General features: G+C 68.1%; 56 protein-coding genes and 2 pseudogenes (2 of these 58 only partly in view). 35 read left to right on the forward strand and 23 right to left on the reverse strand.

Features of this window, described 5'->3' with window-relative positions:
- Both IPG50_37875 and IPG50_37880 read left to right on the forward strand, forming a co-directional pair.
- On the forward strand, positions 1-823 hold the 3' portion of the coding sequence (locus IPG50_37875; protein ID MBK6697918.1) for a hypothetical protein. Its footprint begins 14 nt before the window's first position; 823 of the gene's 837 nt are visible here — the last part of the coding sequence; its start codon lies beyond the left edge, outside the window; it ends in the stop codon at positions 821-823.
- Between the two features lie 82 nt (positions 824-905).
- Positions 906-1,583, forward strand: a complete 678-nt coding sequence (locus IPG50_37880; protein MBK6697919.1) for a hypothetical protein — start codon at positions 906-908, stop codon at positions 1,581-1,583.
- Here IPG50_37880 and ada read toward each other — a convergent pair.
- Positions 1,546-2,718 carry a bifunctional DNA-binding transcriptional regulator/O6-methylguanine-DNA methyltransferase Ada gene (ada, locus tag IPG50_37885; protein ID MBK6697920.1) on the reverse strand — a complete coding sequence of 391 codons (1,173 nt, stop codon included), beginning with the start codon at positions 2,716-2,718 and terminating at the stop codon, positions 1,546-1,548. The two genes, IPG50_37880 and ada, sit on opposite strands and share 38 nt — an antisense overlap.
- A gap of 117 nt (positions 2,719-2,835) precedes the next feature.
- Between ada and IPG50_37890 the strand changes: the two genes are divergently transcribed.
- A complete protein-coding gene (locus IPG50_37890) occupies positions 2,836-4,380 on the forward strand; it encodes a ferritin-like domain-containing protein (GenBank protein ID MBK6697921.1) in 1,545 nt (514 codons plus the stop codon).
- On the opposite strand, the gene IPG50_37895 is transcribed toward IPG50_37890, so the two are convergent.
- Both IPG50_37895 and IPG50_37900 read right to left on the reverse strand, forming a co-directional pair.
- Complete coding sequence (locus tag IPG50_37895) at positions 4,377-5,471, reverse strand: M23 family metallopeptidase (GenBank protein ID MBK6697922.1); 1,095 nt, start codon at positions 5,469-5,471, stop codon at positions 4,377-4,379. The two genes, IPG50_37890 and IPG50_37895, sit on opposite strands and share 4 nt — an antisense overlap.
- A gap of 189 nt (positions 5,472-5,660) precedes the next feature.
- On the reverse strand, positions 5,661-7,001 hold the full coding sequence (locus IPG50_37900) for an alkaline phosphatase family protein (GenBank protein ID MBK6697923.1): 1,341 nt from the start codon (positions 6,999-7,001) through the stop codon (positions 5,661-5,663).
- A 73-nt stretch (positions 7,002-7,074) separates the two neighbouring features.
- On the opposite strand from IPG50_37900, the gene IPG50_37905 reads away from it, so the two are divergent.
- The 6 genes from IPG50_37905 (at position 7,075) to IPG50_37930 (ending at position 11,405) form a co-directional block, all read left to right on the forward strand.
- Positions 7,075-7,713: a hypothetical protein gene (locus tag IPG50_37905; protein MBK6697924.1), complete on the forward strand. Its 639-nt coding sequence runs from the start codon at positions 7,075-7,077 to the stop codon at positions 7,711-7,713.
- A gap of 30 nt (positions 7,714-7,743) precedes the next feature.
- On the forward strand, positions 7,744-8,463 hold the full coding sequence (locus IPG50_37910) for a hypothetical protein (GenBank protein MBK6697925.1): 720 nt from the start codon (positions 7,744-7,746) through the stop codon (positions 8,461-8,463).
- An 82-nt stretch (positions 8,464-8,545) separates the two neighbouring features.
- Positions 8,546-9,394, forward strand: coding sequence for a helix-turn-helix domain-containing protein (locus tag IPG50_37915; GenBank protein MBK6697926.1), 849 nt, complete (start codon positions 8,546-8,548; stop codon positions 9,392-9,394).
- A gap of 16 nt (positions 9,395-9,410) precedes the next feature.
- Positions 9,411-9,887: an SRPBCC domain-containing protein gene (locus IPG50_37920; protein ID MBK6697927.1), complete on the forward strand. Its 477-nt coding sequence runs from the start codon at positions 9,411-9,413 to the stop codon at positions 9,885-9,887.
- 178 nt (positions 9,888-10,065) lie between these two features.
- On the forward strand, positions 10,066-10,602 hold the full coding sequence (locus tag IPG50_37925; protein ID MBK6697928.1) for a hypothetical protein: 537 nt from the start codon (positions 10,066-10,068) through the stop codon (positions 10,600-10,602).
- Positions 10,599-11,405, forward strand: a complete 807-nt coding sequence (locus IPG50_37930) for a hypothetical protein (protein MBK6697929.1) — start codon at positions 10,599-10,601, stop codon at positions 11,403-11,405. Before IPG50_37925 ends, IPG50_37930 begins: the two co-directional genes overlap by 4 nt.
- Before the next feature lie 85 nt (positions 11,406-11,490).
- On the opposite strand, the gene IPG50_37935 is transcribed toward IPG50_37930, so the two are convergent.
- A complete protein-coding gene (locus tag IPG50_37935; protein ID MBK6697930.1) occupies positions 11,491-11,763 on the reverse strand; it encodes a hypothetical protein in 273 nt (90 codons plus the stop codon).
- A 277-nt stretch (positions 11,764-12,040) separates the two neighbouring features.
- Between IPG50_37935 and IPG50_37940 the strand changes: the two genes are divergently transcribed.
- Both IPG50_37940 and IPG50_37945 read left to right on the forward strand, forming a co-directional pair.
- On the forward strand, positions 12,041-13,294 hold the full coding sequence (locus IPG50_37940) for a hypothetical protein (protein MBK6697931.1): 1,254 nt from the start codon (positions 12,041-12,043) through the stop codon (positions 13,292-13,294).
- Entirely contained in the window at positions 13,291-14,820 is a 1,530-nt protein-coding gene (locus tag IPG50_37945; protein MBK6697932.1) for a hypothetical protein, read from the forward strand. The genes IPG50_37940 and IPG50_37945 overlap by 4 nt, the downstream gene beginning before the upstream one ends.
- Before the next feature lie 20 nt (positions 14,821-14,840).
- On the opposite strand, the gene IPG50_37950 is transcribed toward IPG50_37945, so the two are convergent.
- On the reverse strand, positions 14,841-16,433 hold the full coding sequence (locus IPG50_37950) for a hypothetical protein (GenBank protein MBK6697933.1): 1,593 nt from the start codon (positions 16,431-16,433) through the stop codon (positions 14,841-14,843).
- A 276-nt stretch (positions 16,434-16,709) separates the two neighbouring features.
- On the opposite strand from IPG50_37950, the gene IPG50_37955 reads away from it, so the two are divergent.
- On the forward strand, positions 16,710-18,254 hold the full coding sequence (locus IPG50_37955) for a hypothetical protein (protein ID MBK6697934.1): 1,545 nt from the start codon (positions 16,710-16,712) through the stop codon (positions 18,252-18,254).
- Positions 18,255-18,371: 117 nt separating this feature from the next.
- Positions 18,372-19,289 (forward strand): DUF808 domain-containing protein, encoded by a 918-nt coding sequence (locus tag IPG50_37960; protein ID MBK6697935.1) that lies wholly within the window; start codon positions 18,372-18,374, stop codon positions 19,287-19,289.
- A 19-nt stretch (positions 19,290-19,308) separates the two neighbouring features.
- Here IPG50_37960 and IPG50_37965 read toward each other — a convergent pair whose 3' ends face one another.
- Positions 19,309-19,746 (reverse strand): hypothetical protein, encoded by a 438-nt coding sequence (locus IPG50_37965; GenBank protein MBK6697936.1) that lies wholly within the window; start codon positions 19,744-19,746, stop codon positions 19,309-19,311.
- 242 nt (positions 19,747-19,988) lie between these two features.
- On the opposite strand from IPG50_37965, the gene IPG50_37970 reads away from it, so the two are divergent.
- The 3 genes from IPG50_37970 to IPG50_37980 are packed head-to-tail and all read left to right on the forward strand — an operon-like array spanning position 19,989 to position 22,122.
- The gene (locus IPG50_37970) at positions 19,989-20,336 is read left to right on the forward strand and encodes a winged helix-turn-helix transcriptional regulator (protein ID MBK6697937.1); all 348 of its coding nucleotides are present in this window, start codon (positions 19,989-19,991) and stop codon (positions 20,334-20,336) included.
- Between the two features lie 10 nt (positions 20,337-20,346).
- Positions 20,347-20,805, forward strand: a complete 459-nt coding sequence (locus IPG50_37975) for an SRPBCC domain-containing protein (protein ID MBK6697938.1) — start codon at positions 20,347-20,349, stop codon at positions 20,803-20,805.
- Positions 20,806-20,862: 57 nt separating this feature from the next.
- On the forward strand, positions 20,863-22,122 hold the full coding sequence (locus IPG50_37980; protein MBK6697939.1) for an RNA polymerase sigma factor: 1,260 nt from the start codon (positions 20,863-20,865) through the stop codon (positions 22,120-22,122).
- A gap of 62 nt (positions 22,123-22,184) precedes the next feature.
- Here IPG50_37980 and IPG50_37985 read toward each other — a convergent pair whose 3' ends face one another.
- Positions 22,185-22,928: a hypothetical protein gene (locus IPG50_37985; GenBank protein ID MBK6697940.1), complete on the reverse strand. Its 744-nt coding sequence runs from the start codon at positions 22,926-22,928 to the stop codon at positions 22,185-22,187.
- Positions 22,929-23,297: 369 nt separating this feature from the next.
- On the opposite strand from IPG50_37985, the gene IPG50_37990 reads away from it, so the two are divergent.
- Genes IPG50_37990 through IPG50_38000 form a run of 3 tightly spaced genes read left to right on the forward strand, consistent with a single transcriptional unit; the run spans position 23,298 to position 26,189 of the window.
- Positions 23,298-24,254, forward strand: a complete 957-nt coding sequence (locus tag IPG50_37990) for a hypothetical protein (GenBank protein ID MBK6697941.1) — start codon at positions 23,298-23,300, stop codon at positions 24,252-24,254.
- 55 nt (positions 24,255-24,309) lie between these two features.
- Positions 24,310-24,579, forward strand: coding sequence for a hypothetical protein (locus IPG50_37995; protein ID MBK6697942.1), 270 nt, complete (start codon positions 24,310-24,312; stop codon positions 24,577-24,579).
- Positions 24,576-26,189 carry a hypothetical protein gene (locus IPG50_38000; GenBank protein ID MBK6697943.1) on the forward strand — a complete coding sequence of 538 codons (1,614 nt, stop codon included), beginning with the start codon at positions 24,576-24,578 and terminating at the stop codon, positions 26,187-26,189. The genes IPG50_37995 and IPG50_38000 overlap by 4 nt, the downstream gene beginning before the upstream one ends.
- 161 nt (positions 26,190-26,350) lie before the next feature.
- Here IPG50_38000 and IPG50_38005 read toward each other — a convergent pair whose 3' ends face one another.
- The 5 genes and pseudogenes from IPG50_38005 to sugE all read right to left on the reverse strand — a co-directional run bounded on the left by IPG50_38005 (position 26,351) and on the right by sugE (position 30,434).
- Positions 26,351-28,093, reverse strand: a complete 1,743-nt coding sequence (locus IPG50_38005) for a hypothetical protein (protein MBK6697944.1) — start codon at positions 28,091-28,093, stop codon at positions 26,351-26,353.
- A 100-nt stretch (positions 28,094-28,193) separates the two neighbouring features.
- Positions 28,194-29,006 (reverse strand): sigma-70 family RNA polymerase sigma factor, encoded by an 813-nt coding sequence (locus IPG50_38010; protein MBK6697945.1) that lies wholly within the window; start codon positions 29,004-29,006, stop codon positions 28,194-28,196.
- A 95-nt stretch (positions 29,007-29,101) separates the two neighbouring features.
- Positions 29,102-29,525 (reverse strand): annotated as a pseudogene (locus tag IPG50_38015) (hypothetical protein).
- 113 nt (positions 29,526-29,638) lie between these two features.
- The gene (locus IPG50_38020) at positions 29,639-29,941 is read right to left on the reverse strand and encodes a hypothetical protein (GenBank protein MBK6697946.1); all 303 of its coding nucleotides are present in this window, start codon (positions 29,939-29,941) and stop codon (positions 29,639-29,641) included.
- Between the two features lie 169 nt (positions 29,942-30,110).
- The gene (sugE, locus tag IPG50_38025; protein ID MBK6697947.1) at positions 30,111-30,434 is read right to left on the reverse strand and encodes a quaternary ammonium compound efflux SMR transporter SugE; all 324 of its coding nucleotides are present in this window, start codon (positions 30,432-30,434) and stop codon (positions 30,111-30,113) included.
- Between the two features lie 327 nt (positions 30,435-30,761).
- Here sugE and IPG50_38030 point away from each other — a divergent pair, with 327 nt between their 5' ends.
- A complete protein-coding gene (locus IPG50_38030) occupies positions 30,762-31,667 on the forward strand; it encodes a transposase (protein MBK6697948.1) in 906 nt (301 codons plus the stop codon).
- 434 nt (positions 31,668-32,101) lie between these two features.
- Here IPG50_38030 and IPG50_38035 read toward each other — a convergent pair whose 3' ends face one another.
- From IPG50_38035 to IPG50_38045, 3 genes are all read right to left on the reverse strand, one after another.
- The gene (locus IPG50_38035; GenBank protein MBK6697949.1) at positions 32,102-33,523 is read right to left on the reverse strand and encodes a hypothetical protein; all 1,422 of its coding nucleotides are present in this window, start codon (positions 33,521-33,523) and stop codon (positions 32,102-32,104) included.
- Positions 33,524-33,728: 205 nt separating this feature from the next.
- Complete coding sequence (gene sulP / locus IPG50_38040; protein ID MBK6697950.1) at positions 33,729-35,402, reverse strand: sulfate permease; 1,674 nt, start codon at positions 35,400-35,402, stop codon at positions 33,729-33,731.
- A 262-nt stretch (positions 35,403-35,664) separates the two neighbouring features.
- Positions 35,665-36,777: an Rrf2 family transcriptional regulator gene (locus IPG50_38045; protein ID MBK6697951.1), complete on the reverse strand. Its 1,113-nt coding sequence runs from the start codon at positions 36,775-36,777 to the stop codon at positions 35,665-35,667.
- A gap of 90 nt (positions 36,778-36,867) precedes the next feature.
- Between IPG50_38045 and IPG50_38050 the strand changes: the two genes are divergently transcribed.
- The 7 genes from IPG50_38050 (at position 36,868) to IPG50_38080 (ending at position 42,354) form a co-directional block, all read left to right on the forward strand.
- Positions 36,868-37,191: a hypothetical protein gene (locus tag IPG50_38050; GenBank protein MBK6697952.1), complete on the forward strand. Its 324-nt coding sequence runs from the start codon at positions 36,868-36,870 to the stop codon at positions 37,189-37,191.
- A 35-nt stretch (positions 37,192-37,226) separates the two neighbouring features.
- The gene (locus tag IPG50_38055) at positions 37,227-38,747 is read left to right on the forward strand and encodes a right-handed parallel beta-helix repeat-containing protein (GenBank protein ID MBK6697953.1); all 1,521 of its coding nucleotides are present in this window, start codon (positions 37,227-37,229) and stop codon (positions 38,745-38,747) included.
- 10 nt (positions 38,748-38,757) lie between these two features.
- Complete coding sequence (locus IPG50_38060; protein ID MBK6697954.1) at positions 38,758-39,231, forward strand: hypothetical protein; 474 nt, start codon at positions 38,758-38,760, stop codon at positions 39,229-39,231.
- 76 nt (positions 39,232-39,307) lie between these two features.
- Entirely contained in the window at positions 39,308-39,646 is a 339-nt protein-coding gene (locus tag IPG50_38065) for a winged helix-turn-helix transcriptional regulator (protein ID MBK6697955.1), read from the forward strand.
- A 52-nt stretch (positions 39,647-39,698) separates the two neighbouring features.
- Positions 39,699-40,088: an arsenite efflux transporter metallochaperone ArsD gene (gene arsD, locus IPG50_38070; protein ID MBK6697956.1), complete on the forward strand. Its 390-nt coding sequence runs from the start codon at positions 39,699-39,701 to the stop codon at positions 40,086-40,088.
- An 11-nt stretch (positions 40,089-40,099) separates the two neighbouring features.
- Complete coding sequence (arsA, locus tag IPG50_38075; GenBank protein ID MBK6697957.1) at positions 40,100-41,887, forward strand: arsenical pump-driving ATPase; 1,788 nt, start codon at positions 40,100-40,102, stop codon at positions 41,885-41,887.
- Positions 41,888-41,922: 35 nt separating this feature from the next.
- Complete coding sequence (locus IPG50_38080) at positions 41,923-42,354, forward strand: arsenate reductase ArsC (GenBank protein ID MBK6697958.1); 432 nt, start codon at positions 41,923-41,925, stop codon at positions 42,352-42,354.
- 185 nt (positions 42,355-42,539) lie between these two features.
- On the opposite strand, the pseudogene IPG50_38085 reads toward IPG50_38080, so the two are convergent.
- Positions 42,540-43,279: pseudogene (locus tag IPG50_38085) on the reverse strand (helix-turn-helix transcriptional regulator).
- A 153-nt stretch (positions 43,280-43,432) separates the two neighbouring features.
- On the opposite strand from IPG50_38085, the gene IPG50_38090 reads away from it, so the two are divergent.
- Entirely contained in the window at positions 43,433-43,786 is a 354-nt protein-coding gene (locus tag IPG50_38090; GenBank protein MBK6697959.1) for a winged helix-turn-helix transcriptional regulator, read from the forward strand.
- Positions 43,783-44,250: an SRPBCC domain-containing protein gene (locus tag IPG50_38095; GenBank protein ID MBK6697960.1), complete on the forward strand. Its 468-nt coding sequence runs from the start codon at positions 43,783-43,785 to the stop codon at positions 44,248-44,250. Before IPG50_38090 ends, IPG50_38095 begins: the two co-directional genes overlap by 4 nt.
- A 30-nt stretch (positions 44,251-44,280) precedes the next feature.
- Here IPG50_38095 and IPG50_38100 read toward each other — a convergent pair whose 3' ends face one another.
- The 6 genes from IPG50_38100 to IPG50_38125 form a co-directional block, all read right to left on the reverse strand.
- The gene (locus IPG50_38100) at positions 44,281-44,523 is read right to left on the reverse strand and encodes a hypothetical protein (protein MBK6697961.1); all 243 of its coding nucleotides are present in this window, start codon (positions 44,521-44,523) and stop codon (positions 44,281-44,283) included.
- Between the two features lie 38 nt (positions 44,524-44,561).
- Complete coding sequence (locus tag IPG50_38105) at positions 44,562-45,602, reverse strand: WD40 repeat domain-containing protein (protein MBK6697962.1); 1,041 nt, start codon at positions 45,600-45,602, stop codon at positions 44,562-44,564.
- The gene (locus IPG50_38110) at positions 45,590-46,930 is read right to left on the reverse strand and encodes a GTP-binding protein (GenBank protein ID MBK6697963.1); all 1,341 of its coding nucleotides are present in this window, start codon (positions 46,928-46,930) and stop codon (positions 45,590-45,592) included. Before IPG50_38110 ends, IPG50_38105 begins: the two co-directional genes overlap by 13 nt.
- Before the next feature lie 79 nt (positions 46,931-47,009).
- A complete protein-coding gene (locus tag IPG50_38115; protein MBK6697964.1) occupies positions 47,010-47,528 on the reverse strand; it encodes a hypothetical protein in 519 nt (172 codons plus the stop codon).
- Positions 47,529-47,712: 184 nt separating this feature from the next.
- Complete coding sequence (locus tag IPG50_38120; protein ID MBK6697965.1) at positions 47,713-48,273, reverse strand: DUF1826 domain-containing protein; 561 nt, start codon at positions 48,271-48,273, stop codon at positions 47,713-47,715.
- 323 nt (positions 48,274-48,596) lie between these two features.
- The gene (locus IPG50_38125) at positions 48,597-49,043 is read right to left on the reverse strand and encodes a MerC domain-containing protein (protein ID MBK6697966.1); all 447 of its coding nucleotides are present in this window, start codon (positions 49,041-49,043) and stop codon (positions 48,597-48,599) included.
- 126 nt (positions 49,044-49,169) lie between these two features.
- Between IPG50_38125 and IPG50_38130 the strand changes: the two genes are divergently transcribed.
- From IPG50_38130 to IPG50_38140, 3 genes are read left to right on the forward strand one after another with little or no spacing between them, the layout of a single operon-like run.
- Complete coding sequence (locus IPG50_38130; protein ID MBK6697967.1) at positions 49,170-50,393, forward strand: GTP-binding protein; 1,224 nt, start codon at positions 49,170-49,172, stop codon at positions 50,391-50,393.
- Between the two features lie 43 nt (positions 50,394-50,436).
- Entirely contained in the window at positions 50,437-51,615 is a 1,179-nt protein-coding gene (locus IPG50_38135) for a SidA/IucD/PvdA family monooxygenase (protein MBK6697968.1), read from the forward strand.
- Between the two features lie 24 nt (positions 51,616-51,639).
- Positions 51,640-52,074, forward strand: coding sequence for a transcriptional repressor (locus IPG50_38140; protein MBK6697969.1), 435 nt, complete (start codon positions 51,640-51,642; stop codon positions 52,072-52,074).
- Positions 52,075-52,172: 98 nt separating this feature from the next.
- On the opposite strand, the gene rpmG is transcribed toward IPG50_38140, so the two are convergent.
- A complete protein-coding gene (rpmG, locus tag IPG50_38145) occupies positions 52,173-52,340 on the reverse strand; it encodes a 50S ribosomal protein L33 (GenBank protein MBK6697970.1) in 168 nt (55 codons plus the stop codon).
- A 100-nt stretch (positions 52,341-52,440) separates the two neighbouring features.
- On the opposite strand from rpmG, the gene IPG50_38150 reads away from it, so the two are divergent.
- The 3 genes in view from IPG50_38150 to IPG50_38160 are tightly spaced (at most 24 nt apart) and all read left to right on the forward strand, a layout consistent with a single transcriptional unit that may run on beyond the window.
- Positions 52,441-53,664 (forward strand): GTP-binding protein, encoded by a 1,224-nt coding sequence (locus IPG50_38150; GenBank protein MBK6697971.1) that lies wholly within the window; start codon positions 52,441-52,443, stop codon positions 53,662-53,664.
- Entirely contained in the window at positions 53,661-54,350 is a 690-nt protein-coding gene (locus tag IPG50_38155) for a DUF1826 domain-containing protein (GenBank protein ID MBK6697972.1), read from the forward strand. The genes IPG50_38150 and IPG50_38155 overlap by 4 nt, the downstream gene beginning before the upstream one ends.
- Before the next feature lie 24 nt (positions 54,351-54,374).
- Positions 54,375-54,565 carry the 5' end (the start) of a methyltransferase domain-containing protein gene (locus tag IPG50_38160; GenBank protein ID MBK6697973.1) on the forward strand. The gene runs 682 nt beyond the window's last position, so the window shows 191 of its 873 coding nt (coding positions 1-191); its start codon is at positions 54,375-54,377; its stop codon lies off the right edge, out of view.

A 54,565-nucleotide genomic window follows, 5' to 3' on the forward strand; every position in this document is an offset into this window, starting at 1 on the left:
CCTCGTGACCACGCTCTTCGTGGTCGCCACGTCTGTTCCAAAGGCCTCGCCGGCGGGCGCGGTGCAGCGGGAGACGTGCATGGGGGCCGCCGAGTCGGCGCAGGAGCTAAGACGGCAGGGCAAGCTGCGCCTCGCGCGTGAGCAATTGGCCGTCTGCTCCCAGAAGGGATGCCCCTCGTTCGTCCGCCGCGATTGCTCGACGTGGCTCTCCGACCTGGAGCGCGCGATGCCGTCGGCCGAGCTCGTCGCACGCGACCCCGCCGGCCGGCCGCTTACCGACGTGCGCGTTCTTCTTGATGGGACGGTCGTGGCCACGAGCCTCGCGAAGCCGGAGGCGGCCTTCGTCGAGGTTGACCCGGGGCCGCATGCCTTCCGCTTTGAGCGACTCGACGGCACCTTCGCGGAGGTGAAGCAAACGTTTGGCGAAGGCGAGAGGACGCGCGTGGTGGCCACCTTGGTCCCCAAGAGTGCGCCCGCCACGCCGCCCGCGCCGGTTGTTCTCGAACGCCCCGTCCCCGCGGCCGCCTGGGTCTTTGGCGGGCTGTCGGCCCTTGCCGTCGGAAGCTTCGGTGTCTTCGCGGCGCTCGGCGCATCGGAGTACGGCGCGCTGGAGCGCACGTGCAAGCCCCGCTGCACGTCGGCCGAGCTCGACCCGGTGGAGTCGAAGTTTCTCATCGCCAACGTCTCGCTCGGCGTCGCGGCCGCGGCGCTTGGTGTCGCCGCGGTCTTCTATTTCTCCCGGCCGAGCGTCGCCGCAGCGGCACGGCTCGACGTGCGCCCGCTCCCCGGTGGCGGCGCGGCGACTTTCAGCGCGTCGTTCTGAGACGCGCGCGGCTGCGATTGCCGCGCGCCTCGAAAGTTCCGCCGCGGGCTCCGACGCCGGCCTTGCGCTACGCTACCGGAGCGTGCGCGCCGCGGTCCTCGTCCTCGCTTGCTCCGTCGGTGCCACCACCGCTTGCGGCATCGTGGCGTTCTCCACGGATTCCCTGACGGGCGGCGGCGAGCCCAGCAGCACCAACCCGGCCTCCAATCGCGACGCCGACATCACCTCCGACGCCAGCGTTGGCTCCGACTCGTCGGTCGGCGACGCCGCTGTGCCTCTCCCCGATTCCACGACGCCGCCGGCGAGCGACGGCGCCGTTCTGCCCGACGGCGCCTCTGCCGTGGGCTGCCCGGCCAATCCTTGCGGGCCGGGCAACGTCTGCTGCTACGTCAAGCAGAGCCCCACGTCCGGTGACTTTGTTTGCCAGCCGACATGCCCCACCGACCCTGTCGACTGCGCCGGGCCGCAGCAGTGCGGCACCGCCGCGCCGCTGTGTTGCGCGCGCGTGGGCTTCGGCCCTGGCTCACTGCCGAATTGCCCCATCGAAGCCGTCGTGACCAAGTGCGCCGCGAGCTGCACGACCAACTTCGCCCTAAGCTGCAACGTGAACAACACCATGCGCCTGTGCCACGAGAAGGCCGATTGTGCGTCGGATCCGCAGAACAAGAACTGCTGCACCTATATCGGGACGGGCGTCAGCTCGATCGTGTGCGTGAGCGACCTCATCCGCGACGTCGCGGGCTTGTTGTGCGTTCCTTAGCGGAGCGAATGGCGCGCGGTGCCGCCGCCGCCGCGCGTGGCGCCGGCGTCCGTTCTATGTCTGCCTCTCGTTGCTCGTGCTCGAGGAGCGCGCGCTTGCGTTCGAGACCCCATCGATAACCCGTCAGCGCGCCGCTCTTGCCGACGACGCGGTGGCACGGCACGACAACGGCGATGGCGTTCGCTGCGCACGCGGCGGCGACGGCCCGCGCGCTCTTGGGAGTGCCTAGCGACGCGGCGAGCTGCGAATAGGTCGTCGTCTGCCCCCTGGGAACGCGCGAGAGCGCCGCCCACACGCGACGCTGAAAGCTCGTCCCGCGAACGTCGAGCGTGAGGTGCGAGGCGAACTGCGGCTCTTCGATGCGCAGAACGGCGTCCGCGACCGTTCTCGCGAAGGGCGCGTCGCCGCGGCGCAGCGTGGCGCGCGGGAAGCGCTGCGCAAGGTCGAGCGCGAGCGCCTTCGGGGAGTCGCCCAGCAGAAGGGCGCAGACGCCACGTGTCGTCCTTGCCACGAGCACGTGCCCCAGCGAGCCGCGCGCCGTGGCAAACGTGATGACCTCACCGGCGCCGCCGGCGCGGTACCGGGACGGCGTCATCCCGAGGATCGCGTCGGCCTCTTCGTAGAAGCGGCCAGAGGAGTTGTAGCCGGCGTCGACCATCGCCGCCGTCACGCTCGTCGCCTCGCGGAGCCCCGCCCGTGCCCGCGCCGCGCGGCGCTCGGCTGCGTACTCGCGTGGCGTAAGGCCCGTCGTGGCCTTGAAGAGGCGCTGCGTATGAAACACGCTGAGCTTGGCGCGCTTGGCCAACGCGGCCAGGGAAGGGATCTCGTCGCTCTCGTCGATGCACCGGCAGAGGTCGCCCACGAGGGCCGCGCGACGCTCAGGGGCTGGCGCCTCGTCGGGGCGGCATCGCTTGCACGGACGAAAGCCGGCTTGCCGTGCCGCGAGCGCCGTCTCGTGGAACGCCACGTGTTCGGGCCGAGCGCGACGGGCGCCGCACGACGGGCGGCAATAGACGCCGGTCGTCCTCACCGAATAGAAGAACGTCGCGGACGGATCGCGCGACTCGAGCGCGCGCCAACGGTCGTCGGTGGCGCTAAAGGTCGAAGCTTTGGAGCGAGTTCGGTGGAGCGGCATCGAGTTCACGCGATCACGTTAGCCGGGGCGTCTTGCGCCGCACTCCGGTCCTTGCGCTTGAACCCGGAGGGCGCCATCGTTCCCCTCGCAAGGGCTACGAGGATACGTTGAGAAGCGATGAAGGTCCTCCGCTCCCGTTCGCTGCGCCACCGCATCCTCTTCGCGTTGGGGCTGCCCCTCGTGCCGGCGTGCCATGAGACCCCTCCGCCGGGGACGCCGCCCGGCCCTCCGTTTGGGGCGGCGGTCCCTACACCTCCGGCGACGGCGGCGATCCCTTCTGCATCCATCGCCCCGAGCGAGCCGGGTGCAGCGCCGGAGCCGCTGCGGTGCGGCACGGCTGAAGTGCGCGAGTCTCTCTGCGGACTTTTGCCTCCCGACTCACAGGGCGGCTCGGCGGGTCTTCCGGCCTGCGGCGCGACGGCCCAGGGGCTGATTTGGATTGGCGAGCGGCGCGCCATCAACGCGCGGGCCCTCGAGCCCGAGTCTCCCGACCTCGTGAACTTCTCCTTCGACGCCAAAGGCACGAGCGAATACGCCGCGGTGGCCAGCACGGATCAGGTCAACAGGCGCTGTTGCTACCATCGCTGTGCGCCGCTTAGGGTGGTCACGAACACCCGCGCGACGATCCCGCAGGGCCGCTCCACGAGGCTCCAGTGCATCCCGGCGCCGGCGAAGACGCAGCACCCATCGGCGGCGGCGCCGCAGTGCCCGGCGGGGGTGGAGCTTCCCATCAGTCACTACGGTGCGCGGCACGGCTTTGACAACGCACCCATCAAGCGTGCGACGGACACGGAGTGTTGCTACGAGGTCCTCGAACCGTGCACCGGGAGTCGCACCGAGCTGCCCGACGGGCAATGTGTGTATCCTACACGCGGGCGGCCCTTGCGGGAAGGCGGCGTCGCGGTAGTGGCCGAGACGACGGCGCGCCCCGGCTGGACCGAGGCCATCACCGTGGGCGATTGCGCGACGGGCGAGCGGCAGCGAGCCGCCGAGGCGTGGGCGAGGGAAGGGGCCCTGGAGCACGCGTCGGTCGCCTCCTTCGCCCGCTTTGCCCTCGAGCTGATGGCCCTGGCGGCGCCGGCGCAGCTCGTCGAGGCGGCCCTCGAGGCCGCCCGCGACGAGGTGCGCCACGCCGCTGCGTCCTTCGGCATCGCCTCGGCGTTTGCCGGCGAGCTGATCGGCCCAGGGCCGCTCGCTGTTTCGACGGGGCTCGTCGCGACCGACCTCGTGCAGTTGGCGGAGGCTTGCCTTCGTGACGGCTGCGTGGGGGAAACGGTCGCTGCGCTGGAGGCTGCCGAAGCGGGCCGTCAGACGAACCTCGCCGAGGTCTCGAGCGTTCTCGCGCGCATCGCCGACGACGAAGCGCGGCACGCCGAGCTCGCCTACCGCGTCGTGGCCTGGGCGCTCCGCGAGGGTCGCGCGCCGGTGCGTTCCATCATCGAGCGCACCCTCGCCGAGGTTCACGCCGAGCTCGCCGTCTCCACCCTCTCCCCCGCAAACGTGAACGTGCCCGTGCCCGTGGACGACGACCGTTTCGGCGTGCTCTCCCCCACCGCCGCTCTGGCCGTGCGTCGCCACGCCCTCTCGGAGGTCGTCGCCCCGTGCCTCACGAGCCTCCTCACGACCTCGTCTGATCCTGCATCGGCGCGCGCCCAGCCCTAAGGAGCGGCCTTCTTCGTCGCCGTCGGCGCCTCGCCGACGCGATCACCCTTGAGCCACGTGTATTCTGCCCGCTTTTCCGTCGCGCCGTCGCGCGTCACGGAGACGCCCTGGAAGACAGGCTCGATGCCGTAGCTCTTCTCGAAGAGCGGCCCATCTTGAAGCTGAAAATGCAGGTGCGCCTCGCTCGAGTTTCCCGAGTTGCCGCAAAGACCCAACACGGCGCCGCGCTTGACCTTGGCGCCCACTCTGACGCGCAGTTTGGCCGGCACAAGGTGCGCGTACACGGAGTAGAGCGCGTCGTCGTGGCGCACGATGATCACGTTCCCCGGCGCCATGTACGCGTTCATGGCGCCCGGCTCGTTGTCGGCGACGCCGTCCACGGCCGTGATGACCGTCCCATCGGCGACGGCGAGGACCTCTTGGCCGTACGCGTAGTAGTCCGCGTTCTTTTTGCCGTCGCCCCTGTGGGTCTTGCCGGCGTCATCGACGACCACGAGATCGGCGGCGCGCCGCTGGCTCTTGTGGGTCACGTGTTGGTTGACCTCGAGGGAGGCGCCGCCCCAAAAGACGAACCACTGGCCGCGAAAGGGCAGGCCCATGGAGAGCGCGCTCTTTTTGACCTCCGGGTCGGGAGGCGGCGGTGCCGTGAATTTGAGGCCGAGCACCCTGCCAGCGCCGTCGACGCTCAGCTCGACGCGCCAGGCTCCGCGCTCGGCTTCGAAGCGATAGACGCCGGAGCGCTCGCCGCCGCGTCCCGGCTCGCGCACGGCGTTCTTGAGGGGCCCCTTCGCCTCCAGGATGGAACGCATCCAAGGTCCGGCCTTCTCGAGCGGCAGCACTTCGCGCATCGGACCGCCCAAGAGCGCAACGACGCCGGGGGCGTCGCTCGCATTGACGAGCCGGAGGAGCTCGGCGGCGACCTCGTCGACGGTGCGCGACGCGGGCGCCGTCGGCGCCGCGACCTTCGGGCCGGCGTCGTGGCTCGCCGCCGTGGCCAACGTGGCAGGCGCCGGCGGCAAAGACGGCGAGGTCTCCGCTGCGCCGCAGGCGGCGACGGGGAACAGTGCGAAGAAGGGGAGGGCGCGGCGCATGCGCCGGTGATACCAGACGCCGCGGTAGTGTCCTGAGTCAGAAGTTCGCTCGCCGAATCTCGCGCCCCCTCGTCGAGCGAGGGGCGCGAATTCGTCGGCCAAAGTCACAGGTGTACTCGGTTCCTGTCCTTGTTCGACGTGTGGTGAACCTCTGATTCACCACACTAGCGCGCAGTCGCGGGCGACGCCCTACTTGCAGCCGCCCGTGCCCGCCGCCGGAGCGGCCGGCGGCGTGAGCATCGGAGCGCCCGAGAAGTCGAACATGTCGAGCAGAGCGTCGCTGTTCGCGTCACGCGCCGTCAGCGCCGGCAGGCCCCAGCGCGCCTCAATGAAGCGGAGGATCGACGTGTGCTCGTGCTGCTCGTGCGACACGAAGTGCTTCTTGGCCCACGGCGAGAGCACCAAGAGCGGCACGCGAATCCCCAACTGGTTGAACTCGGCCTGGTCGGGGCTCGGCGGGCAGGCCTTCGGCGGCGGCACGTGATCGAAGAGGCCGCCCGATTCGTCCCAGACAAGGAAGATGGCGGTCTTTGCCCAAAGGGGGCTCTTGGTGGCCGCCTCGTAGATGCTGCGGGTCCACGCCTCGCCCTTTTGCACGTCGGCCGGCGGGTGCTCGTCGTCGACGTTCTCCGTGGAGTCGACGAACGAGACGCTCGGCAGCGTGCCGTCGCCGAGGGCCTTGAGAAAGGCGTCGACGCTCGCCACGCCCTTGTGGTCTTTCTCCCAGCCGAGGGTGCCTTCGAGCGGCTCGGTGGGCGTGTAGACGCCCCACGTCACGCCCTTTTCGTCGAGCGCATCGAAGATCGTCCGCTTGCCCGTGGGATAGCCGTCCACGAGCGTGTTCTTGATGCCGTAGGAGCTGCCGAGGAGCAGGTAGTTGCGGTTTGCAAACGTCCCCGAGAGAACCGACGAAAACATGCGATCGGAGATCGCGTAGGTGTTCGCGAGGAAGTAGTAAAACGGCAGGTCCGTCTGATCGAAGTACGCGATGGCGTAGTGGCCATCGCCCGTCGTGGTCGCGCCGGCGTTCGTCAAGAAGCCGTCCATCTTCCCTTCGTTCCACTGCTTGTGCATGCCGTCCCACTGGTGCGGCGGATCGGCCTTGAAGCACGTGGTGTCGGCGTGGAACGGCGCCACATCGACGCCGGCCTTGTCCTTGTTGGTGAAGGTGGCCGGCCACGTCTCGATGTCCGGCTGGCCGGCCTTCGGGAGGGCGCCGAAGTAGTGGTCGAAGGAGCGGTTCTCACGCATGAGCACGATGACATGCTCGATGGGCATCTTCGCCGCCTGCGCCGCCGCCGCCGCGCCAAGGGTTGCCTCGACAGTTGCGCCGGCAGGCAGCTCGCACGCGGCCCGCGCGACCTTTAGCTGCTCAGGCGTGAGGGCCGCCGTTGCGTCGGCACCGCCGTCGCCGGATGCCGCTGGCGAGGGCGTGGATTCCGAAGAGCTGCAAGCGCCGAGCGCGCCCAGTCCTACGAGGAGAGCCAGGGGGAACGAGCGGACGAAGGGAAGGAGAGAGAGAGAGGGCATGGGCGGGGATTCTAGCGGAAGCGCGTCGGTGTGGGCGACCGCCGCGACACTCGCGCCGTGTATGCTCGCGCGCATGACGACAGCCGACACGACGGCCCGCCTCGAGCTCATGAGGCACTTCTCCGTGCCGATCTACTCGGCGCTGCTCGAGGGATTCACCGAGCGGCGAGAGGAGCTCCTGAGAGACCTTACGGCCATGTCCCGAACCGTGCCCTCGCACAACGTGACGAACCGCAATTCATGGCACTCGGCGCCGGATCTCCATCTCGGAGGCCCTCCCGCGAGCGTGCGTTGGGCGGTCGCGACCATCGAGCAGATCGCCGCCACGGCGCTCGCCGATCTCTACGACGGCTTTCGCACGCTGGAGCCGCGCGTGGTGGAGAGCTGGGCCGTGGTCGGCGGCACCGGAGCCTGGCATACGGCCCACAACCACTACCCGCGCGCATGGTCGGGCGTCTTGTACGTCAGCGCCGAGCAATGTGCGGCCGCCGATACGAACGATCGCTCCGGTAAGATCGAGTTTTTGAACCCGCTCTCCGTCGCGCCCGCCTTCTATTCGGCGGGCAGCGTCGCCTACGCTCCCAAAGACGGTCTCCTTTTGCTATTCCCTGGCGCGCTCCAACACATGGTGCACCCCAATGCGACGCCGAACGAACGCGTCGTCATCAGCTTCAACCTCGACATCGCGCGCCGCGCTCGCGTGGCCTCATAGCTCGTCCCCGCTTATCAGAAAAAGGAATCCATGAATCACTCTCGCAACGCTCGCCTTCTCTGTCTGGGTGCACTCTGCACGAGCGCCGGTGCCTACGTGGCGTGTGGCGACGACACGTCCAACAGCGGCGGGGCGCTCGACGGCGGCACGACGCTCGACGCGTCGGTCGAAGCCTCAACGACGACCGACAGCTCCGTGACGCTCGATGGATCGACGCCGCCACCCGACGCTGGAAAAGAGGCGGGGCCCTGGTGTGGCGCGCTCGATAGCGGGGCGCTGTGCCCCGTTGGTGAATGGAGCGCGTCGGGGGCCGACGGCGGCGCGGCGACCTGCAAGGCGTGCCCCACGGCGCCCATCGCCTGCGCGACGGACTTCGCGACCCTTCTCAGTGACGGCGGCGTGGCGCCGCGGCTCCCGGTCTACGACAAGGTGACGAAGCAGCTTCGCGTGACGATCCCCGCGGGCCGTCAACAGATCGTCGAGGTCTCCAATGCTGAGGTGGCCGTCAGCTCTTGTTTCGGCTCCGGCAGCGCTACGCCCCAGGCGGTACCCGTCACGTTGGCGGGCGATGTCATCACCTTCGATCTCACCGCCGCGGCGGCTGACGCCGGCTCCAACGTCGGCCCGTGTGGCGTCATCAAGGTCACCGTCAAGGATGCGTGCTGCACCACGAGCACCGTCACCGTGACGGCCTTCTGGGACGCGGAGATCAGTCAGATCACAAGCGGCGGCTGCGGCGACGCCGGCTGAACCCGGCGGGGCCAACTCGACGAGCGGCTTGAGCGAGCCCGAAGCGCCAGCTTGGGCGCGTCGCGCGCGGTAGATTGGGTCCGTGTATCGCCTTTCGCGGCCCGCCGGCGCCCTCGCGCCCCACATCGAACACTACTGGCACGTTCGTGCGCCAGCCGGTTCGGACTTCGACCTTACGGTCGACGTCTACGTCGATGCTCGCGCCGACCTGATCTTCAACTTTGGAGCGCCGTACACCCGAACGCTGGTCGGAGCCCGGGGGCGGCGCATCGGTCACTCAAACCTTGACGCGCAGCGGCTCAAGCCGATTCGCATAAGGCAACGAGGCGACGTCGAGGTGTGCGGTGTTCGCTTTCGTACCGCTGGGCTCATGCCATTCGTTTCGCACGACGTCGCCGCGTGGTGCGGGAAAGTGGTGCCGCTCGCGTCGGCCTTTGGTCCTGAAGCGCTGCTCCTTGAAAGAGCGCTTCGGGCCGCCGGTGCGAGTATCGACGAGCAGGCCAAACTCCTCGACACCTTCTTTCTCGCTCGCCTCGATCTGAGCGCCACCAAGCGCGCTGTTCACCGGGTGAAGTCCGAGATCGAGGCCCACGGCGGCGAACTCACGGTCGGCGCCTTGTGTGAGCTGGCCCAAACCTCCGCGCGAAATCTCGACCGACTCTTTCGGCGTCATATGGGCTTCGGCCCAAAGACGTTCTCGCGCGTGGTGCGCTTTCAGCGCGCGCTCAATCGCGTGAAGACCGATCTCTCAGGGACCCTCGCGGGCGTCGCCGCCGAGTGCGGCTATTACGACCAGTCGCATCTCGTGCGCGAGTTTAAGCTGTTCGCGGGGACGGCTCCCAAGCACAAGGCGGGGTACTTTCCCGCAGACGCGCCGGTGGACTTCAGCCCGAACCTTGTCCGGTTTGTACAAGACGCGCGGAGCAAATGAACCGAGCTTGCGGGCCATGAGCGCAAAGACGACGCGACGGTTCTTCTCTCGCGAAACAGAAGTTGAGGTCGATATCCACGCCGCGGCGGCCACCGTTTGGGCGCTGCTCACAGACGGGGCCGCGTATCCGCGATGGACCGCCACCGTGGTCTCGCTCGAAGGGAAGATCGCCGTCGGCGAGAGACTCAAGCTCCGTTCGAGCCTCGACCCGAAACGAACGTTCACGCTCAAGGTGCGGGTGTGCGAGGCGCAAGAGCGCCTCGTCTGGGGCGACGCGATGGGGCAGCGGACGTACGAGCTCGCGTCCTCCGCGCCGGGCGTCGTTCGCTTTCGCATGCACGAGAAGATCGGAGGGCCGATCTTCCCCCTGTTCGCGAGCATGATTCCGCCCTTCGACGAGTCCTTCGATCGCTTCGCCGCCGACCTCAAGAAGGAAGCCGAGACGCGCGCCCACGACGGGGCGCCACGAGGCGAGCCTGCGGGGTCCGCGTAAGTCGACCCTGGGCGGGGGCGCGATCCCGGAAACTTCTTTCCGACGTGAGGGAAGATATCCGACCTTTGGCGACGTAAACCGGAGCGACCAGGACGAGCGAGCCGTGAGCGGAGAGCGTCGTGAGGCGCGGCCCGACGGCTCGCGATCGAACTAGGTCCATCCAAGGAGCCTCTTCGTCATGAAATCTGTCGCCCTTGCTTCATCCCTCTTTCTCCTCGGCCTCGCGGGTTCTCTCGTGGGGTGTTCCTCCACGATCGACACCAGCGACGAGAGTGAGAGCGAGGTTCGCAAGAAGCCCAAGGCGAACGAGAACTGGTCGTCGCTCACGGTGCAGCTTCCCACCGGCAGCTGCCAACCTGGCGGCAGCTGCAGCCGTCCCCTCGGCGCCGCCGCGAGCATCCTGCTCGACGGATCGGCCGTGACCCTTGGCGCGGCCAACCGCATCAAGCCCGGCGCGCACACGGTAACGGTGAACGGGTCAAGCACCACGGTTACGCTGGCCGCGGGCAGCAGCAAGACGCTTGTGCTCCCGACGGCGCGCCGCAAGTGCCAAGCGGCCAACCTGCCAAGCGTCGCGCAGACGGACTTTGGGGCCACCGTCGCTCTGTCCAACGCTGCCTGTCCGTCTTCCGCCTCGCTCACGGTAAACGGCACCGTCGCCAAGCCCGGCATTACGCTCCACACGTACAACTGGAACTGCCCGCGGCCAACGTGACCGGGTCGCTCAATGCGTCGATGAACGCGGCGAGCTGCAGCACGATCCGAACGGACCGTGTCTACTCGGTCAACGTCGACGGTCGCTGCATCAACCTCCAGCAGACGCGGCCTGACGGTCAGCACGGCATCAACCCGGCGGAGGCCTGCAGCGCCTATGTTGCCGGCGATCTCTCATGGCTCAACGCCGGCTCCGTGACCAACGTGGCGCAACTGCTCGACTACGATTTGGCGTTCGTCCCCGGTGACTACTCGGTGGCCATCGGCACAGGTTCCGGCGCGACCTCCAAGAAGTTCACGCTGAAGGAAGGCAACACCGCCGAAATTGACCTCGCCCTGCCCGTCATCGGCAGCGTGCCGACCACGTTCTCGACGAACATCTCGTTCGCAGATCCGCGTGAGCTCCCGGACGCAGCGGCGGCCACCATCACGTCGACCTGCTCCGGTGACCGGTCTTACGCGGTGCCCGCCACCAGCACCACGGCGCTCAAGCTGAAGGCCTTCGCGGCCTCGAGCTGCGTCTACACCTTCTCGGCCGGGGGTCGCACCGTCGCGCTCAGCCAGAGCAGCGCCAACAACATCAAGCTCCAGCGACTCGACATGGACCACGTCGAGGTCACGCGCGAAGACGGGTCCACGTACACGGTCGCGGGGACCTACGAGCTCTTCTTCGGAGGAACGCGCGTGGCAGGGCCGTTCAACACGAACACCGGCGTCGATCTCTTGCCGGGCACGTACGAGCTCGTCACGTCGTTCACCACGGTCGACGGCGCACAGACGCAGCGCGAGACCATCAACCTCTGAACGGCAGACGCCTCGGGCGGCGGCGCGAGGTCGCCGCCGTCTGAGTCGTCGTCGCGCGGCGCGGGCCGCCGCGGCGGCGTGCCAGTCAGAAGTGGTACCCGAGCGCTTCGAAGTCGATGACGAGATCGCTCGGACGTCGGGGGTCGTAGCGAATCGGAACCTTCGACTTCGGTTGCACCGCCGAGAACGCCAAGAGATGCACGTACGCGTCGGTGAATACGCGCGTCACGACCACGCCGGCGTCGCCCTCGACCACAGGAATGTCGAGCTCGAGGCGGAGCAGATAGAGCGTTCGCCCAAGGATGACACCTCGTGGGGCGACGGAGACCACCGTGGCCTCCGCTGGCCTGCCGCTCACACGCAGCTCGTCCGTTCTTTCGCTCGACGTGGAGGCGTCTGGGATGAGCCCCGCACACGCCGTGGCGCTTAGGAGAAGCGCCGCCGCACAGGCTATCGAAGTCGCACGCACACCGGCAGCCTAACCCAGTTGTCGTGCGACGTGCGCACGACCGCGAGCGCGAGAAGCGTGCACGGAGGTGTCCGCGGGGGGGGCGTGCATCGGCGCAAAGGCCTGTCCGTCATACCGCGTGATGAGCCGCGGCTCCGGTATCATCGGGCCGCGGTCACGCACTCGGATGAACGTCTCACACGGTCCTCGCGCCCTCTTGCTCTCGTGCGCTCTCGTCGCCGGTGCGCCGGCGTGCGGGCACGGTGTGCCGAGCGCGGGCGTTGCGCGCGTGCGTGTGACCGGCCGAGCAAGCGCGCTCGACCCCTATGCCTCGCGCCTCGCGGCGGCCACGTCAGCGCTCGAAGGCCTCGTCGGGCACCCACTCGAGATTGAGATCGACGGAGCGCTTGCCCCCGAGAGCTCCTCGTTTGGGGCGGATGTGGCGCGAGAGATCGAGACCCTCGTCTCGGACCTCGCGTGGCGCCGAGCTCGACGCGACCCGGTCTTCGAGGGGCTCATGCGCGAATGGAAGCGCATCGAGGTGCACTACGAGCCCGTGAACCCGAGTCGCCTTTTCGACCCGGCGCGCGGCGCGTTGATCGTTCGACTCGGTGTAGGCGCGAGGTGGGAGGCCGGGCGCGCGCTCCGAGACGAGCTCGATCGTCGCTTTGAACGACGCTACGAGGGGACGGTTGCCGAGCAAGTGCCGCGCGACGAGCTGGCGCCGTACGCAGGGTGGCTCTCACGGCAGGCGCGTGGCGACGATGCGCAGCGAGGCGCGCGCGCCTTGGGGCCGCTCCTGGCCGTGCTTCCGCTCCTGCCGCAGGAGGAGCAGCGCGAGTCGCGCCTGGCTTTGCTCCGGGGCGTGTGGATTGCGCGGGCGGGCACGCTGTCGCGACCGGTGGTCGCGCTCGACGGCACGACGCAGCGGCTCTTCTCGGAGTGGGCCGCGCGCACCGTGTCTCAGCTCGACGCCGAAGAGCTCGATGTGCTTGTGCGATCGGTCGTCACGGCGCCTCCGCTTCCCGGCCTCGACGCAGCAACGCTCGTGATGCTCGCCTCCGACGCTTGGGCGCGGGCGGGCCGTCCGGTGCTCGCGTTCGCGGCGCCGGACGCGCAGCTCGCGACGTTGCCGCCACTTGTCGGCCGCGTACTCACGCCGGGACCTTCGTGCCCGAACCCGATGCTGTACGAGGCGATCGGCCGAAGCGACGGTCTCGAGTCCCTGGCCAAGCGCCTCGATGGCGGAGACCCGGTCTTGCGCGCCATCGTGTTTCTCCACTTGAGCGATGCCAACTGCGACGCTGGCCGCGGTAGCGTGTGCCAGCGGGTGTTGGGTGCGTTCTGCAAGCAGGGCTTCGCGTCGCTTCCTCGAGACCTTCCACAGGAACTCGCGACTCGAGCGACGACTCGCTGCGGCCGCGGGAGAGAGCACAGATGAGGATCCGAGACATCGCTGCAAGGGGGCTCTTCTTGTGCGCGCTCGGCGCGCTGCCGACGGCCTGCGGCGGAATGGCAGGCGGCGGAGGCGGGGGAGGAAGATCGGCCGATGCCATCGCGACGTCGGGCGCAGAGCGCACCCGCATGCGAGCTGCGCTCGAGGTGCTGGGCCGCGAGCTGGGGCACCCTGTTGACGTACGGGTCGACGCCGCCCTCGTCGACGGCAATCCCTTCGCTCCCGTTCGGGTGGCGACGCTCGTGGAAGATCTTGCGCGCGAGGTGGCGAGCGTCAACCCAGCCTCGCCCAGCTCGTGCCGGAGCGGCTGCAGTCCCGCGACGGTGCTCGCGACGATGGTCGATGCTCGCTCCTTGTGGGCAACCGTGCGGCTCATCGAGCTTCGCTACGACGCGTCGCCGCCGACCCCGAATCGGCAGGCCGTCGCGTTTGAACCCAGCACGGGCGCGCTCACCTTCCGCGTGCGACCTGACGGACTGTCGAGCGCGATCGATATTTTTCCCGTACGTCGCCAGGTGTTCTACCGAGCGCTCGAAGCCCGGTTCCGAGGCCGCCCGCACGCGACCATCACTGCCCCCGAGCTCCCCGCCTACGTATTTTTCCTGACCCATGCCATCGAGCGCGTTGAAGAGGCGCGCAACACGGTGCCCTTGGTCTACGTGGTTCCGCGCTTGACGGACCTCGCGCTATCGGTGGCCCGTGGTCAACTCGTCGCCGCGCGAATGTTCATCGACGACAACTTCGCGCCGCTCTACGGCTCGCCGGAGATCGAGCAGGCCTGGGCGCTCTGGTACCGCACCTATGCGCCGACGCTCGACGAACGAGAGCTGCGCGCGGCCGCGCATCTCGTGTTCAATCGAGCCCGCGGAGAGCTGCCGGGCTTGCCTCCGTTCGAGTACGCGCTCGCGCTCCTGGCGGCGCAGGCTGGGAAGCGCGGCGCAGCCGACGCCACGGTGCTCGCCTGCGCCGACCATTCCCGGTGTTACGGGCCGCTATGGGACTACCTGGTCGATCGTCGATTCCCCGACCGCAGGAGGCGGCTCGCCGCTGCCCTCTTGGGCGCGAGAAGCCCCGGCTTCGTCGAGTTCGTGGCGCTTCGTTTCTACGAGCAGCGGGAGGCCGACAAGGCGGAGCTTTTGTCCTTGCTCGTGAGCGATCCGGCGGCGTGGTCCGCCGCGTTCGTTCCCGCGCTGCTCTCCCTCAACAGCGTGAGCGAGGAGCTGCTCGTGGCCACGTGGCGGAACAGCCCAACGCTTCGGGTCCCCATGCTTCGGGCCATCGCCTCCGTCGCCACCATTCCCGCGACTGCGATGCCACGCCCGGTCGCGCAGATGAGATTTGACGAAACGCCGGTGGGCCTGGCGTCGCGCGCCTTCAATCGCCTGGCCTACGTCTGCCGAACCCCGGAGCGGGCCGCCTTCATCGCGCTGGCCTCGCAAAACATCCCCCCCGAAAACCCGGTTTGGAAGCATCGCCTCAATACCGGTGGTCGTCCCTGTGAAGCGCAATGACGACGCACGAGGGTCTGCCCTCAGGGCGCGATCACGCGCGACGTCCAGTGTTTGGTCAACGTGTCGAACCCCGAGACGTGCACGGCGTTGCTCCCGGCGATTCGGTGAATGACTCGATCGTAAGTGACGTACGTGGGCGGCTGGGCCGGGCCGCCGTCGGGGAGCGAGGGCTGCGGGATGGCCTCACACGCGATGACCTCGACGGGCGCCGCGTTGGTCAGTCGAACGATGCTCGCACCGGGCAGGTTTGCCGCGCCCACGGTGCAGAACTTGATGGCAAACGCGGCCGAGCCGTCATGGTTCATGGTCGGGCCGCCGCTCACGTCGCTAAGCGGCGTCACGACCTGCCCTGTCTTGTCGTCGAGAATGCCGCTCAACACGGCGGGGCCGACGCCGATCCCGTCGTCGAAGCGGACGAGCTGCCGTCCGTTGGTGGCCGGCCCATAGAGATGGGCTCGGCCGAACGCCGTCGCTACTTGTTGCGGCGGTGACGATCCGTCGGCGGGCATCACGTAGTAGGCGCGACCCGAAAGTTTTCGCGCCTCGAAGAGGAGCGCGGTCTTGTCGCTCGACCACGTGATCTCGTTCGTTTGGCTACCAATCCAAATCACGTCGGGCTGGCTGAACAACGTTTGCGCTGCGCCTCCAGCGAGGGGAACGCGTACGAGGCGTTCCGCGTTCAGGCGCCGCACTTCCTCGGTGCGCGCCCCGTAATACACGAAGCCACCTTCCAAACCGTAGACCGTGGCGTAACGCGTGGTCGGATCGAGCAGCGTAGCCAGCCCCGTCGCCACCTCGATGGAGACGAGCCTGTCGTCGATGGTGCCCACCACGCGGACTCCGTCGAAGGTGTGTTCGTCGATCCGGATCGCGCCAGGGTCACAACCGGCGCAGACCACGTTCGTCCAGGCGCCCAACGAAGGTGACGTTCCGCTCATGTCGATGATACGCACGCGGTCGTTGACGATTCGGTCCCGGTACGACGCCAGCATGACCTTGCTGCCCACACCGGCGATCGCCATCGGCATGTGCGGTTGGGCGTCGAACAGCGCCTCCGCCGTAGCCACGGAGGAAGTCAGGTCGCCAACGAAGACATGGTGCGGCGCGCCTTGCGCAAAGAACACGATCTGGTTGCCCTCGACGAAGACTTCCGGCCCGACGTCGGAGTGGGTTTCGATTCCCGTGAGCCCGAGCACGCCGGCCGGTGGGGACGCGGTGACCTTGCGAACTTGCGTTGGATTCGTCGTGTCGCGCACGTGGAGGTCCAATCCGCCGTCGCTGCGATCGATCGCATAGAAGAACCGCGCGCCCTTGACGCCCATGAAGAGCACCTTGCGGTTCGCCGGATATTGCGTGAGGACGGTCCGCTGCCCGCTCCCCGGGCTCACGACCACGACGGCGCCATCGTTCGAGCTCGTCGCGCATTCGTCGTGAAGCACGAGCCTTCCATCCTGGGTCACGCGCGGAGGGCTACAGAGCGCCGTGCCGATGCTGGTGACGGTGAGCGCGTCTTCGCTGCGCGCATGGTCCGCCGCCCGCTCATCGCGGTCGAGACCGCCTTTGCAGGCAAACAATCCGAGCAGGGTCGCCAAAGCGATAGGGGTCGTGCGCATGGCGTCAGAGTTTGCAAACGCCGTTCCGTGCCGAAGCAGCCCGTCTTCGGAGCCACCGCGAGGCGCGCACCGGCAATGAAGGCCCCGCGAACAAGCCGCGCCGCCCGCGATCCGGGATGATTCGCGCCAACATGGTTCGCCCTAGGCGCGCGTGGCTCGTGCCATGCCGCGAGCAAAGCCGGAACCGACATGACGCGCTTATGGACGAGGCGTCCTTCACGTTAACGGCCGCATTTACGTGCGCCAACGGACGTTCGTGCCAACTTCCGGGCACTCATGCGAAGCGCCCTTTCCCGTGTCTTCGGTGCCCTCCGTACGTCAGCCTCGGTTGTCCTGCTGAGCGCCGGCTGCGCGCCATCGGACGCCGCGGAGCCGGCAAGCGCGCCGGCCGCGGCGAGCGCGTGTGCGTCGAGTTGCACGGTCGGTGCGCGGCGATGCTCAGAACGTGGTGATCCCGAAGAGTGCAGGAGCGAGGCCAACTGCGGCGCTTGGCATCCCGTCGACGCGTGCGTCGGAGAGACGGCGTGTCGTGACGGCGAGTGCGCCTCGCTTTCCCCACGCCAGATCGAGCAGAAGAAGGATCTGGCGACGTTCGTCGACAAGCTCGCGGCGTCGACCGGCTCCTACCTTGACCTCGGCGTGGACGCGCAGGACGTGCTCAGTGCGTCGGTGACGACGCTGGTCGCGGGTGCAGACGACGACGCGGCCTACTACCGCGCTGCGCGCCGCGCGCTCGTTGGCTTTCGCAACGGTCACATCGATCTCTTCTCGAACACCAAGTGCGGGAGCGCAGAGCTCCCCGAGCTCTTCACGTCCCGCGTGGGGGCGTGCGCACAGCCCTTTCGCGACCACGCCGTCGTCGCGTACGCGAACGAGGGCAACGCACTCGGTCTACGCGCCGGTGATCGCATCGTAAGCGTCGATGGCAGGGCTGGGGCCGCGATGCTCGATGCGGCATTCCACCAAGCGGCTTGCGGAGTGGGCTCGTCGTCCGAGAGCAACCGTCGCTTCGTCTCGGCGACATCGCTGTTCGCCGCGGTACGCGTCGGGAGCACGGTCGAGGTCGCGCGCGTGGACGGCACCGTCGAGACGAAGACCGTCGAGCGGCTCGAGGCGCCGGTCCTCTGCCGGTTCCCGCACCCCGGGTCGCACGCTTATCCCGCGAAGGCGACGCGACGCAGTGACGGCGTGGCGGTCGTGGAGGTTCCAACGTTCCTCCTGCCGACAAGTCCGCGGATGACAGAGAGCGATCTGGCCGAACGCATTGCCGAGGAGCTCGACAAGGCGAAAGACGCGAAGGGCATCGTTTGGGATCTTCGCGGCAACCCGGGCGGGGCCACCTTCGTGGGACTGTCGATCGTGGGGGGCATGCCCGGGTTCACGAAAGGGGTGCTCGCGAAGTGCGCAGCGAGGCAGTTCGGCAGCGTGCCTTTCGCCCCGGTCCCGGGCAGCACGATAACGTTTCAAGTGAGCGCGCAATCGCGCTTCGCGTATGCGGGAAAGGTCGCGGTGATCGTGGACGGCCTCACGACGAGCGCCGGCGACTACTTCGCGCTCGCCGTGTCGTCGATGACGGGCGGGCAAGTGGCGCTGGTCGGAAGCCCGACCGCCGGCGCCTTCGGTGGGGTAGGCAAACCCTACGACTTTGGCAAGCTCCTGCCGATGCGCTTCACCGCCGATGAGTCTCGCTGCACCGACCCCACGGGCGCGCCCCTCGAGCGACGCGGAGTCGAGCCTGCACACCTCGTCGAGCTTCAGCCCGAAGACCTCCAGGCGGGGCGAGATACGGTGGTCGAAGCAGCCGCGGCGCTGGTCCGGTGATCCGTCGCTGCACGGAGCCCCCAATCCACCGCGTCTCGTGCGGTTGAGCTTGGGGACGCCAAGACGGGGCGTCTCTTCCTGAGGTAGATTCACGCTTTCAGCGCGCGAAGAAATCTCATGGCCGGCACCAGCCTCCTCGCTCTCATCGACGACATCGCCGCCCTCCTGGACGACGTGGCCGTCATGACCAAGGTCGCCGCGAAGAAGACCGCCGGCGTCCTCGGCGACGACCTCGCCCTCAACGCCCAGCAGGTCACCGGCGTTTCGGCCGATCGGGAGCTGCCGGTGGTGTGGGCCGTGGCCCGCGGCTCGCTCGTAAACAAGGTGGTCCTCGTGCCGGCGGCCCTCGCCATCAGCGTCTTCGCGCCCTGGGCCATCACGCCGCTGCTCATGCTCGGCGGGGCGTTCCTCTGCTACGAGGGCTTCGAGAAGCTCGCCCATAAGTTTTTGCACCCGAAGGGCGAAAACGACGCGCATCACGACGAACTCACGAAGGCCGCCTTTGATCCGCAGGTCGACATGGTCGCGTGGGAGAAGAAGAAGGTGAAAGGCGCGGTGCGCACCGACTTCATCCTCTCCGCCGAAATCATCGTGATCTCGCTTGGTAGCGTGGCCGCCGCTAGCTGCGGAAAGCAGGTCGCCGTGCTGTCGGCCATCGCGATTGTGATGACGGTCGGCGTCTACGGTCTTGTTGCGGCCATCGTGAAACTGGACGACGCCGGGTTGTGGCTGCTCGCGCAGAGTAGCGGCCCCGCGAAGTTGCTCGGCCGCGGCCTGCTCGCCTTCGCGCCTTGGCTCATGAAGGCGCTCTCGGTCTTGGGCACCGCCGCCATGTTCCTCGTGGGCGGCGGCATCCTCGTGCACGGCATCCCCGGAATGGAGGGATGGCTCCATGCGCTCGCTCGGGGCGTCGGCTCGACGGTTGGGGCCATCGTCAACATCGTCGTCGACGGCGTGGTGGGTGTCGTCGCGGGCGGTGTCGTGCTCGCAGTGGTGACGATGTTCGGAAAGCTCCGCCGCGCGAAGGTCACCTAGTCGACCCAGCGGTCACGGCTCACTCCTGGCCGACGACACCGTAGAGGTCGCCGCCGGTGTAGCCGCCTGCGAAGTCTTCGTAGCCGTAGGTCGTTGGACCCGTCTGCGGCTCGGCGTCGAAGGAGCTCGGTCCGTCGTAGGGAAACCGCGGTGTATAGGTCTCCGACGGCTGCATCTGGAGATCGCTTTGCGCGTCGCGGATCTGCCGCTCCTGTTGAGCCTCGGCCACGCGGTTGCTGGCGGCGTTGGGGAAGTAATACTGGTACGCGTCGTTGAACACGCGGCCGATGCCTTGCTCGATGCCGCTGCCGTCGAACTCGAGCCCGACGCCGCTCGGGCCTTGGAGGTTGACGCCACCGGCGGCGAGGTCGAGCGCGCCTTGCGGCAGGTCGCGCGGCCCTTCCGACCTCGAAACGGGGCTGCCTTCGGCGGTGCAATCAGGGCGACGTTGAACCATGGGAAACTCTCCTCGTTGCGGCGGCCATCGTGACCGCCTCTTCATCCGCTACGCCGCGCCCCGAGACCCGTTACATGGGAGCCGTCGTGGCCCGACGAATCGCTCCCACTCCGCCGCTGAGCAAAGGGTCGTCCACGCGTCTCGTCACGGCGACACGGCGGCGACCGATCGCACCTCTGCGAGGAGAAATGTTGGGGGCACGCCTTGCCTATAGTCGTGTATAGCTATATAGCCAAGTGGCAATGAAGGAAGCGCCCCGCCTCAACCTCGCCTTTGCGGCCCTCGCCGATCCCACGCGGCGTGCGATCTTGGCGCGCCTCGCCAAGGGCGAAGCCACCGTGTCGGAGCTCGCCCAGCCCTTTGGCCTGCGGCAGCCCACCATCTCCAAGCACCTGCGGGTCCTCGAGGAGGCAGGGCTCATTCGCCAAGCTAGAGACGCGCAGCGGCGGCCTCGGCGCCTCGTCGTCGGCGGGCCTCTCAAAGACGTCGACGCCTGGCTTGGTCCCTTTCGTGCGCAATGGGAGCGCCGCTTCGACAACTTGGATTCGTACTTGAACAAGCTCAACGAAAAGCCGCGACGAAAGCGGTAGGAGAAGGCTCATGCTCGCTGCACAAGGAACAAGCACGAAGCTCGACAAGAGTGTGTTGACCATCTCGTTCGAACGACGGTTCGCGACGCCCCGCGAGCAGGTCTGGGACGCGTGGACGAAGGCGGAGCACATCAAACACTGGTGGGATCCCACCGGCGCGCCGCTCCGCCACTGCAGCGTCGACCTCCGGCCCGGGGGCGAGTTTCGCTTCGAGCACGAAGACGCGGCGCACGGCCCGCCCTTCGCGGGCGTGTACCGGACCCTCGAGCGTCCGACCAAGCTGGTCTTCGAGGCGATGGGCGCCTTGGGCACCGTGCTCCTCGAGTCGGAGGGCGCGGCGACGCGCATGCTGGTGACGATCCGGTGCGGGTCGCCGGCGCACTTCGACCAATTCGTGAAGCTCGGCGTCGACGTGGGAACGGGCCGAACGCTCGATAACCTCGTCTCTTACCTCAAAAACGTAGCCTAGCGCTCGACGCCACCGAAGGCCCTCGCTCGCGGCCGCGTCGCGCGTTAGAAGTCGTGCGTGGACCCATCCACCGCGAGCCGGGCGGCCATCGATGCCGTCTTTCGGATCGAGTCCGGCCGCCTCATCGCGGGGCTGACGCGGCTCGTCCGCGACGTCGGCCTTGCCGAGGAGCTGGCGCAGGACGCGCTCGTCGCGGCGCTCGAGAAATGGCCGACGTCAGGCGTTCCCGAGAACCCGGGCGCGTGGCTCATGACGACGGCCAAAAACCGCGCCTTGGACCAGCTCCGAAGACGGAAGCGGGTTGAACGGAAGCACGAAGAGCTTGGCCCCGTGACCGAGACCACGTTCGACGCCGAGGCCGCCTATGAAGCCAAGGGCGATGACGTCGGCGACGATCTCCTGCGGCTCGTGTTCATCTCCTGCCACCCGGTTCTCTCGATGGATGCGCGCGTTGCGCTCACGCTGCGGTTGCTCGGTGGCCTCACGACCGACGAGATCGCGCGCGCGTTTCTCACCCCTGAGGCCACCATCGCGCAGCGCATCGTGCGGGCCAAGCGCACCCTGTCGGAGGCGAAGCCCCCGTTCGAGGTGCCGCGCGGTGAGGAGCTCGCCGCTCGCACGTCGTCGGTGCTCGGCGTCCTCTACCTCATCTTCAACGAAGGCTACGCGGCGACGGCGGGCGATGACTGGGTCAGGCCCGGCCTATGCGAGGACGCGATGCGACTGGGGCGCGTCCTGGCCGCGTTGATGCCAGGCGACCCGGAGGTGCATGGCCTCCTCGCGCTCATGGAGATCCAGGCTTCGCGAGCGCGAGCGCGCGTTCTGCCCAGCGGGGAGCCGGTTCTCCTGCTCGAGCAAGATCGGAGCAAGTGGGACCACGTCTTGATTCAACGCGGCCTCGCGGCGCTAGACCGCGCCACGGCCCTCGGTGGCCGAGGCTCCTATGTGCTCCAAGGCGAGATCGCAGCGTGTCACGGGCGCGCCCGCACGGCGGCCGAGACGGACTGGCGGAGGATCGCCGACCTCTACGGCGAGCTCGTGAAGCTCACGCCGTCGCCGGTCATCGAGCTCAACCGCGCGGTGGCCATCGCGATGGTCGACGGGCCCGCCGCGGGCCTGCGGCGCCTCGACGCGATCGCCGACGAGCCAGCCCTTGCGAGGTACCACCTGCTCCCCGCGGTGAGGGGGGATCTCCTCACCAAGGTGGGCCGCTTCGTGGAGGCAAAGGCGGCCTTCGAGAAGGCCGCCTCGCTGACGCAGAACGCGAAGGAGCGCGCGCTCCTGTCGGCGCGCGCCGCCGCGTGCGACGGGAAGTGACGGGCGATTCGGACCGCGCGCCCGTGTGGTCGCCGCGTCGTCTCGCCGGTGGTCCGGAGCTACTACTTCGCGCAGTCGCCCTTCGAACCGGTCCACGTGCCACCCTTGTCGGCGGCCGTCGCACCGTACGTCCCGTCGATCTTGTCGCCGCTCAGCGTGCCGTTGGCGACGCCACCGGTCGACACAGTGAGCGCGATCGCGCTGCCCGAAAGCGTGCCACTCAAGAGCCCCGAGCCGCCGGTGGCTTCGGTGTAGCTGCCCGAGAGCTTGTTGTCAGCGCCTTGAACCAAGTTCCACGTCCCGCCGCCTTTTCCTGCCGGTGTGCTGACGTAGCTCCCGCAATACACGTTCACCGCGCCGCTCACCGCCGCCTGCAACGCAAACGAACCGGGGCCGTTCGGGCCGGTGTACGTGCCGCTGAGCGTCGAGCCCGTGAGGGTACCGGTCAACGTGTAGCCGTTGCCCGTAATGGAGAGCGTCTTGGTCGCTTCGTCGTACGTGCCGGTGACCGAGACCGTTTTGCCGCCACCGAGGGTAAGCGTCGCGACGACGGTGTTGGTCGCGCCGGGCTCGCCGGCGAGCGGGTGCAACGACGCGACCTTGGTGCCGCTAGGAAGCGTCGCGTCGATGGTGCCGGATTCGCCCTTGCCCGTGAGGGTGCCGCGGAACGCGACCCCGTTGGTCGCCGAGGGCGTGCCGGTACCGGTGCCAGTGCTGTTGCTGGGGGTGCTGTCACTTGAGCAAGCGAGGAGGGTGACGGTGAGAGTGGAGAATGCGACGGCACGGGCAAGGCGGAGAATGTTCATGGTGCGACAGGACCACGGGGGCCTGCCGCTCCGCAAGCGCGATACGCGCGCGCCGCATGAACATGTGGCGGCGTTGACCGTTCCTCGCGTCCACCGCTGCTCGACTCGACCTCCACGATCGGAGCCGGGGCACGTCGCCGCGTGTATCAACCGCGCTTGATACACCTCACCCGGTGTATCGCCCTGTATCGGGCGGGCCATCCTGATCGAGACACGCCCGCCGTGGAAATTCATCGGCAAATTGCCATCTCCTCGCGTTGGCCCGAGCCCTGCAACGAAGGACGTCATCGCTGACGAGACGCTGGAGGCCGGGGATGTTCCCTGGCCGGAGGCGGGACGCAGCGACCCAACCAAAAGGCAGTGGTCATCATGCGCAAACATCTCGCGTTCGGTCTCGCTCTCGCACTCACTGGCATCGTCGCGGCGGAGAAGGTCGCGGAGGCCGCGCCGATCGTCGGCCAGAAGACGTACGGGAAGAACTTTCAGCGCTCTTCGTACAAGGGCGACTTCGGCGCGAGCTTCGAGGCCGGCGCCAACGCCTACGCCCGCGACTACGCGCAGCTCTGCGCGTCGACGGCCCCCGCCGTGCAGTGCACCGGTCCGATGGCCAGCGGCTTCATGGGCAACATCTGCAAGGCCATCTGGCAGCCCATCAACACGCAATATTGCGCGAAGAACGTGGGCACGAAGATGGGCTTCGGCGCTTACGGCGGCACCGAGGCCGACGTTCGCCTCTTCGGGAAGGACCTCGAGATCTTCGACCTCAGCGCCGACGCCAAGATCGAGCCCAACGAGGTGTCCACCGGCTACGGCATCTACGTCGCGGGCATCAAGCTGTCGGGCAAGCGCTACGGCGCCGAGATCAATCGCTCCGTCCCGCTCGCTGAGCGCACGCTGGTTCGCGCCACCGGCGACTTCATGTTGGGCCCCGTGCCCGTGACGGTCTCGGCGTCCGCCGTCGGCTCCCTCGGCATCGACTTCAACCTCGCGGCCGGCACAGCGCAGGTGTCGGCGACGGTCGAGCCCTACGCCGAGGTCGACGGCGTCTTCTCGGCGGGTGTTGGCACGAGCTTCGCGAGCGTCGGTATCGAAGGCGAGCTGCTCTTGGCGCGGGTCGGCATCCCCGGCAGCGCGACGGTCGTGTGGCAAGGTGGCCGCGCTTTCCAGTACAACGCCTCGCTTGACCTCACCCTCCGCACGCTCGATGGCAGCGTCTCGCTCTACGGACAGGTTGCGGGGTACAAGAAGTCGCTCGAGATCACCTCGTGGGACGGCCTCAACTGGAGCTGGAACCTCGGCTCCGCGCAAGGCAACTTCAACCTCTGAGCCATACGCGACCGCGGCATCAAAACTGCACTTCCGAAGGTGGAAGAGGAACCCGATGAAGAAGACCCCCGTCGTGACCGCCGCCGCTCTCGTGTGCCTCGCCGTGGGGGGCTTCTTTGTCTGGAAGCGTCCCGCCGGTGCCGATGGTGCTGGAGCCGTGAAGGTCACGGCGTCCGCTTCGGCCGGCGTCACCAAGGCCGCGACGAGCGCGCCGGCTCGTGCCGCGGCACGTGAGCGCACCTTCAAGCGCGGCGCGCACTTCCTCTACGATGTCTCCGCCACGCGGACGTTCGGCGCCCCGAACGGCGCGGGCGGGCAGGGATGACCCTCACCGGTGCGCTCTCGTTTACCGTCGTCGGGGCCACCGACGACGGAGCGGCGGTGCGCGTGGCCCTCGGCAACGCGAAGCGTACCGACACGCCGGCCATCGAGAAGCCGCGGGCCACCAGCGCCGACTTCGCGACGCCGTTCTTTGTCGTTCTCAAAGGCGATGGCTCGATGCCCGCGCTGCACTTCCCGCGCACCATGCCCGGCGAAGCGCGGCGGTACCTTCGGTCCGTGGTCTCGTCGATGCAGCTCGTGGACGGCGGCGCCGCCGAGTCGTGGAACGTCACGGAGATCGACGAAGCAGGGCAGTTCGTCGCCGGGTACCGTCGCGACGGGGCAGGCGTGACGAAGAACAAGCTTCGCTACGAGCTCGTGCGCGGCTCGCAGGGCCTCGTGCCCGTGTCGACCGTTGGTAAGTACGACTGCGTCGGCGGCTCAAAGCTCACGCTCGACGTCGCTTCCGGGTGGCCCGCCACCGTGGACGAAGATCTGGTCACGACGGCCACCTTTCAGGGCGGGCAGCTCGCCATGAAAGCGCTCACCAAGGCGCGGCTCCTCTCGAGCTCCGAAGCACGCGAGCACATCGGCAGCTTCGAGGCCGCCATGGCGACCTTCGACCCTGACACCGACGCGCTGGGCGAAGACATGGAGCTCGCGCGCAAGAACGCCGACGAAGGGTTGGTTAAGGGCGCGACCCTCACGGACCTCCGCGGCGACTACGAAGCGGCGAAGGATTCCAAGGGACGAACGCGGGCCGTCGCGCGCCTCGGCGCGCTCCTTCGGACGCAACCGGAGGCCATCAAGGAGGCGCGCGCGGCGCTCCTCGCGCCGAACACCAAGGAGGCGACGGCCAAGGCCATCGCGTCGGCGCTCGGCTCAGCGAACAGTCCCGAGGCGCAGCGCGCGCTCGCCGACGCGCTCAAGAGCGACGCCGTGCCGCCGGCCGTGAAAAACGATGCGGCCATCTCGCTCGGTCTGAGCGAGAAGCCGTCCCCCGAGGGGCGCGCCGCGCTCAAGGTCGCCTCGACGTCCAAAGAGCCGGACGTGGCGGCGACAGCCACGCTCGCCCTCGGTAGCGCCGCCAACAACATGCAGAAGAGCGGCGAGGATCCCAAAGACATCGTGGCGGATCTGTTGGCTCGCTTGGACGCCGCGACCGACGCGGCGGAGAAGGTCCTCGTCCTCGATGCGCTCGGCAACAGCGCCGACGCACGCGCGCTTCCGGCCATCAAGGCGCGCGTGGCCGAGCCCGAGAGCTCGGTGCGCGCCGCCGCCGTCGGCGCGCTTCGCTTCCAGAAGGAGGAGACCGTCGACGCGATCTTGAGCGCCGTCGTGACGGACCCCGACGTCATGGTGCGCAAGGCGGCGCTCATGGCGATGGCGCAGCGCAACGTCGTGCCGCTGCTCGCCGGCTACGATCGCGTCATCAAGACGGAGCCGCAGGCCGATCTCCGAAAGAGCGCCATCCGCGTGCTGGCTCGCTCGGTGGATGCGGCGGCCGAGGTGGCGACGCTCCTCGTCTGGTCGTCGCAGAATGATCCCGATGAGTCAGTGAAGCAAGCGGCCACCGAGGCCCTCTCGCGTCCGCGGGCGCCCTCGGCGAAGTGAGCGGCGACCATCGCTGCGTCTGCGGCGCGCGTTCGACGGCGCATCCAGCGCGAGGTCGGCCCGAAGCTGAGCCGACCTCGCTGGCGAAGTTTGCGCAGATTTGCAAGGTGGCCGGTTCGTGCGGCGAGAGCGCGGCAGCGCCACCACACCGACTGGCTCGATCACTGTGGAAGTGGAATGCCCGCGAGCTTGCCGAAACATTGCACGCCGGAGGGTCCCAAGGCGCAGGTGTTCGCGCCGTGGGCCGCAACGGCGGTAACGCCCGTCGGGCCCTTGATGATGGTCTGCGACAGCTGATCGCCGGTGACGTTGGGGCCGAGCTGACCGCTCTCGTTCCTGCCCCAGCAAACGATCTCTTTCGGCGTGGCGAGATGGCACGCGTGAAAGTCGCCCAAGGTCACGAACGTGGGGGTGTAGGTGACGAAGACGATCGGGCCGCTCCCAAAGGTCCCTCGGGTGATGGTGCCGACGCCCTTGGGCGTCAGTTGCGCGGTCGTGGTGCCGTCGGCGAGCTGGCCAAAAGCGTTGGATCCCCAGCACTGCAGCGACGCACCAGCTCCCATCAGGCAAGAGCTCGTCGACCCAAGCGACACGTTCTCGACTTGCGTCGAGCGTGGACCGCCATCGAGCAGCGTCGCGAGCGTCGCCAGCGCCGGCGCGTTGCGGCTCGCCGTCGAGCCGTCGCCAAGCTGCCCGCTCGAGTTGTCTCCCCAGCAGCGCAGGTCGGTGCCCGCGCCGGCGCAGCTGTGCCCGCGCCCTGCGCCCACGACGAGCGGGGGCGCGCCTGTGGTGGCCGTCGCCGGTACGACAACGGGCGTCCGTGCGCTCGTCTCCGTGGCTTGATCGCCGAGCTGGCCGGTGCCGTTCGCTCCCCAACAATAGGCGGCGCGCGTCGGCGTTGTCGCGGCCGCACACGCGTGCGCATCACCGAGCGCGAGGTTCGTCACGCCGCCGATGGCGGCGACCTCGCGCGGCAACGTCGACGTCACGGGGTTGGAGCCGTCGCCGAGCTGTCCGCTCGCGTTGGAACCCCAACACATGACTTTCCCCGTCGTCAGCAGGGCGCAACTGAACTGGTTGCCCGCAGCCACCGCCTTCGCGGGCGGGAGGCCGAAAACGGTGGCCGGCGTCGCCCGCGCGATCGTGCTGCCGTCGCCGAGTTGCCCTTTGTCGTTTGCGCCCCAGCAGCCGACAGCGCCCGTCGCGAGCAGCACGCACCCGTGATCGAAGCCGACCGCGAGGGCCGCGGTCGTCGTGTCATAGGGACCGGAGGGGAGCGGGATCGACGGCGGCACCACGATAGGTTGCGCGTCGGCGCTCGCACCGTCGCTCGTGTCGCTCACGCCACCGTCGTTCACCCCGCCGTCGACGAGAGCGCCGCCGCCGGCGACTTGCATGAGCACCGACTCATCACAATCCGCTCCGCAGGAGACCTCGGCGGCGAGGCAGGCCCCGCGCACGCACGTCTCGGTTTCAAGGCAGGTCACGCCCAGACAAGAGAGCCGAAGATCGACGCGCATCTTGATTTCCGTGCGCCGCTCGAAGCGAAGCTGTCGCTTGGCGACGATGCATCCCGGCGCGTTCTGCGCTTCGAGGCACGCGTCGGCGCTCTGGCCATCGGCGCGAGTCATCACGGACAATGCGAGACTCGAGTCCTTGGCTCCTCCCGGTACGACCACGACCGAGCCGAGGTGGCCATCGGCGTCGCAGCGGGTCGACGAGGACGATGGCGCGCCGCCCTTGAGCTCGCGAAGCGTGGGGGCGACGACTAGGACGGCGCCGGAGCCCTTCCCACAGGGCACTTCGCTGAAGACGTCGAGGGTGAGGGAGGTTGGCGTCGCGCAGTGTGACGTCGCGCCAAGGGTCGTCGCCAACGCCAAGGCCGCGAGACGCACGCGGGTCATCGAGCCAGTGTAGCGCGTGGGACTTTTGTCAGCCCAAAGGACTTCGAGCGGTCCGGGGCGTCCGTGTAGGGAAGGGCGCGCAAACGGGGAACTTGGGCGCCTACGCGGGCTCGAACTCAGCGTCCGCCACGATGTAGGGCACGTAGCGGAAGTCTCGAATCGCGCTCACGCGGCCACCCGCGAACTCCAGCAGGATGAAGTAGGCAGGCCGCTCCGCCCCAGCCACATGGGCTGCGAAGGCGAGCTGCCCCTCGAGGCGCACCACGCGAAGGGCGACGTCTTCTTTCTCGTACCGGCCGAAGTACATGCCGACGGCCTTGCCGCGGCGCTGCGACTTGGACACAAGATCGAGCCGGCAGTCATCGCCGACGAGAGCGCGCACACCATCCCAGTCGCGCGCGTTAAACAGCGTCGCGTAGCGATCGAGTTCGGTCCGGGCCAAGCTGGCCGTATCGCCGTGTTCCTCTTCGGGCTCGAGGAGCTTCCTGCGGCCACGAACGAGCGCAGCTTTGACGGCCATGACCGTGGTCCCCATGGTCTCGGCGGTCTCCTCGAGCGAGTGCCCCAACACGTCCTTCAAGATCACGGCGCTCCGTTGCGCGACCGGGAGCGCAAGAAAGCGCGCGAGCGCCGCGCGAACTACCGCCGGGTCGGCCTTGTCTTCAAAGCCGGCGATGTCGTCGAGCTCCGCGAAGAGCTCCACGTACTTTCGCCCGTGGCTCTTCAAGAAGTCGACCGCCGCGTTGTGGGCGATGCGGAACAGCCACGGCCTGAGCGGCGGCACGTCGGGCGAGAGACTGAGCGCGTAGAAGGCCTTCGCGAGGGTGTCTTGAACGATGTCCTCGCCCTCGATCACAGAGCCCGTGAGCCGCGCGCAGTACCGATGAAGCTCCGGGCGCACGTCCGCGACCATCGCGAGGAATTGCTCGCGGGCGTCGGCGAAGGTCGCGGGCGTCTGGCTCACGGTGAGCACTGTACCAGCGCACGCCTCCGTGCGTCCCAGCGCGACTACTTCTTGGCGACCGCGCGCATTCGGTTGTTCTTCGGATTGTGTTCGAGCTCGGCGAGGCCTAGCGCTTCGAGCACGGGAGGAACGTACATCCCGAAGCGGCCACGAAGGCCCTTCTTGAGGCCGTACCAACCCTTCACAGGGTTCGCCGGTGACCGACCCCAAGCCTCGACCGTGCCCTCGGCCGCGGGCTTCTGCTCGTCGGCGCTGCCAAGGAGCATCCAGTCGTCCGTGCTTCTTCAGCATCGCGTGCAGGTCCTCGATGCAGCGCAGGTGGTAGCGAAGCTGGGTCTTGCCCACCTGCACCACGAGCGCCGGGGGATCGGCCCCTTCGTCCTTGTACGCTTGGTACTGCGCGCTGCCCGGCGGCGTCTTCAGCTCCCAAGGTTTGTCGACCGTGCCGGAACCCTTGACCTTACTCATGACGCTGCCCCTGATTGGTTTTCATAGCCCTCTCGCGTGGACGACGACCGACGCGCGCGAAAGGATGCGGTCTGCGTGTCGAATTTTGAAGTTCTAGGCGGCTGGCCTTCAGCTCACGGCTGCGGAGCGTAGGTACCAATCGCGGCGACCTCCGTGATCACCGGTGGCTCGGCGCATCGTGCGCGCAACTCCTTCTGGAAACTCTTGAACGATCCGAGCGCTGACAGCGGGTTTTCGTCGGGGGTGTCGATGCTCGCGATGTGCAAGAACGTCAGGCCGTCGGCGAGCCGGTAGCTCGCGTATCGGATGCCCGGGGGCCCGCTTGCCGCGAGCTCTGCGAACACCGCCCGCACGAGGGCTTCGTTCGCGTTCGCGTGCGTTTCCGTCGTCTTGTACTGCACCATGATCGTCTTCATCGACTCCTCCGGGGGGGCTCGATGATGAAGACGATTCGGGCCGGTGAAAGGATGCGCGGGAGCGTTCGATAGGCGTCATTGCGCGAAGGGGGCCTGCGGGCGTGGTCACGCAGCTTGGAGTTGCGAGGGGCCAAGGGCGTGCCCGCCAGTCGTATCGAGCGCGGTCGCGTTAGACGGTCGCTGCCGTGAGCTTCAGACCAAGGATGGAGATGATGAGCAACACGAGAAAGACTGAGCGCATGGGGGTGAGCGTCTCCTGGAAGAGGAGAACCCCGCCGATGGCCGCGCCAACCACGCCGATGCCTACCCACACGGCATACGCAGTTCCGATGGGGAGGGTTCGCGCCGCTCGCGCGAGCAAGAACATGCTCCCGGCTATGGCGGCGCCGGTGACGACGCTCGGAACGGGGCGGGTGAACCCCTGCGTGTACTTGAGCCCGAGGGACCAAACGACTTCGAGCAATCCGGCGACGACGAGAAGAAACCAGGCCATGTGGACACCTCCACGGCCCGTCGTTCCTTCCCGGTACGGGTCGTCCTCGTCGGGGGTCTTGCTGACCGACGCGAAGGCTAGACCACGCAAGGGGTCGTCATCAAGGTGGCCTGTCAGCGAAGCCAACGATCCACCGCTCCGGGCCACGCGGCGACCGACGCAACCCTCAGGAGTCCTCCCAGTCGACCCAGCCCACAGCCCACATCGTTCTTCGCGAGGAAGGCCTTCACGGCCGCGCCCACGGTTGCGTCGCGTCGAAGCCCGTCCTGAGTTCCTTTTTCGTCGGGTCGACGCAACTTCGATCGCGTCGCTGCCGATGTGACGTTCATGACGCTTCCCCGTCAGGTCGTAGCCGGTCGGACTTACCTCACCAGTCGCCGTTGCACGCAGCGGCAGCACTTGCTGCGTCCCGATGCGCGCGTCGAGCAGATCTACCTCTACTGCCTCGCGGAGGCGTGCGAGCGCTACAAGATCACGCTGCATGGCTTCATCGCGATGAGCAACCACCAGCACCTGCTCGTCCGCGACAACCTCGGGAACTACCCCGAATTCTTCGCCCACTTTCACAAGATGACCGCGAAGGCCCTCAACGCGCACTGGGGTCGCTGGGAAAACCTTTGGGCCACCGAGCAGCCCAACGCCGTCTACCTCGTTGAAGCCCAAGACCGCTTCGACAAGCTCATCTACCTTCTCTGCAATCCCGTCGCGGACCACCTTGTCGAGCGAGTCGCCGAGTGGCCCGGGGCGTCGTCGTTCGGCCAACATCTTCGTGGTACGACAAGGACCATCAAGCGCCCACGCGGCTTCTTCCGCGAAGACGGCCCGATGCCGCAAGAGGTGACCCTTCGCATCGAGCCCGTGGACGGCTTCGACCACCTCGCGGCCAAGGAATGGGCCGACAAGGTCGCCGCCGCGGTCCGCGCCCAAGAGGAGACGGCGAAAGCGCACCGCGCAAAGACGGGTCGACGCGTGCTCGGACGCAAAGCCGTGCTCGGGACCGCGCCGACGAGCAGGCCCCGCACGGTCGAACCTCGCCGCAAGCTCCGGCCCCATGTGGCATGTCGCAACACCGAGCGGCGGCGCCAGGAGCTCTCGGCGCTCCGCGGCTTCCGAATCGCCCACCGCGACGCGCGACTCCGATGGATCGGAGGTGAGAGGCGCACCGTCTTCCCAGAGGGCACCTATCGCTTCGCCGCGTTGGGAGTGCGCTGCAAGGGCGCCGCGCCAACGTAGCTAGCTAGCCGGCGCCCTGAACCGCCCGCGCCGATCTCCGAAGGCGCCGCGCGCTGCTCACGAGCGCGCGCGATGGGAGGACTGTAGCTCGCCGTGAGCGGCAAGGGCACGCGACCCGTGGCCCACAGCGCTCGCCGCGCTTGCGCTTCGCGTCCAGCAGTTCTGTGGGGCAACTTGGGATGCGATCGCGCCCGTCGATGACGCTCGACGGCAGCGCCGGTGCCGCTCGCGCCAGCGGGCCCGCGGCCCCGCGGCCCCGCGGAAGTCAACCCAGGTCCGGCCGCGGCACATCGGCAGGCGCGCGCCGGCGCGGCGCCGCGACGACAGGGGTGTTGCATCGAGGGATCGGTCAGTCGTCGATATGCGCCCAAGGCCCTGTCCCGGCGTCGACCTCCGGCTGGCGGGGGCCCCGGGCCTCTCGCTCCAGCCGCCGACTACTGGCAGGTCACTTGGGCCATGACCAAGCCGGCGCCGCCGTCGAGCGAGTTTTGCTGCGTGATGACGACGGCGCGGCCCGTCGCATCGAAGACCACGTCCGCTTGGCGCGCGACGTCTTCGCCGTTGCTGATGCCGGCCGCTGTCGACACTGGCGTCGACCACGCGGAGGAGCCGGCGCCCGCGCGAGCGATGTAGATCGACGGCGTGCGATACGTGAGGGCCACGACGCTCGCCGCGGGCCCCTCCTTGAGGCGAAGCGACGTGGCCGCGCCGAGATCGTGCTCCGGCGAAAAGCCGGCGCCAGTATCGAGGCGCGTGTAGGCCTTGCCGCCCCGCAGGTAGCCCACCGTCGTCCGATCAAGATCGTCGACGACGAGCGCCGGGTTGGATGTTCCCGTCGCGTTGACCGTCGTCGGCGCCCCGAAGGTCCCGGCGATGGCGTTGTACTTCATGAAAGCCATCGCCCCGCCCACCTCGTACGCGATGGCTGCGTCGCCGGTGGAGAGAAGGGCGAGGGTGAAGCGGGCCGTCGAGCCTCCCCCGATGGGGAAGTTCTTCTTCTTGGCGGCGACCCAATGCGAGCCGTCGTAGGTCGACACGTAGAGATCGTTGCCGCCGGCGCCGTCGGACACGTACCACAGGGCCGCAGCCTTCCCGGCAGCGTTGGTCACGACGCGCATCCCGAGCGCCAAAGGCGGTCCGACCAAATCGGTGGCCACCCATTTTGACTGCACCGTGTCCCAGCGGTCGGCCACCATCGCCGTGCCGGTCCGGTAGAGACTGATGGCGCCGCCGGCGCGCAGCGGCGCCATGGCAATCTTGTCCGTCCCGCCACCGGCGATGGAGGCCAAGCTCTCCGCCGTGAGCGTGCCCGTTGCAAGGTCGACGGTGCGTCGGCTCGCATCTTGAAACGTGTACGCGCGGCCCGCGTTGTCCACAGCGACGGGCGCCCCGAGGGCGAAGGTCGTGATGCCAAGATCTTGTTCCGGCAGGAGCGTGCTGCCATCCATCACGCGCGCCTTGGCGTGGTACTGGCCATCGCCAGAGGTCGCCGACGTCTGAAACCACGTGGCGATCCACCGGCCGCTCGGGCCCGTTGCCGCGGACACGGAGGCCGAGCCGTCGATCCCGCCCTTGCTGTCGAGCTGCGTCACGGCGCCGCAGGTGAAGGTCGTCGACGCGTCGGGCGCAGCGCTGTCTCCGCCGGCATCGAGCGTCGTGGCGTCGCTGGCGTCCGAGGTCGGGGTCGGCGCGTCGATGAGCGACGCGTCGGTCGGCGTCGTTGCGTCACTCTTCGAGCCGGCATCGAGGTCGAGCCCAGCGTCCGCGTTCGGCGTTCCGTTCTCGTCGGAGTCGACGCAAGACGCGGCGGCGAGGAGCGACATCAAGACAACAAGCGAGCCGCGTGTGGAGTGCATCGGCGCATCTACTCACGAGAAGGCGCGTAGCACAACGGAGTCGACCTCACGCGCCGGAAGGGCTTGCGCTTCCTGATGTAGGGCAGCCTCACGCGCGACGGCGTCTGGCGCGTGATTCCCGGCGCGACATGAGCCCAAGGCACCCTAGCGCTGCCCGCTACCCGTTGGGTTGGAGGTGCGCCGCGCGGCCCCAACGTCGGAACGCTCAGGAGTCCTCCCAGTCGACCCAGCCCACATCGTTCTTCGCGAGGAAGGCCTTCACGGCCGCGCCCACGGTTGGGAAGAAGAACTCGTGGCCGATGCGCTTCTGCAGACCGTACCGCTGGAGGCGGTCCTTCACCGGGTCCTTCAGCTCGGCGAACGCGAGCTCGACGTTGCGCGTCGCCAGCTCCTTGTCCAGCTCCTCGATCATCTCGGCGGCGGTCGTGTCTACGTCGGTGATGGGCTCGGCGGCGACGACGACCCACTTGACCGTCGTCGCCGAGTCGTCGACCGCATCGAGAATGCGCGCCCGGAACATGTCGGCGTTCGCGAAGAAGAGCGGCGCGTCCCACCGGTAGAGGACGAGCCCGGGGACCTGCTTGGCGTCCGGATAGCGTTTGAGATCGTGGTAGCCCTTCACGGCGTGGGCGCGGCCGAGGATGGCGTCGTGGGGCCGCCACGCGCGCCGGACGAAGTCGAGGATCGAGACGCCGACGGTCACCGCGATGCCGGGGATCACGCCGAGCGCGGCGACGGCGACGAAGCCCACCATGGAGAGGACGAAGTCACTCCGCCGCACCCTGTAAAAGATGCGCAGCGAACGGAGGTCGAAGAGACGGAGCGCTGCCGTGATGACGACGGCGGCCAAGGCCGTCGTCGGGAGGTTCTCGAGCAGCCACGGAGCGGCGAGGAGCAGCACCGCGATCGCTAGCGCGCCGACGACGCCGGTGAGCTGTGTCTTCGAGCCGGCCGACTCGGCCACCGGTGTGCGCGACGAACTGCTGCTGACGGGAAAGCCACGGAAGAACCCGCCAGCGAGGTTCGCGAGTCCCAGTCCTATCAGCTCGCGATTCGGGTCTACGCGGTAGCCGTGCCGGGCCGCGAAGGTCCGTGAGAGGACGCTCGTGTCCGCGAACGAGACGAGGGCGATGCCGACGGCGGCGACGAACATCTGTCCGACGTCGGCGAGGTGCACGGCTGGCAGAGAGGGGAGCGGCATGCCGCGCGGCACAGCGCCCACCACCGCAAGCTCGCCACCGAGGTGAAAGACCGTTACGACGATCGTGGCGAGGACGACCGCAATGAGGATGCCCGGGATCTTCGCAGACACCGCACGCAGGCCCAAGATGAGCGCGAGGCACGCGCTTCCGAGGCCGAGCGCGAGGAGCTTCGTCTGGCCGTCGGCTACGCCGTGCACGACGCCCAGCGCGCCGTCGAAGGCCCCCGTTGCTTTGACCGAGAAGCCGAGGAGCTTCGGGAGCTGCGTCACGAGAACCGTGAGCGCGATGCCGTTCATGTAGCCGACGCGGACGGGCTTCGAGAGCAGATCCGTCAGAAAGCCGGCCTTGAGGAGGCCGCCGGCGACGCAGAGGAGGCCGGTGAGGATCGCGAGGAGTGAGCCCAGGGCGACGGCGCGCTCCGGATCACCCGCCGACGACGCGATCACGGCGGCCCCGACGAGCGCGGCGAGCCCCGAATCGGGACCCAAGACCATGATGCGCGATGGGCCGAAGATCGCGTACGCGAGGAGCGGGACGATGGTCGCGTAAAGGCCGGTGATGGCCGGGAGCCCCGACGCCTCCGCGTACCCCATGCCGGCGGGGACGAGGATGGCCGTCAGGACCAGACCGGCGCCGAGGTCCTGCGCGAGCCACCGGCGCTGGTAGTGGCGCAACATCCAGAGACCCGGGAGCCACGTCGCGAAGCGTGTGGCGGGCGGCGGAATACCGACGCCGGCAGCCGACACCGGAGGTGGGGCGTCGTCGCCGGTCGAGGAGGAGGGGCGGAGCGAATTACTCACGGGCCATAGGCTTCACCACCCTCGTCGACTCTCCGCAAGTCTCGCTCCATCAATGGGGCGCCGACGCGGCCGCAGTCACGCTAAGAGGGGGCGCAATAGGAGGCAGCGGGGACGCTCGTGGGCGGTGGGTTACGAGAGCTCAAGGGCGCCGCCGCGCCTCCACGATGTACTGGTCGGGCAGCGCGATCCGCGAGGCCTTGGCTGAGAGACCTGCGCCCACGAGCGCCGCGATGACCGCGTCGGGCTTGACGCGCAGGCTCGCTGGCGGGCCACGGTGGCCGGAAGCGCGGAAGTCCACGACGAACAGTCTTCCGCCGGGCCTTAGCGCAGCGGCGAGGCCTCGCGCGTAGTCGCCGGGCTCCGCGAGGTGGTGCCACACGTGCACGACGAGGATGCGGTCGACGCTCTGGGCGGCGAGCCCCGAGGTCGTCTTGGTGGCCCGTAGGGTGTGCAGGTTGGGGAGCCTCTCGCGGCGCGCGCGCTGACGCAGGAAGCGCACCATGCCCGGCTCGAGATCCGTTGCGATGACCTTGCCTTGAGGTAGGGCACGAGCGAGGCGCACGGCGAAGTACCCCGTGCCCGCTCCGACGTCGGCGACGGTCATCGTGGGTTTGAGCGCGAGCGCGCGCAGCACGTCGTTGGGGCGTTGCCACGCGTCGCGTGTTGGATCCTCGAGCACCCGGGAGAGGGCGCTCGCGTCGGCGAAGGTGTGGTGCGCCCTCGCCGCCCCGTGAGGAGGGTGCCCGTGGTCGTGCTCGTGCTCGTGATGCGGCACGCCCCCGCGTTTCCCGCCGGTACGCCCACGGCTCGAGGGCCGCGCGCGCTTGCGCGTCGCGAGGCGACCGCGCACGTCCTCGCTCAGCGCCGCGAGCGTCACCTCGCTGAGGCGCGTGAGGAGCAGCGACTCGGCATCCTCGAACGACTTGCGCAGGCCGGCGTTGACCGCCTCCTCGACGACGCAGCCGGGCGCCTCCGTTCGGTTGCCTATGGCGAGCAGAGAAGGGGAGCCGAGCGCCGCGTAAACGTCGCGCAGGGTGAGCTTCGTGAGATCGCGGGTCAGGGTCCACCCGCCGCCATGGCCCTTCTCCGACTGGACGTATCCCTTCTCGCGAAGGCCGGCCATCACTCGGCGGAGCACGACGGGATTCGTGTCCATCGCCTTCGCGAGAACCGCCGACGTCACGGGGCGGTCGTTCTGCGCCATGTGCAAGAGGACGTGCAGCACCCCAGACAAGCGGCTGTCCCGTTTCATGCAACTTACGATGTTGCGAGATGACCTGTGTGTCAAGGGACGTCGCGGGGCCGCAGCTTCGCCTCGTCGCTCGGGCTACCATCGCAGGCGATGCAACAGCGAGACTACCTCCAGCGGCTCATCGAGCAGGTCGCGGCCACCGTCGCCAGGGCCCTCGGCGCTGCCAAGGACGGCCAGGCCGAGGAGGCGCTGCGGATACTCGACGAAGCTTGGCTCGCCAACATTGGAATGCGGCGAAGCGACGCGGTGCGCCTCGACGGCGCCACGCTTCAGCTCATGCTGGGCGACAAGACGCCGCTGGCGGCGCGCCTGTTCGAGGCGCAGGCGCTTATCGAAGACGGGCGCGGCGACGCCGTTGAGGCGGCGCTCGCGCGGCGTCGAGCCATGGCGCTCGGAGGCCCTCGTCTCCCGTAGCGGCGCGTGCGACGATGCTCCGACTGGCTCGACCCATGACGAAGAAGGACCTGCTCGCCGGCGCCACCGTTCTCGGGACCCTTCTCGTAGGGGGCGGCGCGTCCGCCAAGACGGTCGAGATCGGACCCGCGGATGACGCGGAGGCAGCGATCCAAGGGCTCGCCGCCGGTGACGAGCTCGTGCTGCGTGGCGGTACCTACACCTTCACGTCCCGGTTTGGCGTGAGCGTGAAGGGCACCGCCGCAAACCCCATCGTCGTTCGGGCCAAGGCCTCCGAGCGCCCTGTGTTTTACAGCGCCGACGCGTCACAGAACCTCGTCGACTTCGATGACGTCGAGTACGTCACCTTCCGCGGCATCGAGTTCAAGGGCGGCTCGCACGGGCTGCGACTCATCAAAGCCCGCTTCGTCACCGTCGAAGACTGCGAGATCCACGAGACCGACGACGTCGCCCTCTCGGCCAACAGCGGCGGACCGTACGAGGGGCTGCAGATACTTCGGAATCACATCCACGACACCGGCGGCACGGGCGAGGGGATGTACCTGGGCTGCAACTCGAACGCGTGTCGGGTCACGGGCAGCCTCATCGCCGGAAACCACGTGCACCACACCAACGGTCCGACGGTCATCCAGGGCGACGGCATCGAGCTCAAGGAGGGCAGCTACGACAACGTCATCCGCGACAACGTCATCCATGACACAAAGTACCCGTGCATCCTGACCTACAGCGTCGTCGGCAACGGCGGTCCAAACATCATCGAGCGCAACGTGATGTGGAATTGCGGCGACCACGCGATCCAATCGGCCGCGGACGCGATCATTCGCAACAACATCATTCTCTCGGCGAACGCTGACGGCATCGCGATGCAGCCCCACCAGGCCGGCGCGCCATCCAACCTGATCGTCGTGCACAACACGATCCTCAAGGCGCAGAACAAGGCCGTCTCCGCGAGCGGCATCACCGGCTCCGTCGTCATCGCCAACAACGCCGTCTATGCAGAGAGCGGCTCGGCGATCAGCGTCAGCGGATCGCTGACGCAGTTGCTTGTGGCCGGGAACGTCGGCGTCGGCGGCTTGTCGGGGACGCCCTCAGGGCTCGCCGCGGGAAGCCTTGCGAACGACTTCGTCTCAGCGAGCTACGCGGGCGTGCCTCCGCAGGGGCCGTTCCCGAAGGTCGGCTCCGCACTCCTCGGCGCCGGTGTCGCAGCGCACGTTGCCGCGGACGACTTCGAGGGGCGCGCGCGCGGCGGCGTCGCGGACGTGGGCGCGTATGCCTACGCGGCGGGACCGCCCGGTTGGGTGATCGCGGCGGGCTTCAAGCCGCCCGCCGGCTCTCAGGGCAGCGACGCCGGCGCGCCAGGGCGCGGGGATGCCAGCGGCGCACCGCTTGCGGACGGTGGGGAGGGCGCCACCTCCGGCGAGGCGCTCGCCGCAAAGGGCCCGCAGGAAGAGGAAGGCGGCTGCGCCATCGGCGGGGGCTCGTCGCGCGTCGCCGCCATGGGAGGGCTCATGGCCATGGCGTTGTGGGTCGTTCGACGACGACGGCGAAGCGCATGAGGCTCCGTGCATGACCGCCAAGAAGTCGCCTCCCTGGGTTCTCATCGCCGTCCTGGCCTTGGTCGCCGTCGTTGTGATTGGAGGCCTCGTCGTCGGAGGCTTCGTCATCTACTTCATGAGCCAGAAGGACACGCTCGTTGCGGAAGGAAAGGCTGCACGGAGCGAGGGTGCCAGTGCGGGGCGCTCGCGCGACCGCGACCAATGCGTCGACGAGGCGCTCCTGCGCAACGACGCCTGCGGCGTGGCGGCGATTTCGTGCGAGGTCAAGAACGGCATGTTCCTCGAGGGATGCCTGGATACGGCGAGGCCCGGCCGTGACTTCTGCGTGGCGGTGCCGCGCCACGAAGAGATCGTCAAGGGCTCGGTCTGGCTCCAACGGGAGTGCGCGAAGCGGGGGCGCGCGCAGGTGTTGTCGTGCACTCGCCTCTTGCAGACGGTGCAGAAGCGCTGCCATCGCGAGCCCGCGCCGGCGGCGCGCGAGTGACGCCTTCATCCGCCGCGGCCGCGCCCCGATTGACAGAGGCGCGGGCTTTGTTTATCGTACATCAACGATGAAGGCGATGCCCCAAGCCTCCGAGCCATGCTGCCCTCCCGCGAAGGCGCAGGCCGACCTGCGTCCCGTCGAGGGCGACGAGGCCGACGAGGAGCTGGCCACGCTATCCAAGGCGCTCGGGCACGCGGCGCGCGTGAAGATCGTTCGCATCCTCCTGCGCAAGAACGGCTGCGTCTGCGGCGACATCGTGGACGAGCTGCCGCTGGCGCAGTCCACCGTGTCTCAACACCTTAAGGTCTTGAAGGAAGCTGGCCTCATTCGCGGCGACGTGGACGGGCCGCGGGTCTGCTACTGCATCGAGCCGCACGCGCTCCGTCGCCTGCGAGCGCTCGTAGGGGGGCTTTGAGCTCGCGCCCCGCTCTTTATATCGTTCATCGTCGATTGCCGAAAGGAATCCCATGCCCGTGACCATCCGCGTATTCGACCCCGCCATGTGCTGCTCGACCGGCGTCTGCGGCCCGAGCCTCGATCCCGAGCTCGCCCGCTTCGCAGCCGACGTCGACTGGCTCCAGAAGCAGGGCGTCACGGTCGAGCGCTTCAACCTGTCGCAGCAGCCCGCAGCGTTCGCCGACACTCCCGCCGTGAAGGAAGCACTCGGGCGCGGCACGGCCGTACTGCCCCTTGTCCTGGTGGGCGATCGCATCGCGGTCGAATCGGCCTATCCCTCGCGCGAGACCCTCGCCGCGCTCGCCGGATTGGTCGTGAAGAAGCACGACGTCGCGCCCGTCGCCTCGACCGGGTGCTGTGGCCCCACTGCCTCGGCCAAGTCGAAGACCGGCTGCTGCTGAGGCGCGCGCCCATGCACGTCCTCGAACGCGCTCCGCGCAATCTCTTTTTCACGGGCAAGGGTGGCGTCGGCAAGACCAGCGTGGCGTGTGCGACGGCCATTGCGCTAGCCGAGCGCGGACGACGGGTGCTCCTCGTGAGCACCGACCCAGCGTCCAATCTCGACGAGGTGCTCGAGACGCCGCTCGCCGCCGAGCCGCGGGCCGTGACGGCCGTGCGGGGTCTGTACGCCCGTAACATCGATCCCGAGGCCGCTGCGCACGCTTACCGCGAGCGGATGGTCGGGCCGTATCGGGGGGTGCTGCCCGACGCAGCGGTGCGGAGCATCGAGGAGCAGCTCTCAGGCGCGTGCACCGTGGAAATTGCCGCGTTCGACGAGTTCTCGAAGCTCCTCGGTGACGCGCGCGCGACGGCGGACTTCGAGCACGTCGTCTTCGACACGGCTCCCACCGGGCACACGCTGCGCCTGCTCGAATTGCCGGCCGCGTGGACCGGTTTCCTCGAGACGAACGTAGGCGGTACATCCTGCTTGGGCCCGCTCGCCGGTCTCAAGGCTCAGCAGGCGCTCTACGACGGCTCACGTGCGGCGCTCATCGACGGCTCCCGCACCGCGCTCGTCCTCGTGGCGCGCGCCGACGTCGCGGCACTCCGCGAAGCCGAGCGGACTCGCGGCGAGCTCGCGGCACTGGGGATCGAGCGACAGGAGCTGGTCATCAACGGCATCTTCCGCGCGCACGACCTGACGGACCCGATCGCCGTGGCAATGGATCGGCGAGGTGCGGACGCGCTGGCCAGCATGCCCGCGGGGCTGCGCGCGCTCTCGCGCACCGAGCTCCCTCTCCTGCCATTCGGGCTCGTGGGCATCGCGCCGCTGCGGCAGCTCTTCGCACGGACGGCCTCGGCCACAGCTCCGCTGGCGGCCGCCCCGCTCGACGCGTCCGCAGCGCCATCTGCCGCGCCACTTGCTGCGCTCGTGCCGGCTCTCGAGTCCAGGGGGCACGGCGTGATCATGACGATGGGGAAGGGGGGGGTCGGAAAGACGACCGTCGCCGTCAACGTGGCCGTCGAGCTGGCGCGCCGCGGGCACAAGGTGCACCTGACGACGACGGATCCCGCGGCGCACGTCGAGGAGACGCTCGGAGGCGCCGTCGACGGCATTCGCGTGAGCCGCATCGACCCCGCGGCGGAGACGCGTGCCTACTCCGAGGAGGTGCTTCGCACAGCGGGCGCGAACCTCGACGCCGCCGGTCGTGCGCTGCTCGAGGAAGACCTGCGGAGCCCGTGCACCGAGGAGATCGCTGTCTTTCGCGCGTTCGCGCGCATCGTCGACGAAGGCGAGCTCGGGTTCGTCGTCATCGACACGGCGCCCACCGGGCACACGCTGCTCCTGCTCGACGCGGCCGAGTCGTACCATCGTGAGGTGCTTCGAAGCTCGGGCTCGGCACCGGAGGAGGTCCGACGACTCTTGCCGCGCCTCCGTGACGCAGCGTTCACCAAGATCCTCCTCGTCACGCTGCCGGAGGCGACACCCGTGCACGAGGCGGCGGCGCTCCAGCGTGACCTCGAGCGCGCCGACATCCGCCCCTTCGGTTGGGTCATTAACCAGAGCCTCAGGCCGCTCAAGGTGACGGACCCCGTGCTCGTGCGGCGCCGCGAGAGCGAAGCCCGCTTCCACGCGGAGGTGGCAGCACTGGCGCCGCGGGTCGCCGTCGTTCCCTGGTTGGTGGCGGTCAAGGCACAGCCGCGCCTCGACTTCTTCGTCACGACCAATTCGTCACCCGCGGAGGTGGCCGGCGCGTGAGCCACCACTCACGGACCGAACGGAAGGCCTGAACCATGAGCCACGAGACCAAGAGCATCCTGTTTCTCTGCGTCGCGAACTCCGCGCGCAGCCAGATGGCTGAGGGACTCGGCCGCCTGATCTTCGGCGACCGCGTCTCGGTCATGAGCGCCGGCAGCGAGCCTTCGAAGGTGAGCCCCTACGCCGTCGAGGTCATGCGCGAGCTCGGCGTCGATCTGACGATGCACCACTCGAAGTCCGTGCAGACCATCGACCCGTTGACCGTCGGCACTGTGATCACGCTGTGTGCCGAGGAGGTCTGCCCCGTGTTCCTCGGCAAGGCTCGGCGGCTGCACTGGCCGATCCCAGACCCGGCCAGCAAGGACCCTTCGATTCCGCGCGAGGAGATGCTCGCGCGTTTCCGGACGGCGCGAGACACCATCCGCGGAATGCTCGAGCGCTTCGCGGCGGAGGAGCGCATCGGGTGAGCGGTGGCGCCCCCTCCCTTTGCGGAGCCAGGCTCGCAGCGCGATTCGCCAAACACTGAGGCGTCGCCGCCTGGGGGCGGCTGTCGCCCTCGCCCGGTCGATAGCCAAGATGTCGGAGCGGCCGCCCCTCTCGCGCGCGAATGAAGGTAAGGCGGTCCTTCGTTCGGCTCGCTGATCCTCGCGCGTCAGCCCGCCGAGATAGCGCCGTGGTCGTCGCAGTGGCTGGCGTGCGGGTGGTGCAGGTGCCCGGCGACGAGGTAGTCGACATGATCGCCGTGCGGGACCGTCTCGTGACCGCAACCGGTGCCGTGGACATGGCCCTGGGCGTGACCGGCGCAGCTGTGCGAAGGCGTGCACGCAGCGGGGTTGGCGGCGCCCACCTCGATAGTGCACTCATCCATGTGGCCGTCATGGCCGCGGTGGAGATGGCCGTCGTGGAGGTAGTCGACGTGATCGCCGTGGCGGATCGCGAGATGCCCGCAATCGGCGCCGTGAACGTGATCGTGATTGGGGTGAGTGTTGTGGCTCATGAGGTCCTCTTTCGTTGGGATGGCGAGGCGACGATTGCGGGCTCGCCGGCGTGATCCAGCGCGGCCCGAATGAGCTCGCGAACATGGTCGTCCGCGAGTGAGTAGTAGATGTGCTTGCCTTCGCGGCGGCGCTTCACGATGCGCTCGGCGTGCAGCACGCGAAGCTGCTGGGAGAGGGTGGAGAGCTTGGTGTCGCGCGCCTCGGCGAGCTCCGTGACGCAGCACTCGCCGGCGTCGAGGCGGTGCAACAGCCGGAGGCGCGCCAGATCGCCAGCCGCTCGGAAGAGCGCCGCGGCGCGCTCAAACGCCGTGTCACTCACCTCCGGAACGTGGGGGTGATCGGCAGCGTGGGGGCCGCAGTCTTGTGCACGCCTCGATGTGCCACGGTCTGTCATTTCAACGACTGTTGAATTGATGTACCAACGCCCGGCAGTCCGGTCAACCCGCACACGCGCAAAGCCCGTGGCGGGCAGCGGCGGGCGTGCGCAAAGACCGTCCTCGTCAAGAATGTCGTTGCGGATATATATCCGGCATGGAATATGTCGGCCATGCTAGCGAGGACACTGAGTGCGCTGGCGGAGCCGCACCGACTCCGGATGCTCGACGCCCTTCGCGAGGGGCCGCAACCCGTTGCGGTGCTCGGCGCCGCAGCCGGCCTCGCCCAGCCGCAGACTTCGAAACATCTTCGGGTGCTGCGGGAGGCGGGCCTCGTTGGGGTGAGGCCCGATGGGCAACGACGCCTCTACGCACTGCGAGCCACCCCGCTGCGGGAGATCGACGAGTGGCTGCAGCGATACCGCAACGTGCTCGACGCCAACTACGCCCGACTCGATGAACTGCTCGCACGCGGCGACGACGATTCGAGACCAAAGCGCCAGAAGAAGGAGGAGAGAGCCCGATGACATCGAAGCTGGAAGCCGAACTCGTAGGTGACACCCAACTCCGCGTGACGCGGCGCTTCGCCGCGGCCCCCGAGCGCCTGTTTCGCGCCCACTTCGAGCCCGCGCTCGTGAAGCAGTGGATGCTCGGCCCGCCCGGGTGGACCATGCCGGTCTGCGAGATCGCGCCCATCGTCGGGGCCTCGATCCACATGCGTTGGGAGAAGCGCGCTGGTGAGAGCTTCGGCATGCGCGGCACAGTGCTCGAGCTCGAGCCACCCCAGCGCAGCGTGCACACCGAACTCTTCGAGCTCCCGGGAGCGACCGAGAGTGTCGTGGAGACGCGATTCGTCGCAGAGGGTACCGGCACGCGCCTGGAGCTGCTGATCACCTACGCGTCGAAGGCAGCGCGCGACGCAGCCATGGGCTCGGGCATGACCAGCGGCATGGAGGCGTCGTACGCACGCATCGACCGATTGCCCACGTAAGCGCTGGGACCGAAAGCGCGCCAGCGAGCGTCAGCCACTCGGGTGCCGATGCTCGTGGCCCTTCTGGATCGCGACGCGGAGGTCGTCCTCGGTCACCTCGCCCACGGGCTTGTGGACCTTTACCTGTCGCGGCTCGCTCCCTGCACGCAAGAGCGCGACCACGGTCTCGATCGGCGGGCAGCCCGGCTCGGTGCAGGAGAGCTCGTTGACGACCACCGCATCGTCGTCGGCAGCGTCGAACAGCGTGCGCGCCGCCGCTTTGAGCGCGCGAATCGCAGCTGAGCGGCGCTCGTTGTTGCGCGGCCCAAACACTAGTTCACCTCCCAGAAGCAGAGACGGCCGCTCGCGTCTCCACCGAGCAGGCCGCCGTGCTCCGGGTGCCAGGACAGCGCCGTCACTTCATCCTCCAAAAACGCGTAGCGCACTGGCTGGGTTCCGCGCCGCGGCTCCCACAACAAGATGGAAGTGTCCTGCGCGCCGCTGGCGAGCACGCCCTTGCTGGGGCTGAACGCGAGCCTCGTACAAACGGCCTTGTGCGAAACGAGCTGAATCGGTCGAGTGCCTTCGGGGCCCTTCCCACGAAAGTCCCAGACCGTCACGGTCGCGTCGCCCGAGGTTGCGAGGAGCTTTGACTCGCTGTCCCAGGCGAGGGCCTTCGGCTTGAAGGGGTATCCGTTCATCTCCGAGTCCTGCCCCGTTGCAAGGCGCCAGAAGTGAACCGAGCTGTCTTGGCTCCCGCAGGCGATGACCTTGGCATCGGGGCTCCAAGCGAGGGAGATGAGCGAGCCCTTCCACTCGAACCGCCGCGCCTTTGCGCCGGCCACGAAGGGCCAGATGTGCACCCCCCCGTAGCAGGTCGTCGCGAGGGCCGTGCCGTCGGCGCGCCAGGCTAGATTGCTAACGGTGCTCGGCAGCGGCTCCGTCTCGACAATCGGCGCGCCCTCCGAGTCCCAGACGCGGACCTTCCGGCCAGCGCCCGTGGCGATGCGTCCGCCGGCGGGTGCCCACGCCACATGTTCAACCCATTGAGCACCGCCGCCTGGCAACTCGCGGACTAGCGCGCCCGTGGCGCTCCAGACCTTGGCGTTGGGCTCCTGCCCACAGGTCGCGAACCGGCCTCCGTCCGGCGAGACGCTCACGCCGAAGACACCGCCCTCGTGCGCGCGCTGTCGAAAGAGCTCGCGTCCCGTCGCCACGTCGAGGCCAAGGACGTGACCATCACCCGCACCGACGACGCAGAGACGCCCATCCCTCGAGACCTCGGCGGCCACCACGTAGTCGCCGGCGTCGCATGTCCAGCGCGGCACGAGCTCCGTTTTCCCGCGCGCCACGTCCACGGTCACGCGAGGCATCGTTCGAACCCTCGCGTGAGCGCCTCGCGGTCAAGCTTTCGCCCGATGAAGACGAGATCGCTGGCGCGCCGCGAAGAGCCCCAAGGCCGATCCTCGCGTCCGTCAAAGAGCATGTGGACGCCCTGAAACACGAACCGGTTGGCCGAGCCCTTGATGTTGAGGATGCCCTTCATGCGAAAGATGTCGGCGCCCTTGTCGCGCAACAACTGCGACACCCACTTGTTGAGGCGCTCGCCGTCGATCTCACCGTCGAGGTGGACCCCCACGGAGGTCACCTGGTCGTCGTGAGTGTGCCCGGCGGCGAACTCGTGCTCACTGCTGGGCTGGATCGAGCCGACGCCGCGACGCACCGCCAGCCCGAACTCCGACGGCAGGTGCTGCGTGTAGAGGCCCACGCGCCCCCCCCGTGGCGCGCGAAGCTCGAACCGCTTAGCGCCGGCAGAATCAAGCTTCAGCCTCGCTGGCGCGGCCGCCCCGACCTCGATCCGGCCACCGGGCGCCGCGGCGACCGCTGGCTCCGACCAGACGCGCACGGCTCGTTCCGCCTCAGTGCGCGTCCCCGCCGGCTCGCCGTTCTCCAGGTAGGTCACGACCAAGTCCATGCTGGGATCGGGACCGTCCTCCAGCACGAGCTCGTATGCGCCCTCCTCGACCTCAAAGGTGCCGGCCCACTCGAAGGGATACTCCGGCTCCAGGAACGTCGGCTTGGCGGCCACGGCGCGATCGAGGTCGAAGCCGCCGACGTCGAGGACCGCAGGGATCGGCACGTCAGCGTTTCGGGCCCGCAGCACCTTCGCCATCGAATTCATGCTCGTCACCCGCCGCTCGAGTTGCTCGAGCTCGCGTTCGCTCACCAGATCGGTCTTGTTGAGAACGAGCACGTCGGCGAAGGCGATCTGCTCCTTGCACTCGTTCGAGTCTTCCAAGTGCAAGTGCACGTGCTTGGCGTCGACGAGCGTGACGATCCCATCGAGCGAGAAGAGGTCGCGAAGCTCGTCGTCGACGAAAAAGGTCTGCGCGACGGGGCCCGGGTCCGCCATGCCCGTCGTCTCGACCAAGATGTGGTCAAACTTGTCGCGGCGCTTCATGAGGTTGCCGAGGATGCGAATGAGATCTCCGCGAACGGTGCAGCAGATGCAGCCGTTGTTCATCTCGAAGACCTCCTCATCGGCGTTGATGACGAGTGCCTGGTCGATGCCGATTTCGCCGAACTCGTTTTCGATGACGGCGATCCGCTTGCCATGGTTCTCCGTGAGGATGCGGTTGAGCAGGGTGGTCTTCCCAGAGCCGAGAAAGCCGGTGAGCACGGTGACGGGAATCTTCTTCATCTTGAGACCTCGTGAGCCAGACCTTCGTGGTTGCTACATGCAATACAGATGCATCAATCAAGGCGCACGGCCGGGCCGATTAACCTGCCCCCGCAGAGACCGCCGCGCGCACCAACATCGCGAGGCCCAAGCCGATGCTCAGCATCGCCGCGAGAACGGTGATGGCGCTTCGCAGCGGCCCCTCGCGCCGCATTGTCCAATTAATCGGTCGCGACATCAGCACAGTGAGCGTGACCATCCCGATGACGGTCCCGAGCGCCACCAAACCGAGGTAGGCGACGGCGAGCAGGCGGGAGCCGATCGTGGTGGCGGCGAGCAGCGCGATCCCGGCCGAGCCCGCGAGCCCGTGAACCAGACCGATAAACAGCGGTCGCGCAGAGGCCCCAGTGACCGCCGACTCGCGGACTTCCGCCCGATGGCCGCGCGCGAAGTGCCACGCGCCGAAGCCGATGAGCATCAGCGCCACAAGGAGTTCGCCCCCGCGTTCGAGGGATTCGGGGATGCGCACGTCGGCGAGGACGATTAGGAACCCCAGCGCGAGAAACGCGACGGTGTGCCCGGCGCCCCAGAGCGCCGCGATGCGGGCGGCCTTCCACACACCTGGCTCTCGCTGAACGAGCGCCGACACGACGACTACGTGATCCGCGTCGGTCGCGTGGCGAAGCCCCAGCCCGATTCCGAGGAGCAGCACCGAGAGGCCGGTCATGGATTCTCAAGACGCGGTAGACGAGACCGAACGCCGGCCCGCCTTGGCGCGCACGCCAACTGGCAAAGAAGAGCACTCAAGAGTCGCCTACCGTGCTCGCGATCAACACGACACGAACTCGACCAGTGCCCTCGATTGGCGGCGAGCGGTGAACGGCTCCGCGATGGGTCGCGTGGCGACCGCCTTTCATCATGAGCACGTCGCCGGGGACAGCATGACGGATCGCCGACGCGTCACGCACGATCTCCTTGTTCGCATCGCAGGGACAGTCCGGAGGGTGGTCGAGCGCCTCGCGGCGTACCGCCTCATCGGGGACCCATTCCGTACCGGGCCCCACGTATGTCGTCACAAGGCGGTACTGGACGTAGTCGACGTGGAACTTTCGGCACTGATCCGTTCGAACCGCACCGAACGAGACGCGCAGGCGGCGAGCGTCAGCGACGTGCGCAAACCGAGCGAGGAGGGTGGCGATGTCCGTCGTCAACCACGTGCGCGCCTGCGCGCCTAGGCCGCGAGTGGCACCCGAGAGCTCGTAGTTCGGCATGCACAGAATCTCGTCGAACTGCGCGGGAAAGTGCTTCGCCCACTCGACGAGTTGCTCGTCGAGGCCTGGTGGCAGCTCTCGGTGCCACGACACGAGGCTTACCTCGTCACGCGCGAGTCGCTTGCATGCCTCCGACTCCGCGTCGGGTCGCCGGGGGCTCGAGACGTTGCCAACTTCCGTGCTCTGCATACGCGCTCCGAGAAGACAGAGAGCCAAGGTGTCACGTCATCACTAGCGAAGTAACCAGAACTAGCTGTATCGCATTGCGGATCGGTGTGCAATCGAGTTGCATGTGAGGCTGAGGCATTTGCGTCGCTCGGTGGTGCCCATCACAGACCTCGCCGGCCCCTCGGGTCAGCTCGGGCGGACTCCGGACCGCGCGCGTCGGCGCGCCCGCGGCCCGCGTCGAGGTGAATCTAGGCGGCGGAATGCGCCAGCGACGCTTGCTGCCGACGCAGACGGAAGTGTTCGGTAAGCCCACCCGCGAGCAACAGGAGAACGCCGGTCCACTCGATGGCGTGGAGGTCTCCCGCGAAGTGCCCGGTGGCGACGAGCGCCGACCCCGTTAGTGCGATGCCGATCGGCCAGGCGCGCCGCGTGCGCCAGGAACGCCAAGCGCTCAACCCGATGGAGGCGCTGATGGCGACGACGAGGAGCACGTGATGGTGGAACTCGCTCAACCCGAAGCCCACGCCGAGCACGGAGAACAGCTTCGCGTACGTGGACAGGCAAGCGGGGCAAACAGCGCAAGCGAGTACGGGCAGGATGGCAGACCACAGGCTGGCGGTTGGCGCCGCCACCTTCGGTGCTCGATGGGCAGCGCACTCGCATGCATGGTGGTGGGCGTGAACCTTGAGTCGCATGAGGGGTGACCGTAGCCGCCGCCGAGGCTTTACGCAACGCGATTGCATATGCGGCGCCATGCGCGCGCCCGGTATGCCTGGCAACAGGCGCTTGACGTGGCTGCAACCGCGTTGCATGTAGCGGCGATGCGTTCTCCCGCCCGCAAGTTGCCCGTCACGGTCCTGTCGGGATTCCTCGGTGCCGGCAAGACGACGCTCCTCAATCACGTTCTCGCTAACCGCGAGAACCGCAAGGTCGCGGTCATCGTGAACGACATGAGCGAGGTCAACGTCGACGCTCAGCTCATCAAGACAGGCAGCGCCTCGCTTTCGCGCGTCGATGAGAAGCTTGTAGAGATGCAGAACGGGTGCATCTGCTGCACGCTCCGCGAGGACTTGCTCGTCGAGGTCGGGAAGCTGGCCGCAGAAGGGCGGTTCGACTACTTGCTGGTGGAGTCCACGGGGATCTCGGAGCCCCTGCCGGTGGCCGAGACCTTCACGTTCGAGGACGAGTCGGGGAGAAGCCTCTCGGAGGTGGCTCGGCTGGACACGATGGTCACGGTGGTCGATGCGAAGAACTTCCTCGCTGACTGGCAGAGCGAGGACGATCTCCGTGCGCGAAAGATCGCGCTGGGTGACGACGACGAGCGCTCCGTTGCGGACCTCCTGGTCGAGCAGATCGAGTTCGCGAACGTGCTCGTAGTCTCAAAGCTTGATCTCGTGTCGCCCGTGGCGGCCGAGCGCTTGGAGGGCATGTTGCGTCACCTCAACCCCGATGCTCACGTCGTTCACGCCGACCGGGGGAAGGTGCCGCTCGATGCGGTGCTCGGCACCGGCCTCTTCGACTTCGAGAAGGCGGCGCAAGCCCCGGGTTGGATGAAGGAGCTGCGAGGCGAGCACGTGCCCGAGACGGTCGAGTATGGCATCGCTAGCTTCGCCTATCGGGCGCGCACCCCGTTCCATCCCGAGCGCTTCTGGGCGCTCCTTCAGGATCCGAGCACTTGGCATGGCGTCCTCCGGTCGAAGGGATTCTTCTGGCTGGCATCGCGGATGGACGTAACGGGGCTTTGGTCGCAGGCGGGCGGCTCAGCAACTTGCGAGGCCGCGGGCATGTGGTACGCGGCGTTGCCCAAGAGCGAGTGGCCCGACGACGACGATGGCCGCGCTCAGATCCGAAGCGACTGGCAAGAGCCGTGGGGAGACCGCAGGCAGGAGCTCGTCTTCATCGGTGTCGAGCTCGACGAGGCCGCGTTGCGCGCCAAGCTCGATGCCGCGCTGTTGACGAAGAAGGAGCTCGCTCTGGGACCAGAGGGCTGGCGCGCGCTGCGCGATCCGTTTCCCGAGTGGTCCGACGACGGGGTTGCAGCGTGACCGTCCGCCGCGACGCCGGCCGTGATCCTGGGGAGGCGCGCCGATGAGCACGCCGCTCGATTGGCTCGTCGTCGGCGGCGGCGTTCACGGTACGTACCTTTCGCACGTGCTGGTCAATCGAGCCGGCGTCGCGCCGGACCGAGTGCGCGTCCTCGACCCAGAGGAGCATCCGCTAGAGACCTTCTGGCGCGTAACGAACGCGACCGGGATGCACTATCTCCGGTCGCCGAGTGTCCACCATGTCGATCTTCATCCCTTCGCCCTTCGCAGGTTTGCAAAGAAGGGGGCGGGCAAACGCCTCGCGCGCTTCGTCCATCCCTACGACCGCCCGGGGTTGGACTTCTTCCGCGCACACGCCGAACACGTCGTCCGGGAGCACCGGCTCTGCGCACTGCGGGTGCGGTGCCGCGCCAAGGCGATCACGCGGCTCGACGAGGGGTACCGCGTCGAGACAGACCGAGGTGCGCTGGAATCGCGTCGCGTCGTTTTGGCTGTCGGGCTCGGCGAGCAGCTGTGCGTGCCCGCCTGGGCGCGAGAGCTCCAGGGCCACCCACGCATCGAACACATCTTCTCCGCGACCTTCCGCCGCGAGGCAGCCGCCGACGCGCGCTCGGTTGCCATTGTGGGGGGCGGCATCTCCGCGGCGCAACTGGCCTGCGCGCTCGCCGGGGCCGGCACCGAAGTCACGATCGTCGCTCGTCACGCGCCGCGCATCCATCGATTCGACAGCGAGCCCGAGTGGCTCGGGCCGAAGGCCATGGCCGGCTTCGCTCGGACCCGCGATCCACAAGAACGGCGCCGACTCATCGCGGCGGCGCGCCATCGCGGCTCCATGCCGCCCGAGATCGCTAGCGCCCTTCAGCGCGAGCAGAGGAGCGGGCGTGTGAAGTGGGTCGAGGCTGAACCGCGCGGCGTCGACCCAACGGCCACTCTTGTGCGGCTCCGGCTGGACCGCACGCCGAACCTCCTCGAGGCGGACCGCGTGGTGCTGGCGACGGGCTTCGACGGGCATCGCCCGGGAGGGGCTCTCCTTAGTGATGAGGCCGTCGACCGACTCGGACTGCCGCGTGCCGAGTGCGGCTACCCGCTCATCTCGCCGCGGCTGGAGTGGGCGAGAGGGCTGTTCGTAAGTGGACCGCTGGCGGAGCTGGAGCTCGGCCCGACGGCGAGAAACATCGCGGGCGCCCGGACCGCCGGCGAACGGCTCCTTGCGGCCGCTTGAGGGACGCGGGAGACTACGCGTCTCATGTCGACCAAGACCCGGCTCCTTCGTGACGACGACCTCCGACAGCTCCTGGTCGGCAAGGGCATTCGCGTGACAGAGCAGCGCATGGTGATCCTCCGCGAGCTGGCAAAGCTGCGAATCCCGGCGAGCCACCCTGAGCTTACGGAGCGCCTTGCAGGCGTCGATCTCGACCGCGCGACAATCTACCGCAATCTCATCTCGTTGACGGAAGCGGGGCTGCTCGTCAAGACGCAGCTCGGCGACAACGTGTGGCGCTTCGAGCTGCCCCACATGAAGTCCACACAGCACGGCGCGCACCCCCATTTCGTCTGCAATGACTGCGGCGACGTCGCTTGCCTGCCAGAGAGCGCCGTTGCGCTCCGCGGCGAGGCAGTCCGCAACCACGTTGCAGAAGTGCAGCTTCGCGGCCGCTGCGTCGCGTGCGTGCGGACGTAGGCCTCCCTCCTCGCGAGTGCTGTTGCGATAGCGCCATCGGCCATTGGACGGCGGCGGAGGTCAAGGCTCGCAAGCGGCGGGCCACGGGGCGACCGGGCTCATCGATCAGCCCTTCGAGATCTTCTTCTCAGAAAAACGACGTGCTTGCGCGCGATTGGGTCGTACTTCCTGAGTTCGAACTTCGCCTGCATGGTTCGCTTGTTCTTCGTGGTGACGTAGGCGAAACCGGTGCCGGCGGTGGAGACGAGTTGGATGACGTCGCGCATGGGAGTTCCTCCGAGGGGGCGACACTACGCGGCACACGTTTGAGTTGCAACTGAGTTGCGAATGTGAGATTGGCTTTCATCCCACTTGATGGAGGCTTCAGTGGAACGATTGCCCGTGACGGTGCTCAGCGGCTTTCTCGGCGCCGGCAAGACCACCCTCTTGAACCACGTACTGGCGAATCGTGAGGGTCGCCGCGTCGCAGTCATCGTCAACGACATGAGCGAGGTCAACATCGACGCCCAGCTCGTGAACATGGGCGGCGCCGCGCTCGGGCGCACCGACGAGAAGCTCGTCGAGATGTCGAACGGGTGCATCTGCTGCACCCTGCGCGAGGACCTCCTCGTGGAGGTCAAGCGCCTCGCGAGAGAGGGCCGCTTTGACAGCCTGCTCATCGAGTCGACGGGAATCGGTGAGCCTATGCCGGTCGCGGCAACGTTCTCGTTCCGCGATGAAGCGGGCTTCAGCCTCGCCGACGTCGCGAAACTCGACACCATGGTCACGGTTGTGGACGGCGCCAACTTCCTCAGGGAATACAGCTCGTCGGACGACCTAAGAGCCAGGGGCGTCGCCCTCGGTCCGGAGGACGAGCGGACGATCGCGGATCTGCTCGTGGACCAGGTGGAGTTCGCGAACGTACTCGTCGTCTCCAAGACCGACCTCATCGACGGACCGGAGCTCGCTCGGCTCGAAGGTCTGCTGCATCAGCTGAATCCGGAGGCGCGTATCGTGCGCGTGGAGCATGGGCGGGTCCCCGTCGGCGCGGTCCTCGACACGGGGCTCTTCGACCACGACAAGGCGGCGAACTACGCCGGCTGGGCCAAGGAGCTCGCCGGAATTCACACGCCGGAGACGCAGGCGTACGGAATCGGCAGCTTTGTTTACCGCGCGCGGCGCCCGTTCCATCCCGCGCGGCTTCACGCCTTCCTCGCCAGCGAGTGGGGTGGTGTCCTTCGCTCGAAGGGCTTCTTTTGGCTCGCGACACGTATGAGCGAGGTGGGGGCGTGGTCTCAGGCCGGCCCGGCGTGTCGAACGACCCGCGCCGGCTTTTGGTGGGCGGCGGCGCCGGCCGCGTTGTGGCCTGAGGCTCCGGAAGCGCAAGCCGAACTCCGGCGCGCCTTCCAGGACCCGTATGGCGATCGTCGCCAGGAGCTCGTGTTGATCGGGATCGGCATGAACGAACCGGCTCTCCGAGCGGGTTTCGATCGGTGCCTCCTCAGCGACGCCGAGATGAGCCTAGCTCCAGCCGGTTGGCGAGCGCTCCCGGATCCGTTTCCATCGTGGGGCGAGGTGACCATCGAAGCAGAGGCCGCGCGCGTCGCATGACCGAACACGGAAGAGAGCTCGCGGCCCACGGGGGCCAAGAGGCGTTCATGCAGAACGGGCACTCGGGCGGCGATTGCAGCGTTCGAACGGTAGACCACGTTGCGGGGCTAAGCGCGCTCTTCGACGACAGCGTCAACATCGTCACGTTTTCGCGGCCGCTGGATGCGGCGATCGTCGGCGACGCCCAACTGGCACTCGGCGAGCCGGGCCTCCAGGTCTTGACCTCCGTCACCCCGAGCGACGGTCCCGGCGTCCTCATGGCGCAGATGAAGGAGCTTCCGTACCTCACCCGGGAGGCTCACTTCTGGGTCGAGGTGCTCGCGGAGCTGACGGGTTGTGGGCTCGTGGGCTTTCGACTGGTGCGCCTCGACGCGGCGATGTGTCCACGCTTTCACGTCGACAAGCTGACGGTCCGTGTCGTCTGCGCGTTCGCGGGCAACGGCACCGAGTACGTCGCCGAGCACGACGTGGATCGCCGGTGGCTCGGACACGCGGCCTCTGGCCTCGACGACGAGGCGTCGGGCCTGCTACGTACCGGTGCGCGAATTCGGCGAGCCGGCACCGGAGACGTCGTGCTCCTCAAAGGCGAAGCATGGCCTGGAAACGCCGGACGTGGTGCTGTGCATCGCTCCCCCTCGGCGACCAGCACGGCGCCTCGGCTGGTGATGACACTCGACCCGCTGTAGAGAGCGATGCCAAGGGCGGAGCGCATGAGCATGGACACACCGAGCATCGACACGCAAAAGGCCTGGGATCGTCACGCGCACACGTACGCGCGCCTGGGCGCCCCCTTCACCGGGTACATCGCGCAATCGCTCTTTCACTCCGTGGCCGGTCGACTCCCGCCGGCGCCCCGGATCCTCGACGTCGCGTGCGGCAACGGTGAACTCTCGCGGGCGGC

Source organism: Myxococcales bacterium (assembly GCA_016703425.1).
GTDB lineage: Bacteria > Myxococcota_A > Polyangia > Polyangiales > Polyangiaceae > JADJCA01.

What these genes read in the sequence shown, in the direction of transcription:
- IPG50_37900 (MBK6697923.1), bottom strand. Translation starts at nt 7,001, where the DNA reads ATGCCCTCTCTCTCTCTCCTTCCCTTCGTCCGCTCGTTCCCCCTGGCT.
- IPG50_38155 (MBK6697972.1), top strand. Translation starts at nt 53,661, where the DNA reads ATGACCGAACACGGAAGAGAGCTCGCGGCCCACGGGGGCCAAGAGGCG.
- IPG50_37910 (MBK6697925.1), top strand. Translation starts at nt 7,744, where the DNA reads ATGAATCACTCTCGCAACGCTCGCCTTCTCTGTCTGGGTGCACTCTGC.
- IPG50_37950 (MBK6697933.1), bottom strand. Translation starts at nt 16,433, where the DNA reads ATGCGCACGACCCCTATCGCTTTGGCGACCCTGCTCGGATTGTTTGCC.
- IPG50_38020 (MBK6697946.1), bottom strand. Translation starts at nt 29,941, where the DNA reads ATGAAGACGATCATGGTGCAGTACAAGACGACGGAAACGCACGCGAAC.
- IPG50_37975 (MBK6697938.1), top strand. Translation starts at nt 20,347, where the DNA reads ATGCTCGCTGCACAAGGAACAAGCACGAAGCTCGACAAGAGTGTGTTG.
- IPG50_38110 (MBK6697963.1), bottom strand. Translation starts at nt 46,930, where the DNA reads ATGAAGAAGATTCCCGTCACCGTGCTCACCGGCTTTCTCGGCTCTGGG.
- rpmG (MBK6697970.1), bottom strand. Translation starts at nt 52,340, where the DNA reads ATGCGCGACGTCATCCAACTCGTCTCCACCGCCGGCACCGGTTTCGCC.
- IPG50_37985 (MBK6697940.1), bottom strand. Translation starts at nt 22,928, where the DNA reads ATGAACATTCTCCGCCTTGCCCGTGCCGTCGCATTCTCCACTCTCACC.
- IPG50_37920 (MBK6697927.1), top strand. Translation starts at nt 9,411, where the DNA reads ATGAGCGCAAAGACGACGCGACGGTTCTTCTCTCGCGAAACAGAAGTT.
- IPG50_38095 (MBK6697960.1), top strand. Translation starts at nt 43,783, where the DNA reads ATGACATCGAAGCTGGAAGCCGAACTCGTAGGTGACACCCAACTCCGC.
- IPG50_38005 (MBK6697944.1), bottom strand. Translation starts at nt 28,093, where the DNA reads ATGACCCGCGTGCGTCTCGCGGCCTTGGCGTTGGCGACGACCCTTGGC.
- IPG50_38130 (MBK6697967.1), top strand. Translation starts at nt 49,170, where the DNA reads ATGCGTTCTCCCGCCCGCAAGTTGCCCGTCACGGTCCTGTCGGGATTC.
- IPG50_38035 (MBK6697949.1), bottom strand. Translation starts at nt 33,523, where the DNA reads ATGCACTCCACACGCGGCTCGCTTGTTGTCTTGATGTCGCTCCTCGCC.
- IPG50_38140 (MBK6697969.1), top strand. Translation starts at nt 51,640, where the DNA reads ATGTCGACCAAGACCCGGCTCCTTCGTGACGACGACCTCCGACAGCTC.
- IPG50_38010 (MBK6697945.1), bottom strand. Translation starts at nt 29,006, where the DNA reads ATGGTCGCGGACGTGCGCCCGGAGCTTCATCGGTACTGCGCGCGGCTC.
- IPG50_37945 (MBK6697932.1), top strand. Translation starts at nt 13,291, where the DNA reads ATGAGGATCCGAGACATCGCTGCAAGGGGGCTCTTCTTGTGCGCGCTC.
- IPG50_38090 (MBK6697959.1), top strand. Translation starts at nt 43,433, where the DNA reads ATGCTAGCGAGGACACTGAGTGCGCTGGCGGAGCCGCACCGACTCCGG.
- IPG50_37965 (MBK6697936.1), bottom strand. Translation starts at nt 19,746, where the DNA reads ATGGTTCAACGTCGCCCTGATTGCACCGCCGAAGGCAGCCCCGTTTCG.
- IPG50_37995 (MBK6697942.1), top strand. Translation starts at nt 24,310, where the DNA reads ATGAAGAAGACCCCCGTCGTGACCGCCGCCGCTCTCGTGTGCCTCGCC.
- IPG50_38050 (MBK6697952.1), top strand. Translation starts at nt 36,868, where the DNA reads ATGCAACAGCGAGACTACCTCCAGCGGCTCATCGAGCAGGTCGCGGCC.
- IPG50_38105 (MBK6697962.1), bottom strand. Translation starts at nt 45,602, where the DNA reads ATGCCTCGCGTGACCGTGGACGTGGCGCGCGGGAAAACGGAGCTCGTG.
- IPG50_38055 (MBK6697953.1), top strand. Translation starts at nt 37,227, where the DNA reads ATGACGAAGAAGGACCTGCTCGCCGGCGCCACCGTTCTCGGGACCCTT.
- IPG50_37895 (MBK6697922.1), bottom strand. Translation starts at nt 5,471, where the DNA reads ATGCGCCGCGCCCTCCCCTTCTTCGCACTGTTCCCCGTCGCCGCCTGC.
- IPG50_37960 (MBK6697935.1), top strand. Translation starts at nt 18,372, where the DNA reads ATGGCCGGCACCAGCCTCCTCGCTCTCATCGACGACATCGCCGCCCTC.
- IPG50_38045 (MBK6697951.1), bottom strand. Translation starts at nt 36,777, where the DNA reads ATGAAACGGGACAGCCGCTTGTCTGGGGTGCTGCACGTCCTCTTGCAC.
- IPG50_38030 (MBK6697948.1), top strand. Translation starts at nt 30,762, where the DNA reads ATGACGCTTCCCCGTCAGGTCGTAGCCGGTCGGACTTACCTCACCAGT.
- IPG50_38000 (MBK6697943.1), top strand. Translation starts at nt 24,576, where the DNA reads ATGACCCTCACCGGTGCGCTCTCGTTTACCGTCGTCGGGGCCACCGAC.
- arsA (MBK6697957.1), top strand. Translation starts at nt 40,100, where the DNA reads ATGCACGTCCTCGAACGCGCTCCGCGCAATCTCTTTTTCACGGGCAAG.
- IPG50_38135 (MBK6697968.1), top strand. Translation starts at nt 50,437, where the DNA reads ATGAGCACGCCGCTCGATTGGCTCGTCGTCGGCGGCGGCGTTCACGGT.
- IPG50_38080 (MBK6697958.1), top strand. Translation starts at nt 41,923, where the DNA reads ATGAGCCACGAGACCAAGAGCATCCTGTTTCTCTGCGTCGCGAACTCC.
- IPG50_37990 (MBK6697941.1), top strand. Translation starts at nt 23,298, where the DNA reads ATGCGCAAACATCTCGCGTTCGGTCTCGCTCTCGCACTCACTGGCATC.
- ada (MBK6697920.1), bottom strand. Translation starts at nt 2,718, where the DNA reads ATGCCGCTCCACCGAACTCGCTCCAAAGCTTCGACCTTTAGCGCCACC.
- arsD (MBK6697956.1), top strand. Translation starts at nt 39,699, where the DNA reads ATGCCCGTGACCATCCGCGTATTCGACCCCGCCATGTGCTGCTCGACC.
- sulP (MBK6697950.1), bottom strand. Translation starts at nt 35,402, where the DNA reads ATGTTGCGCCACTACCAGCGCCGGTGGCTCGCGCAGGACCTCGGCGCC.
- IPG50_37955 (MBK6697934.1), top strand. Translation starts at nt 16,710, where the DNA reads ATGCGAAGCGCCCTTTCCCGTGTCTTCGGTGCCCTCCGTACGTCAGCC.
- IPG50_37890 (MBK6697921.1), top strand. Translation starts at nt 2,836, where the DNA reads ATGAAGGTCCTCCGCTCCCGTTCGCTGCGCCACCGCATCCTCTTCGCG.
- IPG50_37925 (MBK6697928.1), top strand. Translation starts at nt 10,066, where the DNA reads ATGAAATCTGTCGCCCTTGCTTCATCCCTCTTTCTCCTCGGCCTCGCG.
- IPG50_38060 (MBK6697954.1), top strand. Translation starts at nt 38,758, where the DNA reads ATGACCGCCAAGAAGTCGCCTCCCTGGGTTCTCATCGCCGTCCTGGCC.
- IPG50_38065 (MBK6697955.1), top strand. Translation starts at nt 39,308, where the DNA reads ATGCCCCAAGCCTCCGAGCCATGCTGCCCTCCCGCGAAGGCGCAGGCC.
- IPG50_38125 (MBK6697966.1), bottom strand. Translation starts at nt 49,043, where the DNA reads ATGCGACTCAAGGTTCACGCCCACCACCATGCATGCGAGTGCGCTGCC.
- sugE (MBK6697947.1), bottom strand. Translation starts at nt 30,434, where the DNA reads ATGGCCTGGTTTCTTCTCGTCGTCGCCGGATTGCTCGAAGTCGTTTGG.
- IPG50_37905 (MBK6697924.1), top strand. Translation starts at nt 7,075, where the DNA reads ATGACGACAGCCGACACGACGGCCCGCCTCGAGCTCATGAGGCACTTC.
- IPG50_37940 (MBK6697931.1), top strand. Translation starts at nt 12,041, where the DNA reads ATGAACGTCTCACACGGTCCTCGCGCCCTCTTGCTCTCGTGCGCTCTC.
- IPG50_37970 (MBK6697937.1), top strand. Translation starts at nt 19,989, where the DNA reads ATGAAGGAAGCGCCCCGCCTCAACCTCGCCTTTGCGGCCCTCGCCGAT.